60 protein-coding genes, 1 tRNA gene and 1 pseudogene (1 of these 62 cut by a window edge) are annotated in these 54,043 nt (G+C 67.3%); 25 read left to right on the forward strand and 37 right to left on the reverse strand.

Annotated elements, in window-relative coordinates; genetic code table 11:
- Positions 1-94: 94 nt before the first annotated feature.
- A pseudogene (locus tag ACP7AB_RS12820) lies at positions 95-268 on the reverse strand (transposase); the annotation flags it as partial.
- 105 nt (positions 269-373) lie between these two features.
- Between ACP7AB_RS12820 and ACP7AB_RS12825 the strand changes: the two are divergent.
- Positions 374-577 carry a hypothetical protein gene (locus ACP7AB_RS12825; RefSeq protein ID WP_425991871.1) on the forward strand — a complete coding sequence of 68 codons (204 nt, stop codon included), beginning with the start codon at positions 374-376 and terminating at the stop codon, positions 575-577.
- Here the strand turns inward: ACP7AB_RS12825 and ACP7AB_RS12830 are convergent.
- The 3 genes from ACP7AB_RS12830 to ACP7AB_RS12840 form a co-directional block, all read right to left on the reverse strand.
- A complete protein-coding gene (locus ACP7AB_RS12830) occupies positions 557-985 on the reverse strand; it encodes a DUF6538 domain-containing protein (RefSeq protein ID WP_426046156.1) in 429 nt (142 codons plus the stop codon). The genes ACP7AB_RS12825 and ACP7AB_RS12830 overlap by 21 nt on opposite strands.
- Positions 946-1,021, reverse strand: a tRNA-Ala gene (locus tag ACP7AB_RS12835). Before ACP7AB_RS12835 ends, ACP7AB_RS12830 begins: the two co-directional genes overlap by 40 nt.
- Before the next feature lie 191 nt (positions 1,022-1,212).
- Entirely contained in the window at positions 1,213-1,677 is a 465-nt protein-coding gene (locus tag ACP7AB_RS12840) for a TIGR02300 family protein (RefSeq protein ID WP_425991861.1), read from the reverse strand.
- Between the two features lie 133 nt (positions 1,678-1,810).
- Between ACP7AB_RS12840 and aroA the strand changes: the two genes are divergently transcribed.
- The 5 genes from aroA to mscL all read left to right on the forward strand — a co-directional run bounded on the left by aroA (position 1,811) and on the right by mscL (position 6,804).
- Complete coding sequence (gene aroA / locus ACP7AB_RS12845; protein ID WP_425991859.1) at positions 1,811-3,127, forward strand: 3-phosphoshikimate 1-carboxyvinyltransferase; 1,317 nt, start codon at positions 1,811-1,813, stop codon at positions 3,125-3,127.
- Positions 3,128-3,176: 49 nt separating this feature from the next.
- Positions 3,177-3,827 carry a (d)CMP kinase gene (gene cmk / locus ACP7AB_RS12850; RefSeq protein ID WP_425991857.1) on the forward strand — a complete coding sequence of 217 codons (651 nt, stop codon included), beginning with the start codon at positions 3,177-3,179 and terminating at the stop codon, positions 3,825-3,827.
- Between the two features lie 156 nt (positions 3,828-3,983).
- Positions 3,984-5,687, forward strand: coding sequence for a 30S ribosomal protein S1 (gene rpsA, locus ACP7AB_RS12855; protein ID WP_425991855.1), 1,704 nt, complete (start codon positions 3,984-3,986; stop codon positions 5,685-5,687).
- A 357-nt stretch (positions 5,688-6,044) separates the two neighbouring features.
- The gene (locus tag ACP7AB_RS12860; RefSeq protein ID WP_425991853.1) at positions 6,045-6,335 is read left to right on the forward strand and encodes an integration host factor subunit beta; all 291 of its coding nucleotides are present in this window, start codon (positions 6,045-6,047) and stop codon (positions 6,333-6,335) included.
- A gap of 46 nt (positions 6,336-6,381) precedes the next feature.
- Positions 6,382-6,804: a large-conductance mechanosensitive channel protein MscL gene (gene mscL / locus ACP7AB_RS12865; protein ID WP_425991851.1), complete on the forward strand. Its 423-nt coding sequence runs from the start codon at positions 6,382-6,384 to the stop codon at positions 6,802-6,804.
- Positions 6,805-6,935: 131 nt separating this feature from the next.
- Here mscL and ACP7AB_RS12870 read toward each other — a convergent pair whose 3' ends face one another.
- The gene (locus ACP7AB_RS12870; RefSeq protein WP_425991849.1) at positions 6,936-8,054 is read right to left on the reverse strand and encodes an N-acetyltransferase; all 1,119 of its coding nucleotides are present in this window, start codon (positions 8,052-8,054) and stop codon (positions 6,936-6,938) included.
- A gap of 148 nt (positions 8,055-8,202) precedes the next feature.
- On the opposite strand from ACP7AB_RS12870, the gene ACP7AB_RS12875 reads away from it, so the two are divergent.
- The 4 genes from ACP7AB_RS12875 to ACP7AB_RS12890 all read left to right on the forward strand — a co-directional run bounded on the left by ACP7AB_RS12875 (position 8,203) and on the right by ACP7AB_RS12890 (position 16,207).
- Positions 8,203-8,889 (forward strand): ImuA family protein, encoded by a 687-nt coding sequence (locus ACP7AB_RS12875; RefSeq protein WP_425991847.1) that lies wholly within the window; start codon positions 8,203-8,205, stop codon positions 8,887-8,889.
- Positions 8,810-10,411, forward strand: a complete 1,602-nt coding sequence (locus ACP7AB_RS12880) for a Y-family DNA polymerase (protein ID WP_425991845.1) — start codon at positions 8,810-8,812, stop codon at positions 10,409-10,411. Before ACP7AB_RS12875 ends, ACP7AB_RS12880 begins: the two co-directional genes overlap by 80 nt.
- On the forward strand, positions 10,408-13,890 hold the full coding sequence (locus tag ACP7AB_RS12885; protein WP_425991843.1) for an error-prone DNA polymerase: 3,483 nt from the start codon (positions 10,408-10,410) through the stop codon (positions 13,888-13,890). Before ACP7AB_RS12880 ends, ACP7AB_RS12885 begins: the two co-directional genes overlap by 4 nt.
- 367 nt (positions 13,891-14,257) lie before the next feature.
- Entirely contained in the window at positions 14,258-16,207 is a 1,950-nt protein-coding gene (locus tag ACP7AB_RS12890) for a peptide MFS transporter (protein ID WP_425991841.1), read from the forward strand.
- Positions 16,208-16,378: 171 nt separating this feature from the next.
- On the opposite strand, the gene ACP7AB_RS12895 is transcribed toward ACP7AB_RS12890, so the two are convergent.
- The 3 genes from ACP7AB_RS12895 to ACP7AB_RS12905 form a co-directional block, all read right to left on the reverse strand.
- Positions 16,379-18,433 carry a TonB-dependent receptor plug domain-containing protein gene (locus tag ACP7AB_RS12895; protein WP_425991839.1) on the reverse strand — a complete coding sequence of 685 codons (2,055 nt, stop codon included), beginning with the start codon at positions 18,431-18,433 and terminating at the stop codon, positions 16,379-16,381.
- A gap of 115 nt (positions 18,434-18,548) precedes the next feature.
- The gene (locus ACP7AB_RS12900; RefSeq protein WP_425991837.1) at positions 18,549-20,600 is read right to left on the reverse strand and encodes a TonB-dependent receptor plug domain-containing protein; all 2,052 of its coding nucleotides are present in this window, start codon (positions 20,598-20,600) and stop codon (positions 18,549-18,551) included.
- A 121-nt stretch (positions 20,601-20,721) separates the two neighbouring features.
- On the reverse strand, positions 20,722-21,261 hold the full coding sequence (locus ACP7AB_RS12905; protein WP_425991835.1) for a hypothetical protein: 540 nt from the start codon (positions 21,259-21,261) through the stop codon (positions 20,722-20,724).
- A 134-nt stretch (positions 21,262-21,395) separates the two neighbouring features.
- Here ACP7AB_RS12905 and ACP7AB_RS12910 point away from each other — a divergent pair, with 134 nt between their 5' ends.
- Positions 21,396-22,346 carry a TraB/GumN family protein gene (locus ACP7AB_RS12910; RefSeq protein ID WP_425991833.1) on the forward strand — a complete coding sequence of 317 codons (951 nt, stop codon included), beginning with the start codon at positions 21,396-21,398 and terminating at the stop codon, positions 22,344-22,346.
- 155 nt (positions 22,347-22,501) lie between these two features.
- Here the strand turns inward: ACP7AB_RS12910 and ACP7AB_RS12915 are convergent, their stop codons facing one another.
- From ACP7AB_RS12915 to ACP7AB_RS12955, 9 genes are all read right to left on the reverse strand, one after another.
- Positions 22,502-22,894: a hypothetical protein gene (locus tag ACP7AB_RS12915; protein WP_425991831.1), complete on the reverse strand. Its 393-nt coding sequence runs from the start codon at positions 22,892-22,894 to the stop codon at positions 22,502-22,504.
- A complete protein-coding gene (locus ACP7AB_RS12920; protein WP_425991829.1) occupies positions 22,888-23,187 on the reverse strand; it encodes a hypothetical protein in 300 nt (99 codons plus the stop codon). Before ACP7AB_RS12920 ends, ACP7AB_RS12915 begins: the two co-directional genes overlap by 7 nt.
- Before the next feature lie 66 nt (positions 23,188-23,253).
- Positions 23,254-23,496, reverse strand: coding sequence for a hypothetical protein (locus tag ACP7AB_RS12925; protein ID WP_303696601.1), 243 nt, complete (start codon positions 23,494-23,496; stop codon positions 23,254-23,256).
- A gap of 80 nt (positions 23,497-23,576) precedes the next feature.
- Positions 23,577-24,245, reverse strand: a complete 669-nt coding sequence (locus ACP7AB_RS12930; RefSeq protein WP_425991827.1) for a hypothetical protein — start codon at positions 24,243-24,245, stop codon at positions 23,577-23,579.
- Positions 24,246-24,399: 154 nt separating this feature from the next.
- Entirely contained in the window at positions 24,400-24,750 is a 351-nt protein-coding gene (locus tag ACP7AB_RS12935; RefSeq protein ID WP_425991825.1) for a helix-turn-helix domain-containing protein, read from the reverse strand.
- Between the two features lie 116 nt (positions 24,751-24,866).
- Entirely contained in the window at positions 24,867-26,297 is a 1,431-nt protein-coding gene (gene tldD / locus ACP7AB_RS12940) for a metalloprotease TldD (RefSeq protein WP_425991823.1), read from the reverse strand.
- Positions 26,298-26,491: 194 nt separating this feature from the next.
- A complete protein-coding gene (locus ACP7AB_RS12945; RefSeq protein ID WP_425991821.1) occupies positions 26,492-27,361 on the reverse strand; it encodes a GIN domain-containing protein in 870 nt (289 codons plus the stop codon).
- A complete protein-coding gene (locus ACP7AB_RS12950) occupies positions 27,358-27,951 on the reverse strand; it encodes a DUF1700 domain-containing protein (RefSeq protein WP_425991819.1) in 594 nt (197 codons plus the stop codon). Before ACP7AB_RS12950 ends, ACP7AB_RS12945 begins: the two co-directional genes overlap by 4 nt.
- A complete protein-coding gene (locus ACP7AB_RS12955; RefSeq protein WP_425991817.1) occupies positions 27,948-28,307 on the reverse strand; it encodes a PadR family transcriptional regulator in 360 nt (119 codons plus the stop codon). Before ACP7AB_RS12955 ends, ACP7AB_RS12950 begins: the two co-directional genes overlap by 4 nt.
- Positions 28,308-28,573: 266 nt before the next feature.
- Between ACP7AB_RS12955 and coxB the strand changes: the two genes are divergently transcribed.
- The 11 genes from coxB (at position 28,574) to ACP7AB_RS13010 (ending at position 39,005) form a co-directional block, all read left to right on the forward strand.
- Positions 28,574-29,587: a cytochrome c oxidase subunit II gene (coxB, locus tag ACP7AB_RS12960; RefSeq protein ID WP_425991815.1), complete on the forward strand. Its 1,014-nt coding sequence runs from the start codon at positions 28,574-28,576 to the stop codon at positions 29,585-29,587.
- A 19-nt stretch (positions 29,588-29,606) separates the two neighbouring features.
- Positions 29,607-31,286, forward strand: a complete 1,680-nt coding sequence (ctaD, locus tag ACP7AB_RS12965; RefSeq protein ID WP_425991813.1) for a cytochrome c oxidase subunit I — start codon at positions 29,607-29,609, stop codon at positions 31,284-31,286.
- Between the two features lie 65 nt (positions 31,287-31,351).
- On the forward strand, positions 31,352-32,326 hold the full coding sequence (gene cyoE / locus ACP7AB_RS12970; RefSeq protein WP_425991811.1) for a heme o synthase: 975 nt from the start codon (positions 31,352-31,354) through the stop codon (positions 32,324-32,326).
- A 4-nt stretch (positions 32,327-32,330) separates the two neighbouring features.
- Positions 32,331-32,537 (forward strand): hypothetical protein, encoded by a 207-nt coding sequence (locus ACP7AB_RS12975; RefSeq protein WP_303696591.1) that lies wholly within the window; start codon positions 32,331-32,333, stop codon positions 32,535-32,537.
- Positions 32,537-33,115 (forward strand): cytochrome c oxidase assembly protein, encoded by a 579-nt coding sequence (locus ACP7AB_RS12980; protein ID WP_425991808.1) that lies wholly within the window; start codon positions 32,537-32,539, stop codon positions 33,113-33,115. Before ACP7AB_RS12975 ends, ACP7AB_RS12980 begins: the two co-directional genes overlap by 1 nt.
- Positions 33,116-33,174: 59 nt before the next feature.
- On the forward strand, positions 33,175-34,047 hold the full coding sequence (locus ACP7AB_RS12985) for a cytochrome c oxidase subunit 3 (RefSeq protein ID WP_425991806.1): 873 nt from the start codon (positions 33,175-33,177) through the stop codon (positions 34,045-34,047).
- 8 nt (positions 34,048-34,055) lie between these two features.
- Positions 34,056-34,451, forward strand: coding sequence for a DUF983 domain-containing protein (locus ACP7AB_RS12990; protein ID WP_425991804.1), 396 nt, complete (start codon positions 34,056-34,058; stop codon positions 34,449-34,451).
- A gap of 145 nt (positions 34,452-34,596) precedes the next feature.
- Positions 34,597-35,301 (forward strand): SURF1 family protein, encoded by a 705-nt coding sequence (locus tag ACP7AB_RS12995; RefSeq protein WP_425991802.1) that lies wholly within the window; start codon positions 34,597-34,599, stop codon positions 35,299-35,301.
- Between the two features lie 50 nt (positions 35,302-35,351).
- Complete coding sequence (locus ACP7AB_RS13000) at positions 35,352-36,563, forward strand: M16 family metallopeptidase (RefSeq protein ID WP_425991800.1); 1,212 nt, start codon at positions 35,352-35,354, stop codon at positions 36,561-36,563.
- Positions 36,564-36,733: 170 nt separating this feature from the next.
- On the forward strand, positions 36,734-37,321 hold the full coding sequence (locus ACP7AB_RS13005) for a GNAT family N-acetyltransferase (protein ID WP_425991798.1): 588 nt from the start codon (positions 36,734-36,736) through the stop codon (positions 37,319-37,321).
- Between the two features lie 37 nt (positions 37,322-37,358).
- A complete protein-coding gene (locus ACP7AB_RS13010; RefSeq protein WP_425991796.1) occupies positions 37,359-39,005 on the forward strand; it encodes a putative bifunctional diguanylate cyclase/phosphodiesterase in 1,647 nt (548 codons plus the stop codon).
- A gap of 153 nt (positions 39,006-39,158) precedes the next feature.
- On the opposite strand, the gene ACP7AB_RS13015 is transcribed toward ACP7AB_RS13010, so the two are convergent.
- Positions 39,159-39,728 (reverse strand): YqgE/AlgH family protein, encoded by a 570-nt coding sequence (locus ACP7AB_RS13015; RefSeq protein WP_425991794.1) that lies wholly within the window; start codon positions 39,726-39,728, stop codon positions 39,159-39,161.
- Between the two features lie 135 nt (positions 39,729-39,863).
- Between ACP7AB_RS13015 and ACP7AB_RS13020 the strand changes: the two genes are divergently transcribed.
- Both ACP7AB_RS13020 and ACP7AB_RS13025 read left to right on the forward strand, forming a co-directional pair.
- Positions 39,864-40,349 (forward strand): peroxiredoxin, encoded by a 486-nt coding sequence (locus ACP7AB_RS13020; protein WP_425991792.1) that lies wholly within the window; start codon positions 39,864-39,866, stop codon positions 40,347-40,349.
- Positions 40,350-40,362: 13 nt separating this feature from the next.
- The gene (locus ACP7AB_RS13025) at positions 40,363-40,593 is read left to right on the forward strand and encodes a hypothetical protein (protein WP_425991790.1); all 231 of its coding nucleotides are present in this window, start codon (positions 40,363-40,365) and stop codon (positions 40,591-40,593) included.
- A gap of 173 nt (positions 40,594-40,766) precedes the next feature.
- Here ACP7AB_RS13025 and ACP7AB_RS13030 read toward each other — a convergent pair whose 3' ends face one another.
- The 5 genes from ACP7AB_RS13030 to ACP7AB_RS13050 form a co-directional block, all read right to left on the reverse strand.
- A complete protein-coding gene (locus ACP7AB_RS13030; RefSeq protein ID WP_425991788.1) occupies positions 40,767-42,725 on the reverse strand; it encodes an ATP-binding protein in 1,959 nt (652 codons plus the stop codon).
- A 61-nt stretch (positions 42,726-42,786) separates the two neighbouring features.
- Positions 42,787-43,833 (reverse strand): quinone-dependent dihydroorotate dehydrogenase, encoded by a 1,047-nt coding sequence (locus tag ACP7AB_RS13035; RefSeq protein WP_425991786.1) that lies wholly within the window; start codon positions 43,831-43,833, stop codon positions 42,787-42,789.
- A complete protein-coding gene (locus tag ACP7AB_RS13040) occupies positions 43,834-44,268 on the reverse strand; it encodes a DUF952 domain-containing protein (protein WP_425991785.1) in 435 nt (144 codons plus the stop codon).
- The gene (locus tag ACP7AB_RS13045; protein WP_425991784.1) at positions 44,268-44,780 is read right to left on the reverse strand and encodes a SixA phosphatase family protein; all 513 of its coding nucleotides are present in this window, start codon (positions 44,778-44,780) and stop codon (positions 44,268-44,270) included. The genes ACP7AB_RS13040 and ACP7AB_RS13045 overlap by 1 nt, the downstream gene beginning before the upstream one ends.
- Before the next feature lie 10 nt (positions 44,781-44,790).
- A complete protein-coding gene (locus ACP7AB_RS13050) occupies positions 44,791-45,570 on the reverse strand; it encodes a class I SAM-dependent methyltransferase (RefSeq protein WP_425991782.1) in 780 nt (259 codons plus the stop codon).
- A gap of 46 nt (positions 45,571-45,616) precedes the next feature.
- On the opposite strand from ACP7AB_RS13050, the gene gloB reads away from it, so the two are divergent.
- Positions 45,617-46,345: a hydroxyacylglutathione hydrolase gene (gloB, locus tag ACP7AB_RS13055; protein ID WP_425991781.1), complete on the forward strand. Its 729-nt coding sequence runs from the start codon at positions 45,617-45,619 to the stop codon at positions 46,343-46,345.
- 132 nt (positions 46,346-46,477) lie between these two features.
- Here the strand turns inward: gloB and ACP7AB_RS13060 are convergent, their stop codons facing one another.
- The 14 genes from ACP7AB_RS13060 to ACP7AB_RS13125 all read right to left on the reverse strand — a co-directional run.
- Complete coding sequence (locus tag ACP7AB_RS13060; RefSeq protein WP_425991779.1) at positions 46,478-47,209, reverse strand: DUF4908 domain-containing protein; 732 nt, start codon at positions 47,207-47,209, stop codon at positions 46,478-46,480.
- A gap of 101 nt (positions 47,210-47,310) precedes the next feature.
- Entirely contained in the window at positions 47,311-48,036 is a 726-nt protein-coding gene (phbB, locus tag ACP7AB_RS13065) for an acetoacetyl-CoA reductase (protein ID WP_425991777.1), read from the reverse strand.
- 107 nt (positions 48,037-48,143) lie between these two features.
- On the reverse strand, positions 48,144-48,758 hold the full coding sequence (locus tag ACP7AB_RS13070) for a malonic semialdehyde reductase (protein WP_425991776.1): 615 nt from the start codon (positions 48,756-48,758) through the stop codon (positions 48,144-48,146).
- A 111-nt stretch (positions 48,759-48,869) separates the two neighbouring features.
- Positions 48,870-49,619 (reverse strand): DUF72 domain-containing protein, encoded by a 750-nt coding sequence (locus ACP7AB_RS13075; protein WP_425991775.1) that lies wholly within the window; start codon positions 49,617-49,619, stop codon positions 48,870-48,872.
- Positions 49,616-49,927 (reverse strand): type II toxin-antitoxin system RelE/ParE family toxin, encoded by a 312-nt coding sequence (locus ACP7AB_RS13080; protein WP_425991773.1) that lies wholly within the window; start codon positions 49,925-49,927, stop codon positions 49,616-49,618. The genes ACP7AB_RS13075 and ACP7AB_RS13080 overlap by 4 nt, the downstream gene beginning before the upstream one ends.
- Before the next feature lie 3 nt (positions 49,928-49,930).
- Complete coding sequence (locus tag ACP7AB_RS13085; RefSeq protein ID WP_425991772.1) at positions 49,931-50,191, reverse strand: type II toxin-antitoxin system ParD family antitoxin; 261 nt, start codon at positions 50,189-50,191, stop codon at positions 49,931-49,933.
- A 31-nt stretch (positions 50,192-50,222) separates the two neighbouring features.
- Positions 50,223-50,966 carry a tRNA pseudouridine(38-40) synthase TruA gene (truA, locus tag ACP7AB_RS13090; RefSeq protein WP_425991770.1) on the reverse strand — a complete coding sequence of 248 codons (744 nt, stop codon included), beginning with the start codon at positions 50,964-50,966 and terminating at the stop codon, positions 50,223-50,225.
- A complete protein-coding gene (fmt, locus tag ACP7AB_RS13095) occupies positions 50,966-51,892 on the reverse strand; it encodes a methionyl-tRNA formyltransferase (protein WP_425991768.1) in 927 nt (308 codons plus the stop codon). Before fmt ends, truA begins: the two co-directional genes overlap by 1 nt.
- A gap of 15 nt (positions 51,893-51,907) precedes the next feature.
- Positions 51,908-52,228: a type II toxin-antitoxin system PemK/MazF family toxin gene (locus ACP7AB_RS13100; RefSeq protein ID WP_425991766.1), complete on the reverse strand. Its 321-nt coding sequence runs from the start codon at positions 52,226-52,228 to the stop codon at positions 51,908-51,910.
- On the reverse strand, positions 52,210-52,362 hold the full coding sequence (locus ACP7AB_RS13105; protein ID WP_425991764.1) for a hypothetical protein: 153 nt from the start codon (positions 52,360-52,362) through the stop codon (positions 52,210-52,212). Before ACP7AB_RS13105 ends, ACP7AB_RS13100 begins: the two co-directional genes overlap by 19 nt.
- 108 nt (positions 52,363-52,470) lie before the next feature.
- Positions 52,471-52,689, reverse strand: coding sequence for a hypothetical protein (locus ACP7AB_RS13110; RefSeq protein ID WP_425991762.1), 219 nt, complete (start codon positions 52,687-52,689; stop codon positions 52,471-52,473).
- Complete coding sequence (gene def, locus ACP7AB_RS13115; RefSeq protein WP_303696563.1) at positions 52,689-53,261, reverse strand: peptide deformylase; 573 nt, start codon at positions 53,259-53,261, stop codon at positions 52,689-52,691. Before def ends, ACP7AB_RS13110 begins: the two co-directional genes overlap by 1 nt.
- 108 nt (positions 53,262-53,369) lie before the next feature.
- The gene (locus tag ACP7AB_RS13120; RefSeq protein ID WP_303696608.1) at positions 53,370-53,732 is read right to left on the reverse strand and encodes an acyl-CoA thioesterase; all 363 of its coding nucleotides are present in this window, start codon (positions 53,730-53,732) and stop codon (positions 53,370-53,372) included.
- Between the two features lie 37 nt (positions 53,733-53,769).
- On the reverse strand, positions 53,770-54,043 hold the final stretch of the coding sequence (locus tag ACP7AB_RS13125; protein ID WP_425991760.1) for a prolyl oligopeptidase family serine peptidase. The gene runs 1,811 nt beyond the window's last position; only the last 274 of its 2,085 coding nucleotides appear in the window; its start codon lies off the right edge, out of view; it ends in the stop codon at positions 53,770-53,772.

Here is a 54,043-nt window from a genome sequence, read left to right on the forward strand (position 1 = left end):
GCCGGCCTGCTGCGCTGGTTGATGGCTGCGCAGACCGGCCTCTTGCCACCCCAGCCAATCACGGCTCAGATCACCAAAGGACTCTCGTTATGGCTGGATGAGAAACGGGGGTCACGTCAACCCCGAACTGCGTCATCCATCGACGTAGCACCGTATCGTGCAGCCCCAGCTCTCTGGCCACTGCGCCGGCGCTCAGCCCGCTGTTGGCGACCCGATCAACGGCCTCCCGCTTGAACGATTCCGGAAACACCCGGCGTTGCACACTCATCAGACACTCCTCTCCAGCTCCGAAAAGCTAGCATGGGTGTCCACTGAAACGAGGGAGGAGCACCAGAACCGTCTTCGGCGTTCGAGCCTTGGATGGGTCGCTCCGATGAAGATCGAACACCTCACGGAGCGTTTTTCCGCCCCTGGCGGGAACCGTGGCGGGGATCGTCCCACCAACATAGGCGGGACCATTTTCGAATCGGGCAGGGGACAGGCTGCGCCCTTCAAACTGTCTCAACATCGTCTCGACCTGCGCCCCGACGAGCCGAGCCTCGCGCACAGCCTCGTCCTATTTTCCGGTGCCGAGTGATCGCCAGAAGTGTGTCTTCCCGACCGCCTCCTGAAGCGTCCGAGGTACCCTCAGTCGAAGATAGAAGACCCTGCCCCTGAAGATCAGTCCGTGGACGTTCCGAGACGATCTGGGAGACGGTGATGCCGACGATCCGGCGGCGTGGGTTCGACTCCTGCCGGGCCGATTGTGAACCACACTGCGGCGCCAGTCCGATCCCGGTAAGTTCGTTGAAGGTAACGGGCTTTCTGGGATCGTGGTGGAGTGTTTGTGAACCAGTCTGCGGTCGCAATCAGGCATAGCCGGAGCGTAAGCTGAGCTACACGCTTCGGTTAAGTGATTGAATCCAGATATGGAAAACCCCCCGCCGTGTTGCGGCGAGGGGTTTGTGGTGGAGCTTAGCGGAGTCGAACCGCTGACCTCTTGCATGCCATGCAAGCGCTCTACCAGCTGAGCTAAAGCCCCAGACCTCAAGACGCTTGGTCTTTCGGTTGGTCCGCCGGGTCTGGTGTGGCCCCCGGCGAGGCGGCGGAACCTATGTCGGGTCGTTTTTCAGATCAACCCGGTTCCGGATTTTATTTTCGACTTTCCCGAAGGCCCGGGGACAGACCGAAATCCGCCCCCGAAATCCTTTGGAAAACAGGCCTCAGGCCGACCTAATGATCGTCGTCCTTGCTGCCCTTGGCGATGTCGCCGTCGAAGGCGTCGTCGTCTTCGTCCTCGATGAAGGGAACGGAGTCGTCGTCATCGTCGTCGTCCGCCAGGACGTCGTCGTCGCCATCGGTCGTGCCCATGCCGGCTTCTTCGGACGGATCTGCGGTCGTGTCGTCCTCGTCGTTGGGCGTCAGGATCGGCTCGTGGCCTTCCTGGTCGATCTCGGGGGTGACGACTTCCTCTTCTTCATCCTCGTCGTCGGACGGCTTCTTCTCGACGACCTGATCTTCGGCATCGTCGGCGGCATAGCCGCCCGGGCGGCCGCGACGGCTGCGCAGCTTGATGGCTTCTTCGGGATCGAACTCGTGCTCGCACTTCGGGCAGTGCGCCGGGCGACGGCCCAGGTCGTAGAATTTGGCCTGGCAGTTCGGGCAGACCTGCTTGGCGCCAAGTTTGGGATCGGCCACGGGTGATGGAGACCTTTGGATGGAGGAGGGGATTTCGGCCGCGTCCCTTGCCACCATGGGGGGCCGCTGTCAAAAGCCGTCTTTGGCGTGGCCGTGATCCGCTCCCTCCCACATTGCATCCTGCGGAGCCTCCGTGGCCTCCAACGCCCCCCATCTGACCGCGCGTCCCGGCCATCCCTTGCGAGGGATCGTGCGCGCCCCCGGCGACAAATCCATCTCTCACCGTTCGATGATCCTGGGCGCCATGGCGACCGGCGTGACCGAGGTCGACGGCCTGCTGGAAGGCGACGACGTCCTGGCCACAGCCCGCGCGGCCGAGGCCTTTGGCGCGACGGTCGAGACGCTGGGCGGCGGGCGCTGGCGCATCACCGGGCGCGGCGGCTTCCAGACCCCGGCCGGCGTCATCGACTGCGGCAATGCCGGCACCGGCGTGCGGTTGTTGATGGGGGCGGCGGCCGGATATCCGATCTCGGCCACCTTCGACGGCGACGGTTCGCTGCGGTCGCGGCCGATGGGCCGCGTCACCGACCACCTGACCCGGATGGGCGCGCGCTTCGCCTGGAGCGGCAAGCCGGGCCTGTTGCCGGCGACCCTGACCGGAGGAACGCTCCACGCCATCGACCATGTCCAGACCGTCGCCTCGGCCCAGGTGAAGTCGGCCATCCTGCTGGCCGGGCTGAACGCGGACGGCGTCACCTCGGTGACCGAGCCGGAGAAGAGCCGCGACCACACCGAGCGGATGCTGCGGGCCTTCGGGGCGACCGTCGATGTCGAGGACGACGCCGAGGGCTGGGTCATTCGTCTCAAGGGCGGCCAGCCCCTGACGGGGACCACCGTCTCGGTGCCGGGCGATCCGTCCTCGGCCGCCTTCCCCTTGGCGGCGGGGCTGATCGTTCCGGGATCGGAAGTGACGGTTGAAGGCGTGATGCTGAACCCGCTCCGCACCGGCCTGTTCGACACCTGGGTCGAGATGGGCGCGGACCTGACCATCGCCAACCGCCGCGTCTCGGGCGGAGAGGAGGTCGGCGACATCACCGCGCGTCACTCCGCGCTGAAGGGCGTCATCGTGCCGGAGAGCCGCGCCGCCTCGATGATCGACGAATATCCGATCCTGGCCGCCACCGCCGCTTTCGCAACGGGCCGGACCGTCATGCGCGGCGTCGGCGAGATGCGGGTCAAAGAGAGCGACCGCATCCGCCTGATGGTCGACGGCCTGCGGGCCTGCGGTGTCGCCGTGGAGGAAGAACCTGAGGGTTTCATGGTCGCCGGAGGCGCCGTTCCGGGCGGGGCGACGGTCCACACCGCCCACGATCACCGCATCGCCATGAGTCACCTGGTCCTGGGCCTGGCCGCCGAGGGCGCCGTGACGGTCGATGAGCCGGACATGATCGCCACCTCCTTCCCCGGCTTTGTCGAGATGATGCAGGGGCTTGGAGGCAACGTGGGGTGACACAGCGTTCACTGGCGTCCGGCGTCGGTCTGTGCTTCGACACACTGAAATGAGCAATCCGTTCGTCATCGCCGTCGACGGGCCCGCCGCCTCGGGCAAGGGGACGATCGCCTCGCGTCTGGCGCGCGAGTATGGCCTGCCGTTCCTCGACACGGGCCTGCTGTACCGCGCCGTGGGTCTGGACGTGCTGACCGGTGGAGGCGACCTCGGCGACGCAAGGGCGGCGGAGGCCGCAGCCCGCGCCCTCGACGCCGGGCGGCTTTCGGACGATGCGGCCCTGACCAGCGGAGACGCCGGCGAGGCCGCCAGCCGGGTCGCGGGCTTCCCCGGCGTCCGCGCGGCCCTGCTGGATCTGCAACAGGCCTTCGCGCGTCAGGCGGGCGGCGCCGTGCTGGATGGCCGCGACATCGGCACTGTCATCGCCCCCGAAGCCCCGTCCAAACTGTTCGTCACCGCCACGCCCGAAACCCGCGCGCGACGCCGCTGGCTGCAGCTGAACGGTCGCGGCGATCCCATCACCTATGAGGCCATGCTGGCCGACATCCAGCGCCGCGACGAACGCGACGCCGGCCGCGGCTCGGCTCCCATGGTCCAGGCCGGGGACGCGGTCTTGCTGGATACGACCGATATGGATATAGAGGCCGCCTTCGATGCGGCCCGCCGTATCGTCGAGGCGGCGCGAGCGAAACACGGCCTCTAGGCCCGTTTCGCAAATCCAGCGCTCCGTCCTCGGCTTCCGCGGGCGCTCTGGTTCAGCTGAGCCTCGCGTCCCACGACCGACTTCCCATTCCAACTTTCACCTCGCGCGGGGCCGTTCGGTCGCGCGCCACAGCCCTATCGGAAACACCAGAGCTTCATGTCTGATACCCTCAACCCCACCCGCGACGACTTCTCCGCCCTGCTCGACGAGCAGCTGCAAGGCCGCGACCTCGGCGAAGGCCAGGTCGTTCACGGCCGCGTCGTCGGCATCGAAAAAGACATCATCATCATCGACGTCGGTCTGAAGACCGAAGGCCGCATCCCCGCCCGCGAGTTCGGTCAGGGCGAAGGCGCCGTCATCCCCAAGATCGGCGATGACGTCGAGGTCTACCTCGAGCGCGTCGAGAACGCCCTGGGCGAGGCCGTCATCAGCCGCGACAAGGCCCGTCGCGAAGAAGCCTGGACCCGTCTGGAAGTCGTCTTCGCCGAAGGTCACCCGGTCAACGGCGCCATCGTCGGTCGCGTCAAGGGCGGCTTCACCGTCGACCTGGGCGGCGCCTCGGCCTTCCTGCCCGGCTCGCAGGTCGACATCCGCCCGGTGCGCGACGTCGGCCCGCTCATGGGCAAGGAACAGCCGTTCCAGATCCTCAAGATGGACCGCCCGCGCGGCAACATCGTCGTCTCGCGTCGTGCGATTCTGGAAGAAGCCCGCGCCGAACAGCGCACGGAGCTGGTCGGCCAGCTGCAAGAGGGTGAAGTCCGCGACGGCGTCGTCAAGAACATCACCGACTACGGCGCCTTCGTGGACCTGGGCGGCATCGACGGCCTGCTGCACGTCACCGACATGTCGTGGAAGCGCGTCTCCCACCCGTCGCAGGTGCTCGCCGTCGGCGACACCGTCCAGGTCCAGATTGTCAAGATCAACCCGGACACCCAGCGCATCTCGCTGGGCATGAAGCAGCTGCAAAGCGATCCGTGGGACGGCGTCGAAGCCAAATACCCGCCGGGCGCCAAATACACGGGCCGCATCACCAACATCACCGACTACGGCGCGTTTGTTGAGCTGGAAGCCGGCGTCGAGGGCCTGGTGCACGTCTCGGAAATGTCCTGGACCAAGAAGAACGTCCACCCCGGCAAGATCGTCTCGACCTCGCAGGAAGTCGACGTCGTGGTTCTGGATGTCGACGCCTCCAAGCGCCGCATCTCGCTGGGCCTGAAGCAGGCCCAGGACAATCCGTGGGATGCGTTCGTCGCCGCCAACCCGATCGGCTCGACCGTCGAGGGCGAGGTCAAGAACGCCACCGAGTTCGGCCTGTTCATCGGCCTGGACAACGACATCGACGGCATGGTGCACCTGTCCGACCTCGACTGGTCGGTCTCGGGTGAGGAAGCCATCCAGCGCTACCGCAAGGGCGAGATGGTCAAGGCCAAGGTCCTGGACGTCGACGTCGAGAAGGAACGCGTCTCGCTCGGCATCAAGCAGCTGGGCGGCGATCCCGTCGGCGAAGGCGACACCTACAAGAAGGGCCAGACCGTCACCCTGACCGTCACGTCCATCGAGTCGGGCGGCATCGAGGTGAAGTTCGGCGAAGACGACGCGCCGGTCTCCTCCTTCGTGCGCAAGTCGGACATCAGCCGCGACCGCAACGAGCAGCGTCCCGAGCGTTACGCCGTCGGCGACCGCGTCGACGCCCAGATCACGGGCATCGACAAGGCCACGCGCCGCGTCTCGGTCTCGATCAAGGCTCTGGAAATGGCCGACGAGAAGGAAGCCATCGATCAGTTCGGGTCCTCGGACTCGGGCGCCTCGCTGGGCGACATCCTCGGCGCGGCCCTGCGCGAGAAGGCCGGCAAGGAGTAATCCTTCCGATCTGATCGGGCCTCAAACAGCCCGGCATAGCCTGTCCCCCGGCCGACCGAAGATCGGACCGGGGGCGAACCGGGCGTCAGACTCCACAAGAATGAAGGGCGGCCGGAGCAATCCGGCCGCCCTTTTTCGTGCGTGTTCGCGCCGGCCGAAATGCTGTTTCGCTAGCGGTTGCAACCCGATCTGGCGAGGTTCTCCGTGTACGGTTGCCGACATTTAATGATCTTCCCTGACGGAAACTGACAATCAGGCCTTTTTCGCTCGCCGGGCGAAGGCTAGGGTGTCCCCGCAACTCGATTGAAGTTGCACCCAATTTGCTCGGTGTGAGCAGGAAAGGTCGGGGGCCTGGCGATGATTAAGTCTGAGCTCATCGAGAAGCTGGCGGCTGAGAACACGCATCTGACCCAGGCCGAGGTCGAGCGCGTGGTCAATGTCGTGCTCGGACGCATGACCGAGGCCATGGCCGAGGGAGGCCGTGTCGAGCTTCGCGGCTTCGGCGCTTTCTCGGTTCGCGCCCGGCCTGCCCGGGCGGGACGCAACCCGCGAACCGGCGAGACCGTGGACGTTCCCGCCAAGTCGGTCCCGTTCTTCAAGAGCGGCAAGGAGCTGCGCGAGCGGCTCAATGCCTCCGGGGACGCCTGAGTCCGGTCTGTCACGAGCCCGCCCGACGAAACTGAAGGGAGACGCCGTGAGCCTGCTGAGCGAGTTCAAGGAGTTCGCCGCACGCGGCAACGTCATCGACCTGGCGGTCGGCGTCATCATCGGCGCCGCCTTTGGCAAGATCGTCACCAGTCTGGTCGAACAGGTCGTGATGCCCCCGATCGGCCTGTTGCTCGGCCGGGTCGATTTCTCCGAACTGAAATGGGTGCTGGCGCCCGAAAACCCGGCCACGGAAGCGGTCGAGGAGGTCGCCATCCAGTATGGCGCCTTCATCAACACCTTGATCCAGTTTGTGATCGTGGCCTTCGTGGTCTTCCTGATGGTCAAGGGCATCAACCGCCTGCGCCGCGAGGAAGCCGCCGACCCGACGCCTTCGGCTCCGCCGGCCCCGACCCCGACCGAGACCCTGCTGGCCGAAATCCGCGACGCGCTAAAGGCGCGGAAAGTCTAGACCGTTCGACGGGTGAGTTGCGGCGCCCTTGGAGCGCGGACCTGGAGGTCCGCGCTGGCTGACGTCTCAAGCGAGACGGGCGTCCGTCTCGGTCGCCGCCGACATCGCCTGCCTGCTGCCTGCAGCCTTTCTCAGGCCGCCCGCCGCTCTTCCCCGGTCACGGGCACAGGTCTCAAACAGATGCCGTAGTCGCCGTCGAAGGGCGTCGGGGACCAGGTGTCGACGCCCGGCGTATCCGGGTCGAACTTCACATGGCAATGCCCCCAGCCGCCCTCGCGTCGTGCTGAATCCGCAAGCGGGCCGAGGCGGCGCAGCAGGTCCGGGTTGACCGTCTGTATGCGGAGCTTCGCCGCGCCGAGGCTGCGGGTATTGGCCAGCAGCGCCTGCATCAGGGCCGGAATGGCGCGGGGTTCGTCCTCCAGGGCCATCAGATCGATGATCTCCAGCATCGGCGGCTCGATCGGATTGCCCTTGGACATCATCGCCATGGCATAGCCGCCGATGGCCTTGCCGCGATTGAAGGCCAGCAGCAGGGGGCGCAGGGTCAGGTCGGGGTCCGACAGCCGCCAGCGCAGCATGGCCGGGCTGCGGTCAGAAATCATCCGGCCCTCGGTCCTCAGGGCTTCCCAGAAATCCGCATAGCGCGACCGGTCCGCCAGATCGGTCAGGAGGGCCACGCGGGCCGGCAGATCCAGCATTTCGGGATCATGCAGACGCGGGTTCAACAGTCGTTCGTTGCGCGCTTCGGTCAGGCGGGGAGCGTGGCGATCGATCTCGCGCCACAGTCGTCCGCCGGCGCAGGCCAGGGCGTCGACCCGCCAGGACAGTTTCACATCGTGCGTTTCCGGCGGCCAGGCGACCATGCCGTGGCGCCGGTAGAGCGGGCTGGACGCCGGATTGGCGTTGAAGGTGTAGCGGGCGAACAGGTTCCTCTGGTCCGCGAAGGCGGCCAGCAGTTTCCGGCTGTTGCCACGCGCCCGTGGCGTGACGATGATCGAGAATCCTGTGGCGCCGTGGATCGTCCGGTCGCCGTTGTGGAAGCGCTGAACGAAATTGCCGGTGAAGCCGCAGGGTTCCCCGTCTTCGGCCTCCAGCAGCCAGCCGGCCGGCGCGGTCGTCTCCTGCAGCGCCGGATTGCTCGCCAGCCAGACCCAGCCGGCTTCCGAGCGCTCGGGCCAGCCCACGGAATGGTGCAGGGCGTTGACGGCGCCGTGGTCCCTCGTGTCGATGGGTCGAACTGAAAAACTCATTGGTCAGGTTCCAGAGCGATACAGGCCGCCCCCTCCACCGGACGTCCCTGCACGAGGCAGGCCAACACGGACATGCTTAAGTAGAGCGGGCGGGTAATCTTCCAGGCGTAGCGATTCCGGTTTGACTCCGGCGACGGCGGAACAAATAATGAACATGGAGTTTTCTATCGCCATGTCCGACCGTCCGTCGCCAGAGTCAGAAGCCGTCCCGCCGCCCCTTTCGCGACTGTCCGAAGGGCTGGAAGAGGTGTGCGCGGCGGGCGCGCGCGACATGGCGGCGGCCCTGGCCTTCACCCTCGGCCGGGCTGTGGTCGGCGAGGGGCGAGGCGTTGTCATGAGCGCGACCCGGGCGTGGCTGGGTGAGAACGGACGGCCCTATGGTCCCGGTCTGGCGGGCTTTCGGACGCGCGACGCCTTCGTCCTGATCGAGACCCGGACGGAGGCGCTGGCCCTGTGGGCCATGGAACAGGCACTGCGGTCCGGCGGCGCCGCCCTGGTGATCGGCACGGTCGATGGAGCCGAACTGGCCCAGACCCGGCGGCTGGAATTCGCCGCCCGCGACGGGGGGTGTTCCGGCCTTCTGCTGCGCGCCCGCTCCGGCGACCTCAGCGCCGCGCGTCGGCGCTGGCGCATTACAACTCTTGCGGGCAATGGCGACGCCTTCGACGACCGCGCGCCGGGGCGGATGATGATCCGTGCCGAAATGACCCGCAGCCGGATGGAGCGACCGGGCGTCTGGATGCTGGAGCAGGATGATGAGACGCATCGTCTCCGTCTGGCTGATCGACTGGCCGGTGACGGTCTGGACCCGATCGGCCGGACCCAATACGCCTGAGTCTTCCCGGCCTGACCCGTTCGCGGCCGGGGCAGGTCCGCTGGCCCTGATCCTGCGCACGGCGCGGGGGGCGGTGATTCATGCCCTGAACCCGGCCGCCCGGACCCTGAACCTGTCGCGCGGCCAGACCCAGGCCGACGCCCTCGCCATGGTCCCGCATCTGGTCTGTCATCCCGCCGATCCCGCCGCCGACCTGCGCGCGCTGGAGGCCCTGGCCTTCTGGGGCGAGCGCTGGTCTCCGGCCGTCACCGTCGATCCCTCGGAAGGCGGGCTGGAGGGGCTGTTCCTCGACCTGACCGGCGCGACCCATCTGTTCGGCGGCGAGGACGGGGCGATCGACCGCATCGAGCAGCGTCTGGCCGAGGCCGGCATCCGCGCCCGCGCCGCCATGGCCCCGTCTCCCGGTGCGGCCTGGGCCCTGGCGCGCTGGGGCAATGCGACCCGCATCGCCTGCGACGCGGACGTGCGCGAGGCTCTGGCCCCCTTGCCGGTCGACTCCCTGCGCATCGACGACGCGGCCCTGAAACAGACGCGGCGGTTCGGGCTGAAACGGATCGGGGATCTCTATCCCATGCCGCGCGCAGGCCTGGCCCGTCGCTTCCGTGACGGCGCCGGGGTCGGGCTGGTCCGCCGTCTGGATCAGGCCCTGGGCGCCACGGCCGAGGCCCTGATCCCTACCCGCGCCCCGCCTCGCTATCGCGGGTGGGAAGCCTATGCCGATCCCCTGACCGACACGGCCGGGATCGAGGCGCGCCTGCCCGGTCTCGCCGAAGGCCTGGCCAGGACCATGGAGAGCGACGGGCAGGGGGCGAGGGCCCTGACCCTGACCGCCTTCCGCGTCGACGGCCGGGCCAGCGCCGTCTCGGTGCGCATGGGGCGGGCGCTGCGCGATGTCTCCATCTGGATGCGGCTGTTCCGCGAGACGGGGATCGAGCGGATCGACCCCGGTTTCGGCATCGACGCCCTGATGCTCACTGCTGACCTGACCGAGCCCATGGTCGCGCTCCAGGTCTCCATGGGCGAGGAGCTGCAGGCGCGTCACGCCGAGGGCATGGCCGCCCTGATCGACCGGCTGTCGGCGCGTCTGGGCGAGGCCTCGGTGCGGGTCGCGACGCCTCAGGGGTCGTGGATGCCGGAGCGGGCCGAACGCTGGGCGCCGGCCCTGACGTCCGCCCCGGTCAGGGACAGGCGCGATCCCGGCCGGGCCCGCCCCCTGCTGTTGCTCGACCCGCCCGAGCCGGTGGAGACCCTCGCCGACCTGCCCGACGGCGCCCCGGCCCGGTTCACCTGGCGGCGCGTGACCCGCCGCGTGACCCGCGCCGACGGCCCCGAACGCCTGTCGCCCGAATGGTGGCGTCCCCGCCCGGACGGCCGCCAGTCCCGCACCCGCGACTACTATCGCATCGAGGACGACCAGGGCCTGCGCTACTGGCTGTTCCGCGAAGGCCTCTACGGCGCGGAATACACAGGCGCGAAGGACGAGCGCGTCCCCTCATGGTGGATGCACGGGATGTTCCCGTGACGGGCTGGCCCCACCCCGACTGGAACGGCGAGTACGCCGAGCTCGGCGCCATGACCAACTTCAGCTTCCTGGAGGGCGCCTCCCATCCGGGGGAGATGACGATGCAGGCGAAAGCCCTGGGCCTCGCCGCCGTCGGCGTCGCCGACCGCAACACCCTGGCCGGAATGGTCCGTGCCCTGATGGGGGCCGAGGACCACGCCATCCGTCTGGTCGTCGGGGTCCGGCTTGGCTTTCTCGACGGGACCGAACTGATCGTCTTCCCCCGCGACCGCGCCGCCTACGGCCGCCTGTGCCGCCTGCTGACCCTGGGCAAGAGCGAGGTGCTGGACGGGGATGTCTCCTCCCCGTCGCCTCTTGGCGATGGGGAGGGGGACCGCGGGCGCGACTCAGCGACCGTGGTGGAGGGGGCGACGCCGGCGGGTCCGATGCGTGGCTCACATCTCCGGCTGGTGTCGGCCCCTCCGTCACGGCGCGAAGAGGCGCCGCGCCACCTCCCCATCCGCGATGCGGACGGGGAGGAGACAGTCGCCCCCGACCGCACCGCCAAGGGCGAGACCCGGCTGACCTTCGAACAGGCCGCGGCCCACGGCGAGGGGATGATCGCCCTCGCCGTCGCCCCCGAGGCTCCCGACGCGGCGTTCGAGTCCCGCCTCCTGACGTGGCGCAAGGCGTGGCCCGACATCCTCTATCTGGCCGCCCAGCCCCTGTGGCGCGGTGACGACCGGGCGCGTCTGAACCGGCTGGCGGCGATGGCGACCCGGACCGGCGCCCCGATGATCGCCACCAATGCGGCCCTGTACCACCACCCCGACCGGCGCCCGCTTCAGGACGTCCTGACCTGCATCCGCGAGGGGATGACCATCGACGCCGCCGGCCTGCGCCTCCAGGCCAATGCCGAACGCCATCTGAAGCCCGCCTCCGAAATGAGCCGCCTTTTCAAAGGCCACGAGGCGGCCCTGGCCCGGACCATGGAGGTCGTGCGGGCCTGCACCTTCTCCCTGCGTGAGCTCAGCTATCAGTACCCGGACGAACCTGTGCCGGCGGGCTGGTCGCCGCAGGGTTGGCTGATCCGCCTGACCTGCAGGGGCGCCCGCGAAAAATGGCCCCGCGAAAACGGGCCGGTTCCGACCTCCGTGGTCAAGACGATCCGCAAGGAACTCCGTCTGGTCCGGGAAAGGAAATACGCGCCCTATTTCCTGACCGTCCACGAGATCGTCGCCTGGGCGCGGCATCCCGATCGCGACATTCTCTGTCAGGGACGGGGCTCCGCAGCCAACTCCGTCATCTGTTTCTGCCTCGGCATCACCAACGTCGATCCCACAGATCAGGACATGCTGATCGAGCGGTTCATCTCGTCCGAACGCTCGGAGCCGCCTGACATCGACGTCGATTTCGAACACGAACGGCGCGAGCTGGTCATGCAGCATGTCTATGACCGCTACGGCCGCGACCGTGCCGGCATCGTGGCGACCATCATCCACTACCGGCCGCGCTCCGCCATCCGCGACGTCGGCAAGGCCCTGGGGCTGACCGAGGACGTCACCGCCCGTCTCGCCGACACCGTCTGGGGCTCCTACGGCTCGGAGGTGAAGGACGATCACGTCGACCATGCCGGCGTCAGCCGCGACGATGTCCGCATGAAGCTGGCGCTCGACCTGACCGCCGAGCTGATCCAATTCCCCCGCCACCTGTCGCAGCACGTCGGCGGCTTTGTTCTCAGTCAGGGGCCGCTGTGCGAGATCGTCCCCATCGGCAATGCGGCGATGAAGGACCGCACCTTCATCGAATGGGACAAGGACGACATTGATCATCTGCAACTGATGAAGGTCGATGTCCTGGCCCTGGGCATGCTGACGGCGCTGAAGCGCGCCTTCGGCATGATCGCGCAGAGCTACGGGCGATCCCTGGAACTGCACACGGTGCCGAGGGAGGACCCCGAGGTCTACGAGATGCTCTGCAAGGCGGATTCCGTCGGGGTCTTCCAGGTCGAGAGCCGGGCCCAGATGGCCATGCTGCCCCGGCTGCAGCCGCGCGAGTTCTACGATCTGGTGGTCCAGGTCGCGATCGTCCGACCCGGTCCGATCCAGGGCGGCATGGTCCACCCCTATCTCAAGCGACGAACGGAGCGTCGGGCGGCGGAGGCGCGCGGTCATGTCTACGAGTTCGACATGCCGGGTCCCGCAGGCGGCGATCCGGACGAGTTGAGAAACGTCCTTCGCAAGACCCTGGGCGTACCCCTGTTTCAGGAACAGGCGATGCGGATCGCCATGGTCGCGGCCGAGTTCAGCGGCGGAGAGGCCAACGGTCTGCGCCGCGCCATGGCCACCTTCCGGCACATGGGCACGATCGGTCATTATGAGGATATGATGGTCGGCCGGATGATCGGGCGGGGCTATGAGGCCGGGTTCGCCCGCCGCTGTTTCGACCAGATCAAGGGCTTCGGGGAGTATGGTTTTCCCGAAAGCCACGCCTGTTCGTTCGCCCTCCTCGTCTACATCTCGGCCTGGGTGAAATGCGTCTACCCGGAGGTCTTCGCCGCCTGTCTTCTGAACAGCCAGCCGATGGGGTTCTACGCCCCGGCTCAGCTCGTGCGGGACGCCCGCGAGCACGGGGTCGAGGTGCGCCACCCGGACGTCAATGCGAGCGGCTGGGACGCGTCGCTCGAGACTCGGGGCGAGGGTGAGGCCTGCGCCATACGCCTCGGCTTCCGCTCCATCGACGGTTTCCGGGAGGCGTGGGCCGAGACCATCGTTCAGCAACGGGCCATCGCCCCCTTCCGCGATCTGGAGGACCTTCGCATCCGCGCCGATCTTTCCCCTCCCGCCCTCGACCGGTTGGCGGAGGCGGACGCCTATGGATCGCTGGACCTGTCGCGGCGCCGGGGAATGTGGGCGGCCAGGGGGGCGGCGCCGGCGTCGACGGCGCCCCTGTTCGCGGCCATGGGGCTGGACGAGGCGGACGGGGCGCCCCCGGCCGCCCTGCCGCGCCTGACCGATGCGGAGGAGGTGGTCGGCGACTATCAGACCATCCGGCTGTCGTTGAAGGGCCACCCCGTCGCCTTCCTGCGCGAACGGCTGACGCGGGCCGGGGCGATGACGGCCGAGGCCTACAGGACGGCGAAGGACAACCGTCGCGTTTCGGTCGGGGGAGTCGTGCTGGTGCGCCAGCGGCCGGGATCGGCCAGGGGGGTGGTGTTCCTGACCCTCGAGGACGAGACGGCCGTCGCCAACCTCGTGGTCTGGCCCGATGTGTTCGAGCGGCTACGCCCCGTCGTCATGGGCGCGCGTATGGTTCTGGTCACCGGCAAGGTCCAGCGGGCCGAGGGGGTGGTCCATCTGGTGGTCGAGGACATGGTCGACTGGACGCCCATGCTGGGCCATCTGTCCACGGACCAGACGCCGGGATCGGGCCACGCCCCGACGCGGGGACGGCATCCGCGGGACGTGCGCATCCTGCCGGGGTCGCGGGATTTTCACTGAACCCGCCTTCCCTCTCCCTCCCCCTCGGGGGAGGGTGGTCGACGCGAAGCGGAGACCGGGTGGGGGCGGCACGGCAAACCACCAGGGCCTGCATCCGCATCACCCTGCCGCCCCCACCCCGTCGCTGCGCGACGACCCTCCCCCGAGGGGGAGGGAAAGCGCCCGGGACGCCGGTTCGCCTGCGTTCATCGCCGCCTTGTGACGGTTCGATTATCCATAAGGCTTGTCCGGTCTTGCCCGGCGTGCTGCTTATGCCAGCTTGTGCGCGTCCGTTCGGCGCGATGTTAGGGAGTGGGCGGTTGATCAAGACCGACGAGGGAGCCGCAAAAGGGCTTCGACGACTTGTGAACAGTGCAGGAGGTCAGGCGTGAACATCGTCATCCTTCTGGGGGTGATCATCACCCTGGCGACCGGGCTTCCGGTCCTGCTGCAAATCCTCAAGACCCACCCCAAGGGGCTGCTGGTCTGCTTCTTCGCCGAGATGTGGGAACGGTTCTCCTTCTACGGCATGCGCGGTCTGCTGATCTTCTATCTGACCCAGCATTTCCTGTTCGATGACGGTTTCGCCTCTGGCCAGTATGGCTCCTACGCCTCCCTCGTTTACCTGTTGCCGCTGATCGGCGGCATCGTGGCCGACCGTTACATCGGCACGCGCAAGGCGATCATGTTCGGGGCGGTCCTGCTGGTCGCCGGTCACGGCATGATGGCCTTCGAGGGCAATCCCGCGACCCAGAGCCTGACCTATGGCGGCACCGTCTATGAGATCCAGATCGACGGACGCGGCGACACCCAGACGTCCCAGGTCGTGGTCGGCGGACAGCCGTACCACTTCACCCCCGCCGACGGCGGCGGCCTGACCATCACCGACCTGCCGGCCGGATCGGTTGTCCCCGGCACGCTCGCCGCAGGCAGCTACGAGCTGACCGCCGCGCGCGATCCGATGGGCGTCAACATCTTCTACCTGTCCCTGTCCCTGATCATCATGGGCGTCGGCTTCCTGAAACCGAACATCTCGACCCTGGTCGGACAGCTCTATCCGCAAGGCGATCCACGTCGGGATTCCGGCTTCACCCTCTACTACTACGGCATTAATCTGGGGGCCTTCTGGGCCGCCGTGCTGTGCGGCCTGCTGGGCCAGCGTTTCGGCTGGAGCTGGGGCTTCGGCCTGGCCGGCATCGGCATGTTCGCCGGCCTGATCGTCTTCTGGCTGGGCAAGCCCCTGCTTCAGGGCAAGGGCGAAAGCCCGTTCCCCGACCTGATCAAGAAGCCCGTCCTGGGTCCGATCAACCGCGAGGGACTGATCTATATCCTGGGCTTCGTCGGCGTCGCGGCCCTGTGGTTCATCGTTCCGAACCACGAACTGGTCGGAGCAGGCCTGATCCTCTCGACGATCGCCTCGCTGGCCTTCATCACCTGGTTCATCGTCTTCAAGCTCAAGGGCGACAAGGTCGCGCGTGAGCGGATGATGCTGGCCATGGTCCTGGTGTTCGGCTCGGTGATCTTCTTCACCCTGTTCGAACAGGCGGGCACCTCGCTGAACCTGTTCGCCGACCGCAACGTCGACCTGTCCCTGACCAGCCAGGCCTACACCTTCCTCGGCATCCCGGTGGGCTCGCCGGACCAGGTGGCCGCCGCGGGCTTCTCGACCTCGCAGTGGTGGGGCTGGATCGACACCTCGATGTCGGCCTCCCAGACCCAGTCGTTCAACGCGGGCTTCATCCTGATCTTCGCGCCGGTCTTCGCGGCGCTGTGGGTCTGGCTGGCCAAACGCAAGATGGACCCCAACCCGGTGGTCAAGTTCGGCCTGGGCATCATCCAGGTCGGCCTCGGCTTCCTGATCGTGGTCTGGGGCGCCCAGTCGGGCCTGGTGGACGACGCCTTCCGCACCCCGATCGTGCTGCTGGCGCTGCTCTACATGTTCCACACCCTGGGCGAGTTGTTCCTGTCGCCGGTCGGACTGTCGGAGATCACCAAGCTGTCGGTGCCGGCCATCGTCAGCTTCATGATGGCCGTCTGGTTCATGGCGTCTTCGATCGCCCACTTTGTCGGCGGCATCATCGCGGGCGCCGCCGGGACCGAAACCGTCGGCGGCCAGGTGCTGGATCCCGAGGTGGCGCTGAACACGTCCCTGGCGTCCTTCAACCTGTTGGGCCTGTGGGGCGTCGGTATCGGCGTCGCCTTCATCGTCGCCAGCGTCTTCATCTCGAAATGGTCGAACGGCGTGAATGACCCGGACAACCACCCGGGACCATCGCTGACCGATCGGGGCACGGAAGACGGCAGCGTCGCTCGCCCCGGAGCTACCACGACGGGCTGACCGCCTGTCGGCAAGACAAAGGGCGGCGTCCTCGCGGGCGTCGCCCTTTTTCACGCAAGGAGATGGGAATTAATTCGTTCCACGGCCCTTGTGTCGCGAAGCCGGGCCGCCATCTGTCGTGACGGTCTTTGACATCGCCAGCCGACGGGTCTGCCGACCCGGAGGTTGACCCTACAGGGTCTTGCGAATCTGGATGAACAGCCAGGGGCTCATCCTCGTGCCCCGCTCCTCGCGGAACGAAAGAGGGGCGCTGTTGCGCGGGCCGGAATAGACGATGCGTTCGCGGCGCTGCTCCCGGTCGGTGGCGTTGCCCAGGTCGACACGGACGGTCAGGTCGGACCGGGGCTTCCACTGGCCGTAGACGGTCACGAACGGTTCTTCCTCGATGTTGCGCACTTCGCGGATCCGGTACTGGACCGGGTCGTCGAGATTGCAGCCATGCTGGAACCCATACGACCAGCGGCCGCCCCCCAGATCCTGATTGAAGTCGATGCCGCACCCGAAGGCGATCTGGCCCGAGAAGCGGCGGTCTTCGCCGGTCAGAGGGTCCGTCACGCTGGACTGAGACACGGTGGCCCTGGCCACCAGGCGGGCATTGGGCAGGCCCAGCCGATCCATCGGCAGCGTGACCGCAATCTGCTGATAGCTGGACGAGCCATCGCCGATATTGCCGACGGCCTCGAAGCCGCCGGTCAGGGGAATGACGTCGATCAGGTCTTCCCAGCGCTTGAACTGGGCCGTCAGGGTCAGGGCGCCTTCGCCCCAGAAACGGCGCTCATAGACGGCTTCAAGAACCCAGGCCTTGGCCGGCTCCAGTTCGGGGTTGCCGCCCTCGACCTGGTTCAGATCGACGTCGGCCGAGGCGACGAAGTCGCCGAAGTCGAGTTGGCCGATCTCGCGTTCGACGCGCAGACGCAACTGGTGGTCGGCGACCGGGGTCCAGGTCAGCTGGAGGCGTGGCTTGGGATAGACGAAGGTCCTGGTCAGGTCGCTGTCGCCCGACTGGCTGATCTCCGACACCTCGACCCGCAGGGCCGCCTCGACGGTCAGGCTTGGATCGGGCCGCCAGGTCGCCTGGCCGAAGACCTCGCCGCGCAACTCCTCCACCTTCACCGAGGCGGAGGGCAGGGGCACGGGGACGCCGTTCTCGACATAGGTCGTGGCGCTGTCGAGGAAGTTGTAGGCCGCCTCGCCCCCGCCTTCGAAGGCCCAGCGATCTGACGGGCGGAAGCGCAGGACGGCCCGGCCGATCGTCTCGCCCGAAGTTCCTTCCGCGCCGAAGACCGCGCCGTTCAGGCCGCTCCGAGAGGCCGAGGTGCTTTCCTCTGTCGAGTAACGCTGCAGGCCCACCAGCTCCAGCTCGGTACGCTCGCCCAGCGGCCGTGACCAGTTGGCGCCGACCTCCGAGTTGACGCCCTCATAGTCGTTGGCGACGAACTCGTTCTGGCCCGTTCCTGCCAGGATGCGGGTGTCGATCGTGTTGATGCTCTCGAACCAGCCGAGCAGGCCATTCAGGCGGAGCTTGCCGCCGCTGATCTGACGCTGCCAGGCGGCGGTGCCCCGCACATTGCGGAAGCGGTCGTAGCGCTCGAGGTCGGCCTCCTGGATCAGGGCCCCGGCCCCGTTGTAGCGGCGGCGATAGCCGTCGCCGGTGTCATCGGTGCGATCAGTCGTGGCCAGGAGCGAGGCCTCCAGCTGATCGTCCCCTTCGCGCCGCGACCAGGACGCCTTGAGTAGCGGCCCCAGGTAGCCGTCGGGGTAGAGGTAGGTGTTGGCTTCCAGCACCGTCTCGATCTGGACCGTGCGCTTCAGGACGACGTTGGCGATCACGGATCTGCCCTGCATGTCGATGCCGGGCGCGCCGCCGCGGATCAGCTCGATCCGTTCCACGCCGTCTGCCGCGATCCGGCGCAGGATCTCATCCAGTCCGTCGCTCTTGGAGGAGGGTCGGTCTCCGTCGATCAGGACGTTACCCGCCGCACCCGCGAAGCCACGGGTGTCGGTGTTGCCGGTGTCCAGACCGAAGCCCGGCAGTCGGGCGATCATGTCCAGCGCCGTATTCGGGCTGCTGTCGGCGAAGAAAGCGGGTTCGAAGACGAGGACACCCTGCTGGGCCGTATCCACCGCGGGCGCCTGTGCGGCGGTTGTCGGCGCCGCGCTTTGGGCGGCGGCGGTGAACGGAGCTGCGACGAGTATCGTCGTCGCCAGCAAGAGCGCCTTGGTCATATGGAAGCCTCTCCCTGAGAAGACCCTGACGACCGGCTCCGTTCATCTCCAGTTACAAGCGGTACAGGTGGGTTACATTGCCGAAACATTCGTGGCGATGCTGTGGCGATGCGCCTCAGAAGGTCTTGCGGACGCGGATCTGCCAGAAGGTGCGGGGATCGATCGGGCGCAGTTCGACATAGTCGATCGGGCGCGCTGCGGTCCGGTTGGCGAAGACGGTCCGCTCGACCTGGAAGTCGTTCCAGATGTTGACCTTGACCATGACCGACAGGGTCGGAGTCGGCTTGTACTCGACGAAGCCCTCGAAATAGTCGCTGCCGGTGAAGCCGGAGGTCTGGTCCGGATCGTAGGAGAACTGGCGCAGACCCTCCAGATATGTGGCCGACCAGTTGACCTTCCAGGTCGTGATGTCTTGGGAGATCGTGAAGGCGGGCTGGGACGGGCGGACCTGTGAGATGGGGCGCGTCAAGCCGGTGGTCGGATCAGTGACTTCGGTCTTGTTCCAGGTGTTGCGGAAGGCGAACTGTCCGCCCGAGAATCCGGTCCAGTCGAGCGGCACGACCACGTTCACCGCCAGTTGATCGAGCGTGCCGTCACCGATATTGCCCGTCGCCGACAGGTTGCCGGGCAGGGGCAGGCGGTCGATGACGTCGATGATCTCGTCGTGGCGATAGCCGACCGAGACGATGCCGTCGCCGAGAAAGCGGCGTTCGTAGACCAGTTCGGAGATCCAGCGCTGTTCCGGCTCCAGATCGACGTTGCCGCCGAAGACCTGGTCATCGCTGAGTTCGGCTGAGGCGGCGAAGTCGCCGAAGTCGAGCTGGCCCAGTTCACGCTCGAAGCGGAAGCGGACCTGGTTCTGGGGCATGGGGGTCCAGGTGACCTGGACGCGCGGCTTGGCGAAGAAGAAGCTCTTCTCCTGATCGGCGTCGCCGGACTGGGTGATGGTCGAGCCTTCCAGACGCAGGCCGCCCTCGACGGTCAGGTTCGGACGCACCCGCCAGGTCGCCTTTCCGAAGGCCTCGCCGCGCGTCTCCTCGACGGTGACGGATGCTGAGGGCAGGCGCACATTGACGCCGCCGACACTGAAGGCCTGGTCGACGGACAGCATGTTGTAGGCGAGCTCGCCGCCGGCCTCGACGGTCATCGACGACGACCGTTCCCAGCGCAGCAGCGAGCGCAGGATGGTCTCGGACGAATCGCCCGTCGATTCGAACCGTTGCTCGGGGCTGATCACGGCGCCGACGCGGTTGTTGGAGATGGAGGCATTCTCGAAATCGCTCCATTCGCGGATGAAGCGGGTTTCCGAGGTCAGGCCGTCGCGGAGCGGGCGGGTGAAGACCGCGCCGACTTCGCCGCTGGTCCCGGTCTCGTCATAGGAGTTTTCGCGCAGGATTCCGGGGCCGTCCTGGCGGCTCCACTGGCTGTAGTCATTCTGGCCGATGCGAGCGGTCAGGTCGATCTTGCCGCCCATGAAGGCGTTGGCGTAGTTGCCGCGAATGCCTTGGCCGCCGCCGTGCTGGTCGTTGATATAGCCTTCGTCGCGCAGGATGACGCCGTTGCGGTCGCGCCGGATGACGCGGCCCACGCCGTTGGAGTCGTTGATGCTGATGCCGTCGGACAGGGTGAATCCCATGACCCGTTCGCCGTCGCGGGCGGTGAACTGATAGATGCCGTTGGCGGCGTCGCGGCCGCCCTCGAACAGGAAGGCGGTGCCGGTGAAGATCGATTCGTGGCTGGACCGGGTCTTGGTGATGACGTTCACGACGACCGAGTAGCCCTGCATGTCGATGCCGGGCGCGCCGCCGCGGACCAGTTCGATGCGCTCGACCTGGGGGACCAGGGTGCGGCTGAGGACAGAGGACCCCGCGTCGTTCTTGGAGGCGGGGCGGGCGCCGTTGATCAGGACATTGCCGACGGCGCCCTCGAAGCCGCGCGAGCCGTCGCCGTCCTGGACCGAGAAGCCGGGGATGCGGTTGACCATGTCGAGCGCCGTGTTCGGGCGCTGGTCGGCGAAGAAGTCGGGGGTGAAGACCAGCACGCCCTGCTGGCTGGCCTCGGCCTGGGGAGGACTGGTCACCTGGGAGGGCGCGGGCGCGGTCTGCGCCAGGGCGCCGCCGACGCTGAACATGATGGCCGTCGTGGCCAGAAGAATGGTCTTGGTCATCGCCTGGGGTTCCCCTCGTTGCTGGCGAGAGGTGTGACGACCGGCCGCATTCATCTCCAGTTACAAGCTGGACAGGTGGATTAAATCTCTGACAGCATTACAGGGCCGCAATCTTCGTGGCTTATTCTGGCGAATACTGGACCGGTTCAGTGCCTTCATTGGCGGCAGTCGATGCAGGACTTTGCGTAGCGGCGATTTCCAGCCGGTTCCAGCGTAGCGCGCGCTCCCCGGCGTAGTCCGGGCGGGGAGTGTCGAAGCCGAAGGCGCGGGATCCGTCGGCCAGGGGATCGGCGGGAGGGGCGGCGACCTCGATGCCCCCCCTGTCGCTGACCGGTGTCGGCATGGGCATTCGAGGGATGGCGTCGCCCAGGGACTCATCGCCGATCCAGGCGGGCGGCGGCAGGGTGTCGTCGAGTGGCCGTTCGGCGATCCGTTCCAGGGCTGCGCGGTCGAAGCCGTCGTTGAGGGCGCCGACCTCCATGGTCTCGCCGGGCAGGACTTCGTGTTCGACAGGGGGGACCACGGCGATGGCCAGGCCCCGGCCCAGCGCCCGGCCCGTTTCCGATCCGCCCAGCATGACGGCGCCGGCTCCGATGACGCCGACCATGGCGACGGCGGCGAGGCCGAGGCGAACCTCGGTGCGGGACAGGGGATGGGCCATGGCGGTCGGGACCTGACGGAGGGCTGCGGCGTTAGCGGAACACGGCGGCGGCGGCGCGGTTCCGCCACCACGGCCACGCTTGAGCCACAACCGATACCGATATTCCAGTGCGGACAAACGGGGAGAATTCGGACATGCGGAAATGGCTCACAGGGCTGGCGCTGGTTGCGACCCTCGCGGGGGCCGCGCCTGCGTTTGCCCAGGATCCTGTCTCCCAGGACGAAGACCGGGTCGAGGATGTCGTGGTCATCGCGCGCCGGGCGGGCGCGCCGATGTGGACGGTGAAACGGGGCGACAGCACAGTGATCCTGGTCGGATCGATCCGGGGCCTGCCGCGCGACTTCCAGTGGCGGCCCGAGGCGCTGGAAGAGGCGACCGGACGGGCCGACCGAATCCTCTATCCACCCTATGCCCGTGTCTCCGCCAGTGACTTCATGCGTCTGCTCTGGCGCAGCCGCACGATCACGCGATTGCCGGACGACACGACATCGGCGGACCATCTTCCGGTCGGTCTCCAGGGGCGTCTCGAGGCCGTCATGGTCGGGGAAAGGAACGAGGACTGGCGCCGCCGGAGCTTCCTGATCACCAGCGACGACCTGTTGAAGCGGGCGGGGCTGGTGCGGGGCGGACGCGACGCCGACGATGTCGTCCGGGGCGCGGCCCGACGCGCCGATGTTGAGGGCGAGGCGGTCGGCTTCGTGCGGGGCGACGAGATCATCGACAATCTGATCACCCAGTCGCCGTCCGCCTATGAGCCCTGCATGGCCGCCAGCATCGCGGCGGCCGAGGCGGGCGACGGCCTGTTCGCGGACCGGGCCGACGACTGGCGCAGCCTGCGCGTGGCCGAGGTGATCGCCAACCCCCTGGATGTGGCGTTGGGCCAGTGCTGGCCCTGGGGCGATCCGACGATCGGCCCGCAACTGCGAGGGCAATGGCTGACGGCCCTGTCGACGGCGCTGGACGCGCCGGGCGTGACCCTGGCCGTCGCCCCGCTGCGCCTGCTCGCAGAGCCCGGCGGGGTGCTGGACGGGCTTCAGGCGGATGGTCTGGACGTGCGGGGGCCGGACTGGACGGCGGAACCCTGACCGAACTCCAAAACACCGTCCGAAGCGTCCGAAGCGTCCGAAGCGTTCGGATATCCGAAGGGATGGCGATGTCACAGACCGTAACCGGTCACTCCTGGCAGGTCGCGGCGTCAGACCCGGTCGTGGGCCTTGGGCCATCGTCCGTCCGGTTGACGTTATCGTGCGATCAACAAGGGCCCCAGAGCCGATCCGGCCGGGACCGGCGTGGCCCAGACGGAGCCGTCGGATCGCCAGCCGGTGTCGATGTCGAAGGCGACTTCCCGTGTGGCGGCGGCGACGAAATCGATCAGCAGGCCGGGACCGAAGGCCGTCTGCACGATTGCGCCGGGCGGCGTCGAATCGGTGGCGAAGAGCGCCAGGATCCGATCGGTCGGGGCGAGCATCCCCATGGCGTGACCGTGCAGAGGGAAGACGCAAAAGGGAGCCATCTGGTCCGCGATCGTCCGGCACAGGCCCCAGGTCCAGGACTGATCGTCCCTGTTGATCAGGGCGGCGGTGTCAGGCAGGCCCGAGACGGTGGCCGTCAACTGCCGACCGTCGTTCAGCAAGGCCGTCCGGCCCAGCGCGGTATCGACCTGCGCGCGCCGACCACGACGACGGCGTTCGGCTCGATCTCCGTAGAAGACAGATAGATGTTCAGCGTGTCTTCGAATGTGAGCGTCGTCGTCTGCAACAGGTGCGTTCGCCTCAGCCAGACCAGCGGCGCGCCGCCCGCCGTCCCTGGGGCGCCAGACGCGAAGGGGCCGTGCCGGACGGCGGCGAACAGATAGAGGGCCATGTCCTCCCGGTTCAGCGACTGGACCGTGTGCGGAGACAGGGTGATCGTCAGATGGCGGGTCATGGCGATCTCCGGGAGGACATGGAGAGGAGAGCGTCGAGGCGAAGGACGACTTCGCCCCGACCGACCTCAGTAGACGCAGGACAGACCGGAGGTCGAATTATTGAAGACCCCCAGAGGGTTACCGTTCACGGGCAGGACGAACGTGTGAACCTGATTGCCGACGAACGGGACGACGATCGGTCCCATGGCGGCCAGTGTGTAGGTGACGTTGCCGGTGGCCGGATTGGTCGTCGTCAGGGTGACGTTGTTGGGGATGACGCCGCCGGCGAAGGCGTGCGCCTGACCTTTGAGGATAATGGTTTGGGGCATGGTTGTGGTCCTTGATGAAGGAAGAAAGGACTCGGACGTCCGATGGGGGCGACCGCCCGCGCCAGGTCGGGCAGCAGGGGTCAGGAGTCCTCGATCAAGAGGGGCACGAGGTTCTCGTTCGCCTTGACCGGCACGCCCCAGGTGCCGCCGTCCCAGGCCCAGCCCTTGTTGATGTCGAAGGAGACGGCGCGGGTGCTGTCGGCGGTCAGATCGATCAGCAGGCCCGACGCATAGGCCTTGTAGATCACCGTGCCGGTGTTGACGGTGTTGGAGGCGAAGGTCAGCAGGACCTTCTCGATCGGCACCACGACATCCAGCATGTTGCCGTGCAGGGGGATGGCGCACATCGGATTGGCGGACCCGTTGTTCATCTGGGAGATGCCGGCCGTCAGGGGCATGCTGGACTGATTGAAGATGGAAATCGCCAGCGGCGTGCCTTCGCTGACCGGAGTCAGGTTCTGGTCCTCATCGACATTGGCGGTCTGGCCCAGATTGATGTCGACATTGGCGCTGGCGTCGATGACGCCGTTGGAGATGATCTGATCCGTCGAGATGTAGGCCTGATACTGCTCGGTCCATTTGACCCTGGTGGTGTTCAGGAAGTTCAGATCGGTGAACCAGACCAGCGGCGCGGCGCCGACCACGGTGCTCTTGACGGCCTTGAACCCGTACAGGGCATAGCCGCCGTCCTTCAGCTCTTTGACGGTCTCGGGGGACAGGGAGATATCGATTTCATAGGGCGTGGACATGGCGGATCTCGTGGCGAAAGGTCGCCCCGGCAGGGCCGGGCGTGGATGGCGAAATGCAATCCATGCGATAATAATCGCCGCTATTTACTACCTTAGGTAGGATTGTTCCTTGTGTCCCGCACACGAAAGCGGGCGACCTCTTGCGCGCGGCGCTTCAAGGGTGGTCCCGGACGGGTTTGAGAATTCTGACCAGGCCGACCAGCGCGTCGACCGCTTCAGAGGCGCGATCTTCGGACAGATCCGCCAGAAGCTCCCGGGTCAGCCGATCGAGCTTCGCGTCCTCGTCCCTGTGGGCATGGACATGGCCGCGCCCGGTCAGGAGCCAGTCCAGCGAGACATCGAGCGCGCGACAAAGTTTGACGGCGTTGTCCAGCGAGATCGACGGACCCCGGCGCCATCGGCTGATGGCGCTTTCATCGACGCCCAGCTCGACGGCCAGCGCGTATGACTTGTGAATCCTTTGCGCTTTCAGCGCCTGATCCAGTCGTTCCTTCCAGCCCTGCATTGTTCAAACCCCGCATCGCGCCGCGTCCCGAGGCATTCGGGCCGACCTGCAGGATCATAGAACATTTAGTGAACGTCGGGGAGACGCAAGGCGAAGACGGGGGTGTTGGGGACGTCTCAGACCGCCGTGCCGCCCACCGTCAGGCCGCCGATCTTGAGCGAGGGCTGGCCGATGCCGACCGGCACGCCCTGGCCCGCCTTGCCGCAGACGCCGACGCCGGGGTCGAAGGCGAAGTCGTCACCGATCATCGAGACATTGGTCAGGGCCGTGGCGCCGTCGCCGATCAGGGTCGCGCCGCGCACGGGGGCGGTGATCTTCCCGTCCTCGATCAGATAGGCCTCGGTGCACTGGAAGACGAACTTGCCGTTGGTGATGTCCACCTGACCGCCGCCGAAGTTGGCGGCATAGAGGCCGCGTTTGGTCGAGGCGATCATGTCGGCCTGTTTGGCCGAGCCGCCCTCCATGAAGGTGTTGGTCATGCGCGGCATGGGCTGGTGGGCAAACGATTGGCGGCGGCCGTTGCCGGTGGCGCGCTGGCCCAGCTGACGCGCCGACAGGCGGTCGTTCATCAGCCCGACCATGATGCCGTCCTCGATCAGGACGGTGCGCGAGGTCGGGGTGCCTTCGTCATCGACGCTCAGAGATCCGCGCCGGCCGGCGATGGAGCCGTCATCGACGATGGTGACGCCCGGCGCGGCGACGCGCTGGCCCATCATGCCGGAGAAGACCGACGAGCCCTTGCGGTGGAAGTCGCCCTCGAAGCCGTGGCCGATAGCCTCGTGCAGCAGGACGCCGGGCCAGCCGGCGGCGAGAACGACATCCATCTCTCCGGCCGGGCAGTCGACCGCCTCGAGATTGACCAGGGCGCCGCGCAGGGCCTCATCCACCTGGGCCTGCCAGCGGTCGGGCGTAATCCAGTTTTCGAACCCGGCCCGGCCGCCCGCGGCGTTGGACATGGTCTCACGCCGGCCGTCCTTCTCCACCGTGATGGAGACGTTCAGCCGCACGAGCGGGCGCACGTCTCGCACGGTCAGGGCGTCGGCCCGCAGGATCTCAATGGCGCGGCGCTCGCCGACGATGGAGGCCGAGACCTGGACGACGCGCGGGTCGCGGGCGCGGGCCCAGGCGTCGATCTCCTGCAGCAGGGCGATCTTGTCGGAGAAGGCGGGCGAGGCAAGAGGATCGATGTCCCCGTAGAGCTTCTGGTTGGTGGCGCGGGGCCCCTCGGCGGTGACGCCGGCGTGGCCGGACTTGGCCAGCGCCGCCGAATCGGCGGCGCGGCGGAGGGCGGCCGAGCTGATCTCGTTGGCGTGGGCGTAGCCGGCGGTTTCTCCCGCCACGACGCGCAGGCCGAAGCCCTCGGTGGCGTCATAGGCGGCAGCCTTCAGACGGCCGTCGTCGAAGACGAGCGATTCGGACTCGGAGCGTTCAAGAAACAGTTCGCCGTCATCGGCGCCGTGCAGCGCCTCCCGGAGGATCGACAGGGCTTCGTCAGGATCGACGCCCGAGGTTTCGAGCAGGGGAGGCGGAGGGATGTGGACGGTCATCCCCGGAAGATAGGGAGGCGATCAGTGATTGTCTCCTCCCTGCGCAGCAGGCGTGGGGAGGTGGATCCGTAGCGAAGCGAAGGAGACGGAGGGGTTCTTCGTGCGGCAAGAACCCCTCCGTCAGCTCGTGAAGAGCTCGCTGCCACCTCCCCATTCGCCAAGCGGCGAACGGGGAGGAGACGCTGACGGACTGGCTACGGCGCCGGGACTTCCCTCGAGGTGCTGACCGACACGCCTTCCGCACGGCCGATTTCCCGTGAGGTGGTGATCGTGGTGGAGACCGTTGCGAAGTCCACCTCGCCGGAACCCGAGACCTGCTGGTTGACCGTCGCCGGACGGGTGGTCAGGACCGTGTCGCCCGATCCTGAGATCGAGATGTCCGCCTTGCCCGTCGGAGCCACCACCGCGTCTCCCGACCCGGCGATGGCGACATTGGCGTCAGTCGTGACGAGCGAGCCCAGGTCGGCGTCGCCGGAGCCGGAGATATCGACTTCGAGGGCGCGGGTACGACCGGTCGCCGAAACCTCGCCGGAACCCGAGATATCGACCGACAGGGTGTCCTGGTCATAGTCGCGCAGCAGCACGCTGGCCGAGCCTTCCACATTGAAGGTGTTGATGGCGGGCGCCGTGACGACGATCTTCACCTCTTCGGAATGGACCCAGATGCCCCGGCCGTGTTCGTTCCGGCCGAAGACGACCGTCTCGTGGTTGGGACCGTCTGTGTCCGCCCAGGTCAGGCGTCCATCGACCAGTCGCACCTTTTCCACCAGTTGGGCCGGGCCCGTGACGGTGACGCCGGGCGTATCGCCCTGGACATATTCGACGTCGGCCGACAGATCGACGGTCAGGGTCTGACCGCCGGTCCACTCCAGGGTCCGGGTCGTATCGAGGTCGCGCGTGCCGTCCTCGCGCCTGAACGAGACGGTGTCGCCATCACGGTCGTTGAAGGTCCACTCCCAGCCGTGGCGGGCCATGTCGCGGCCCCCCAGGGCAAAGGCGCCGGCGATGGAGGCCGTGGCCAGGACGAGGCCGGCCGCGGCGATGATGAGAAGGGTCCGGATCATGCGACGTCTCCCACGACGGTATTGGTGGATTGGGGATCGAGCGCCGGCTTCAGCAGGCGGTAGTGCAGGCGGGCGAACCAGACGATGGCGTTGATCAGGCCGATGGTGACGACGGCCAGAAGCGCTCCGGCCGAGGTTGCGCCGGCCATCAGGCCAAGGCCGGCCAGAATAGCGCCAAGGGCGCCTCCGGGACCGTCCGCGAACGGCCCGGCGACCATGAGCACGCCGCCGCCGATGAAGAGGCCTATGACCGCCATGGCGACGCCGAACAGGGTGCCGATCACGCCCATCAGGATGGGCAGCAGGATCAGGATGTCGATGGCGCCCAGGCCGAGCACCGCGAAGACGGCGGCGGCGGCGGCGGAGGGGTTCTTCTCCTGATGCCAGCGTTGGGCGCCGGCCTCGGCGCGGAGTTCACGAGCGAGGCGGGCCGGATCACCGAGCGCGGTGGCCACCTCGGCCTCCGAGCGGCCGGCGGCTATGCCGTCGTCGAAATGCGTCTCGTAGTCCGCGACGATCTCGGCGGCCACGGACATCGGCAGGCCGACGAGGCCCTGTCTCAGGCGACTGAGAAATTCGGTTCGTGTCATGCTGCTTCTCCCGGAGCAGGAGCCACGGGTGCTTCGTCATTGGCGACGATCGCATCCACGGCGCGAGTGAAATGGGTCCATTCGGCGGACTGGGCGACCAGCGCGTCGCGCCCGGCCGGGCTGAGCCGATAGTATTTGCGCGACGGCCCCGACGATGATTCGACCAGATAGGTCTCCACCAGCCCGTCGGTCTGCATGCGGCGCATGAGCGGGTAGATGGTGCCTTCGCCCATGTCGATCGCATCCGACAGGCGGCTGGCGATCTCGTAGGCATAGCTGTCGGCGCGGGCCAGGAGGGCCAGGACACATAGTCCGAGCACCCCCTTCTTCAACTGGATCTCTATGGTTTCGGGCATGTCCGAACACCTCCTTTGATTTCCATAGGCTATCGCAAGGTATCTTGCGGCGCAAGGTAGCTGTTAAAACATGACAGCGATTTAAGAATCGACGTTCTCTCCCGAGGCGCGACGAAATCGCGCCTGCGACGCCCAATCGCTTGGCAACCGCGAACCGGGGCGATATGGACCGGCCCTGAAACGCCGTGTCTCCAGAGAGCCCGGCCAAGTATATGCGAGTGGATCGCAAATACTTGATGCAGATGACTTTGATGAGGATTTCTCGCATGGGACTGGGCACTCGAGCCCTGAGCAAGGCCGGTGGCGTTCTGGCCTCCGCATCGCTCGCCGTCTTCTTCGCCACCCCGACGTGGGCGCAGGACCTGATGGGCCAGCCGACGCCGGGCGGCATCGGCCTGCAGCCGGCTGCGTCGCCGCTGAAGCATCAGGCGCATATCTTCCACGACGCCATCCTGATGCCGATCATCACCGCGATCTGCGTGCTGGTGCTGGGCCTGATCATCTGGATCGCCATCCGCTATAACGAGAAGGCCAATCCGGTTCCGGCGAAGTGGAGCCACAACACCCTGATCGAGATCATCTGGACGGTCCTGCCCGTCATGATCCTGGTCGGCATCTCGCTGTTCTCGTTCCGCCTGCTGTTCGCCTATCACGACATGCCGACGCCGGACCTGACGGTGAAGGCCACGGGCAACCAGTGGAACTGGGCCTATGAGTACCCGGACCAGGGCATCGCCGAATACATCTCGGCCATGCTTCCGGAAGACGAGGCCCGCGCCCAGAACGTCCCGTACCGCCTGGCCGCCAGCGAGCCGATCGTGGTGCCGGTCGGCAAGACCGTCCGCGTGCTGGTGACCGCCGCCGACGTGATCCACGCCTTCGCCCTGCCGGCCTTCGGCCTGAAGACCGACGCCGTCCCCGGCCGGGTCAACGAGACCTGGTTCCGCGCCGAGCGCACGGGCGTCTTCTACGGCCAGTGCTCGGAACTTTGCGGCGTCGACCATGCCTTCATGCCGATCCAGATCAATGTCGTGACGGAGGCCGAGTTCGCGGTCTGGGTCGCCTCCAAGGGCGGCTCGATGACCCCGGCCACGGCCGCTGAAGCGCCTGGCGGCACCGCCGCCCAGGTCGCGGTCGGCACGACTGACGCGGCCGCTCCGGCCGCTCCCGTCGCCGGCGCGATCCCGACCGCCCAGACTGCAACCACGCCGACGGCTCCCGCCGCCGGAACCGCTCCCGCTGCGACGGCCCCCGCCGCCGCGGCCCCGGCCGCCCAGTAACCGCGAGCCAGAGACCGAAATGGCCACCGACATCACCGCTGACACGCACGCGAATCCCGGGCACGACGCCCATGAGGAGCACGATCACAAGCCGGGCTTCTTCACCCGCTGGTTCCTGTCCACCAACCACAAGGACATCGGCACCCTCTACCTGCTGTTCGCCATCATGGCGGGCCTGGTCGGCGGTTTCCTGTCCGGCCTGATTCGCCTGGAACTGGCCGCACCCGGCATCCAGTATTTCGTCGAAGGCGGCCTGATCCAGCAACTGGGCATCGTTGAAGCCTCCAAGCATGGCTACAACGTCACCGTCACGGCCCACGCCCTGATCATGATCTTCTTCATGGTCATGCCCGCCATGATCGGCGGCTTCGGCAACTGGTTCGTTCCGATCATGATCGGCGCGCCGGACATGGCCTTCCCGCGCATGAACAACATCTCCTTCTGGCTGCTGGTCGCGGCCTGGGTGCTGCTGTGCCTGTCGATGTTCGTCGACGGCGGTCCGGGCAAGGGCTTCGGTGGCGGCTGGACCATCTATCCGCCGCTCTCGACCGTCGGCCACACCGGCCCGGCCATGGATCTGGCAATCTTTTCCCTGCACGTCGCGGGCGCTTCGTCGATCCTCGGCGCGATCAACTTCATCACCACCATCTTCAACATGCGCGCGCCGGGCATGACCCTGCACCGGATGCCCCTGTTCGCCTGGTCGGTGCTGGTCACCGCCTTCTTGCTGCTGCTGTCGCTGCCCGTTCTGGCGGGCGCCATCACCATGCTGCTGACGGACCGGAACTTCGGCACCCACTTCTTCGATCCGGCCGGCGGCGGCGACCCGGTGATGTTCCAGCACCTGTTCTGGTTCTTCGGTCACCCCGAGGTCTACATCCTGATCCTGCCAGGCTTCGGCATCATCTCGCACATCGTCTCGACCTTCTCGAAGAAGCCCGTGTTCGGCTACCTCGCCATGGCCTACGCCATGGTCGCCATCGGCTTCGTCGGGTTCATCGTGTGGGCCCACCACATGTACACGGTCGGCATGAGCGTGAACCTGCGCGCCTATTTCATCGCTGCGACCATGATCATCGCTGTGCCGACGGGGGTGAAGATCTTCAGCTGGATCGCCACGATGTGGGGCGGTTCGGTCAGCTTCAAGACCCCTATGCTGTGGGCCATCGGCTTCATCTTCCTGTTCACCGTCGGCGGTGTGACCGGCGTGGTCCTGTCCAATGCGGGCATCGATTACAGCCTGCATGACACCTATTACGTGGTGGCCCACTTCCACTACGTGCTGTCGCTGGGCGCCGTGTTCGCGATCTTCGCGGGCTTCTACTACTGGTTCGAGAAGATGTTCGGCGTGAAGTACAACGAATATCTGGGTGCGACGCACTTCTGGATCATGTTCGTCGGCGTGAACATCGTCTTCTTCCCGCAGCACTTCCTGGGTCTGCAGGGCATGCCGCGCCGCTATGTCGACTATCCGGAAGCCTTTACCCTCTGGAACCAGGTCTCCTCGGTCGGCTATGCGATCACGGTTGTCGGCGTGCTGGTCTTCCTGATCATGCTGGTCGAGGCCGCCGTTCGTCGCCGTCCGGGTGTCGCCAACCCCTGGGGTGAAGGCGCCACGACCCTGGAGTGGACCCTGTCCTCACCGCCGCCGCACCATCAGTTCAACGAACTGCCGGTGGTGAAGGGCGACAGCCACTAAACCCCTCCCGTCCGTGTTAGGATGAGGGCCGCCTTCCGACCCCGGGAGGCGGCCCCTCTCATTTGATGACTCAAGCCCCAGCCCCCATCCAGGTCCACGTCCCGTCGACAACCCAGCCGGAAGATTTCTTCCAGCTGCTGAAGCCGCGCGTGATGTCGCTGGTAGTGTTCACCGCCGCGACCGGCCTGGTCGTCGCGCCGGGCTCGATCAACCCTCTGGTCGCCGCCATCGCCATCCTGTGCATCGCCGTCGGCGCGGGCGCGGCGGGCGCGCTGAACATGGCGATCGAGGGCGAGACCGACGCCTTGATGCGCCGCACGCGGGGCCGTCCCGTCGCTGCGGGGCGACTGAAGCGCAACGACGCCATCGCCTTCGGCATCGTCCTTTCGGTCTTTTCGGTCATGCTGCTGGGCATGAACACAAACTGGTTCGCGGCCGGTCTGCTGGCCATGACCATCGTCTATTACGCCGTCTTCTACACGATGATGTTGAAGCGCCGGACGCCGCAGAACATCGTCATCGGCGGGGCGGCGGGCGCCTTCCCGCCCGTGATCGGCTGGGCCGCCGCGACCGGATCGGCGCCGTGGCAGGCGTGGCTGCTGTTCCTGATCATCTTCCTGTGGACCCCGCCGCACAGCTGGGCCCTGGCCCTGTATTCGGCCGGCGACTACGCCAAGGCCGGCATCCCGATGATGCCGGTGGCCAAGGGGGCGAAATCGACCCGGCTGCAGATCCTGCTCTACAGCCTGATTTTCGTGCCGGTCGCGATCGCCCCGGGCGTCGTCGGCATGGGGGGTGGCATCTATCTGACCGTCTCGATCGTCGGCGGCCTGGCCTTCCTGGCCCTGGCCGCACGGCTGTGGCGCTCCCGCGCCGGGGACGCGCCCGACAAGGCCGAGGCCGTGGGGCGAGAGGCCGCATTGTATGATGTCCGCGTCGAGGCCAAACCGGCGCGGAACCTGTTCGCCTTCTCGATCCTGTATCTGATGGCGCTGTTCGCGGCCCTTCTGGTCGAGAGCTTCGTCGTTCCCGGAACCTGAGCCCATGCCCGTCTATCTGACGCCTGAACAACTCGCGGCCCGCAACAAGCGCAGTCTTTGGATCGCCGTGGGCCTGGTCGCCTTCATCGTGCTGATCTTCACCACGACCTTCATGCGGATGCAGGCGAACATGACGGCCCGTACGGCCCAGGACCGTGCATTGGCGTCCGCGCCCGCGCAGCCTGCGTCGATGGCTGAGACCTCCAACTGATGGCCGCGCCCCGATCCGCAAAACTGATCGCCCTGCTGTGCGCCGGGGTGGTCGTGACCATGACCGGCGCCGCCTTCGCGGCGGTGCCGCTGTACCGGATGTTTTGTCAGGTCACCGGCTTCAACGGTACGACGATGAAGGCGGACAAGGCTCCGACGGAGACGCTGGACCGGGAAGTGGTTATCCGCTTCGACACCAATGTTCGGGGCCTGCCCATGGTGTTCAAGGCTGAACAGGTCACTCAGCGGGTGAAGATCGGCGAGACCGGTATCGCGTATTTCGACGTCACCAACACCTCGGACAAGCCGATCCTGGCCCGCGCCAGCTACAACGTCGTGCCTGAGCAGACGGGAGCCTATTTCCAGAAGCTGCAATGCTTCTGCTTCGACGATCAGACGATCGCGGCGGGCGAGACCCGCCAGTTCCCGATGCAGTATTTCATCGCGCCCGAGATGGTCGATGACCGCGAGGTTGCGGGCGTCAACGAGATCACCCTGAGCTACACCTTCTATCCCGTGCAGGACGATCAGGGGGCTTCTAATCAGAACGCCTCCCGCGGGGGCACTGGCGCGGGCTGAACGCCGACGCTATAGCCCGTTCGAACTTCTCCTCTCTCGCCGATTCAGAGACACGACGCATGGCCCACGCCGCTCCACACCACGACTATCACCTGGTCGATCCCAGCCCCTATCCGCTGGTCGCCTCGATCGCGACGACGGTCATGATGGTCGGCGCCGTGGCCTGGATGAAGGGCCTCTTCGGCCTGCCGGAAGGCACGTCGTGGCTGTTCTTCGCCGGTCTGGCCGGCGTGCTCTACTCGGCCTTCGGCTGGTGGTCGGACGTGATCAAGGAAAGCCGTCGCGGCGATCACACGCCGGTCGTCTCGATCGGCCTGCGCTACGGCATGGTGCTGTTCATCGCGTCGGAGATCATGTTCTTCGCCGCCTTCTTCTGGATGTTCTTCGAGATGGCGGTCTTCAACGAAGCCCGCGCCCACATCCCGGAAATCTCCAACTGGGCCGATACCGCCGCCGCCTGGTCGACCTGGCCGCCCAAGGGCGTCGAGGTTCTGGATCCGTGGCAGCTGCCGCTGTTGAACACCGTAATCCTGCTGCTGTCCGGCACGACCGTCACCTGGGCGCACCACGCCCTCCAGGTCGGCGACCGCAACGGCGCCAAGATGGGCCTGGTCATCACCGTGGTCCTGGGCGCGCTGTTCACCGCGGTTCAGGTCTATGAATACCAACACATCCTCCACGAGAACCTGTTCTTCAACGCGGAAGCCGCCAACTCGGGCCTGTACGGTTCGATCTTCTTCATGGCGACGGGTTTCCACGGCTTCCACGTCCTGCTCGGCACCATCTTCCTGGCCGTCTGCCTGCTGCGCCTGCTGGCCGGCCAGATGACGCCTCAGAAGCATTTCGGCTTCGAGGCCGCCGCCTGGTACTGGCATTTCGTGGACGTGGTCTGGCTGTTCCTGTTCGCCTTCGTCTATGTGACGTTCGGCTAGGGACGGCGTTGGACAGCGGTCCACTCCAACCTGACACTCCTGCACCGGCGCGGATCGACCCGATCCGCGCCGGTTTGCTTTGCCGCTGCCCGAACTGCGGCAACGGGCCGTTGTTTTCGGGCTTCCTGAAGTTGGTCGAGCGCTGCGCGGTCTGCGGCTTCGACTTCACCCGGCTGAACACCGGCGACGGGGCCGCCATCTTCGTCATGCAGATCGCCGGTGGTCTGGTGGTGTTCGGGGCGCTGTTCGTCCAGATCGCCTATGACCCGTCGGTCTGGGCCATGCTGGTCGTTGCCCTGCCGCTGGTCGTGGGGATGTCGCTGGGACTGATGCAGCCGGGCAAGGGGGTGATGATCGCCCTGCAGATGCGCCACCGGGCGGGACAGATGCGCACCAATGACTGAGCAAGATCCACAGTCCTCCCCCATCGGGTCAGGGGGCCAACCCCAGACGCCGGATGTGGAACGGGGCCCCTTCGTCTCTCCGCTTCGCTCCGAGCCTGAGGACGGCTCGTATACGAGCCGCCCGCAGCCCCTGACGGGCGAGGATTTGGTCCTTGCGCGGTTCCCCATCCTCCTGACCCTGTTTCTGCTGGTCTGCGTCGCCCTGCTGTGCGGGCTCGGGACCTGGCAGGTGCAGCGGATGCACTGGAAGGAACAGTTGATCGCCAAGGCCGAGGCGGCGGCCCAACTGCCGCCCGCGCCATTGCCCGAGGTCCTGACCGCTGCCGATCCGGAGTTCCGCAAGGCTCTGGTCGTGTGTCGCGGCCTGCCGACCGCGGCCTATGTCGAGTTGCAGTCGATCCATGACGGCCAGCCCGGCAGCCGGCTGATCTCGGCCTGCGTGCCTGAGGGGATGACCCAGACCTTCCTCGTCGATCGGGGCTTCGTGGCCGACAGCATCTCGGCGCGGCCGCGTGTGCTGGCCTCGACCTTGCCTCTGGCCATGGCGGTGGAGCTGCGCCGGTCGCCTCCGCCCGGAGCCATGACGCCGCCGCCCGCAAACGGCCGTTTCTATGGCCGGGACAATGCAGCCGTCTCGGCACAGCTGGGGGCCGCCGCGCCGTCGGAGTTCACCCTGTTCGCCCTGGCCTCGCCCAATCCGGAGATCGGGGCGCTGATCGCTTCGGCCCCCCCGGCGGCCTTCTCGAACAACCATCTGGGATACGCCCTGACCTGGTACGGGCTGGCGCTGGCCCTCGTGGGTTTCTATGTGGCCGTGCTCGTCCGACGCTACCGAAAGCCCATCCCCTGACCGCTTCTATTCATACCTTGTCCAACGGCGTCCGCGTCGTTTGCGATCCCATGCCCGGCCTGCGCACCCTGGCCCTGACCGTGGCGGTCAAGGGCGGGGCACGGTGGGAGAGCGAGAGCCGCTCCGGTTGGTCGCACCTGCTCGAACACCTGGTGTTCAAGGGCGCCGGCGACATGGGCGCGCGCGACATCGTCGAACGGATCGAAGCCGAGGGCGGCTCGATCAACGCCGCCACCGGCTATGAGCGGACCAGTTTCGAGATCCGGGCCCTGGACGGATCGCTGGGCCTCGCAATGCAGGTGGTGTCGGATCTGGTGTTCCGCCCCACGCTCGACGCCGCCGAGATCGAGCGTGAGAAGGACGTCGTGGCCCAGGAGATCGCCGAGGCCTTCGACACGCCCGACGACCATGTCTTCGAAATGGCCCAGACCAAGGCCTTCTCAGGCCAGCCGCTGGGCCGCCCGATTCTCGGCTCGATCGCCAGCCTGAAGCCGGTCGATCGCACGACCATCAGTGACTGGCGCGCGCGACTCTATTCGCCCGACCGGATGGTGGTGGCGGTGTCCGGCGCGGTGGACGAGCTCGAGCTGCTGGCCCTGGCCGAGCGCTGGTTCGCCGACGCTGTGGCCCAGCCCGCCGATGCGCCGGAGCCCGCGACCTTCATCGGCGGCACGGCGGCCCTGTCGCGCAAGATCGAACAGGCCAATCTGGTGTTCCAGCTTCCGTCGCTGGCGACGGGCGATACGGGCATTCCGGCGCTGCGGCTGTTCACGGAGATCCTCGGCGGGGGGATGGCGTCCCGCCTGTTCCAGAGCGCGCGCGAGGAGCGGGGACTGGCGTACGCCATCGACGCCTATCAGGAGCCCTATGAGGACGGCGGGGTGCTGGGGATTTATGCGGGCGCGGCGGCGGACCGGGCGGTCGAACTGGCCCAGGTCTGCGCCGACGAGATCCGCGACCTGACGCTGAAGGGCCCGACCGACGCCGAACTGTCGCGCGCCAAGGCGGTGCTGAAGGGCGGGCTATGGATGTCGGACGAGAGCCCGGCCAGCCGCGCGGGGCGCAACGCCGCCCAGACCCTGATGTTCGGCGCGCCGGTGCCATCCGACGACACGGCGGCGCGGATGGAGGCGGCGACGATTGCGGACTTGAAGGCCGTCGGCGAGCGGATACTCGCCTCGGGCAAGGCCTCGACGGCGGTGCTGGGGCCCAAGGCGGCAGCGCCGGCGGGGCGGGCATTTGTTGAGAGAGTGGCTCAGTAATCCTCCCCCTTTGGGGGAGGTGGCACGGAGCGTAGCGCAGTGACGGTGGGGGCTAGCCCCGGACTCCGGCATGTGCGGCAGGCGCCCTCCACCGCTTCGCGGTCCCCCTCCCCCAATGGGGGAGGATTTGAACTCGCCTTCGGGCGTCTGCTCGGGCTATCTCTTCGTCCATGGCCCTGCTGGACTGGATGACGGATGCGACCGGTCCCGTGGTCGAGGGCGCGGGCGTGCTGCTGCGGCCGCCGCGCACGGGCGATTACTCGGCCTGGGCCGACCTCCGGGAGCATTCGCGAGACTACCTGCAACCGTGGGAGCCGTCCTGGCCGGACGACGACCTGACCCGGGCCGCCTATCGGCGCAGACTGGGCGTCTATGCGCGCGAGATGGAGCTGGGCCACGCCTGGCCGTTCTTCGTCTTCGATCCGTCCGGGCGGACCCTGATGGGGGCCATCACCCTGTCGAACGTGCGGCGGGGCGTCGCAGAGACCGGCACCCTGGGCTATTGGGTCGGGCAACCGTTCGCCGGGCTTGGCGTGGCGACCGCCGCCGTGCAGGCCATGACAGTGTTCGCGTTCCGCTCGGTGCGCCTGCATCGGCTGGAGGCGTCCTGCCTGCCGGCCAACACGGCGTCGCGCCGGGTTCTGGAAAAAGCCGGGTTCCTGAAGGAGGGCGAGGCGCGGGCTTATCTTAAAATTAACGGCGCATGGGCAGATCATATCCTGTTCGGCCTCGTGGCGGACGACGTCGCTGTGTCCTGAAGGAACGCCTGCACCCGTGACCCCGCGACCCCGTACCATGACCTGGGACGCGACCACGGCCATCGAGGCGCTGGCCGCCGCTGATTCCGCCCTGTGGATATGGACCCCGGGCGACGATCAGATCCGTTTCACCGGCGCGACCCGTTCGCTGGGACTGGGCCCTTTGGCGCCGGAATGTTCGGGCGCCGCCTTCATCGCCCTCGCCCTGCCCCAGGACCGGTCACTGGCCGAACGGGTGCTGAAACCCGCCGCCGAAGGGACCGAAATCGCCTTGCGGCTGCGCATGCGGGGAGCCGAGACCTGTCTGTGGCGAGGCGTCTGGCTTGAGGATGGCCTCCGCGCCGCCGGCATGGTGGCGCTGGAAACCAAGATCGCGGGCGCTGACAAGGATGTGCTGACCGGCCTGCTGGACCGCCGCAGCTTCCTCAATCGCGCCGCCGAGACCCTGACCGCGCCCGGCGAATACGACATGGTCGTCGCCGATATCGACCGCCTGCGCCGCCTCAACGAGGCCCTGGGCCACGAGCGCACCGACATGGTGATCTCCGCGCTCGGATCGCGCATGGCCGCCGCCTTCTCGTTCGACGCCAATCCGGCCCGGATCGGCGAGGACGAATTCGCCGTCCTGGTGCCGCGCGGGGTCGGCAACGCCGCTGATCGGCTCAGGGACGCGCTGGAACAGCCGCTGCGGGTCGCGGGCTTCGACATCTATCCAACCGTCTCGATCGGTTCGGTGACCTTCGAGGGCGGGCCGGACGCGCCGGACGCCGCCGAGCTTTTGCGCCGGGTCGAACTGGCTGTCGGCGCCGCCAAGAAGGCCGGGCGCGGCGGTGCCGCAGCCTATGGACGGGCGATGGAGAGCGACAGCCTCAGCCGCCTGGCGCTTGAGGCCGACCTGCGCAACGCCTTCGTGCGCGGCGAGATCGAACCCTTCTTCCAGCCGATCGTGAACCTGAACACCGGCGCGGTGGCCGGGTTCGAGGCCCTGGCCCGCTGGCGTCACCCCAAGCGCGGCCTCGTGCCGCCGGACGAGTTCCTCGGCCTGACCGACGAGATGGGCCTGATGAACGATCTGGGCCTGATGATGATGACCCAGTCGGCGCGCCAGCTGGCGGAGTGGCTGAAGCGCCACCCCTCGGCCGGCAAGCTGTTCTGCAGCGTCAACCTGTCGGTCGGCGAGATCGAGCGGCCGAACCTCGTCGAGGATGTCGCGCGCGTGATCCAGGAGACCGGCCTGCCCTGGGGCGCGCTGAAGCTGGAGGTCACCGAGGGCGACATCATGCGCGACACGGCCTCGGCCGCGATCATCCTGCAGAAGCTCAAGGATGTGGGCGCGTCGCTCGCGCTCGACGACTTCGGCACGGGCTTCTCGTCGCTGTCGTACTTGGCGCGCCTGCCGTTCGATACGCTGAAGATCGACCGCTATTTCGTGCTGACGATGGATAAGGACGAGGGCTCGGCGAAGATCGTCAAGTCGGTCGTCAACCTGGGTCGCGACCTCAACCTGGAGGTCGTGGCCGAGGGGGTGGAGAACGCCGGGCTGGCGGCCCTGCTGCTCGACGCCAGCTGCCACTACGGCCAGGGCTTCGGCTATGCGCCTGCGCTGCCCGCGCAGGAGGCCGAGGTCTATCTCAACGAAAGCCTCTCCGACGGCGTCGCGCCGCTGAAGGCAAGGTCGGGGTGACTTTCGTCTCCTCCCTGTCCGAAGGATGGGGAGGTGGCAGCGAGCCTCTTCGCGAGCTGACGGAGGGGTTCTGGAGGGCGGCAAGAACCCCTCCGTCTCTCCGCTGCGCTCCGAGCCACCTCCCCATCTTCGATGGGGAGGAGACGCAAGCGGCTAGGCCCTGCCGCTCTGCCCCGACAGCATCGCCGCATCGACGCCGAGGCCGGCCAGCGCGCGCGCCCACTTCGTGTCGAAATCCGTATCGAACAGCAGGTCGAGGTCGGCGTCGGCCGTCAGCCAGACGTTCTCGCCCAGTTCCTCCTCCAGTTGGCCGTCGCCCCATCCGGCATAGCCGAGCAGCAGGGTCGAACGGCGCGGGCCGGCGAGGGGGTCGGTCATGGCCGCGAGCGCCTCGCGCGTGCCGGTCAGGGCAAGGCCCGCGCCGAACGGTGTCGAGGTGTCGTCGATCATCCAGTCGTCGGTGTGGAGCACGAAGCCGCGCTCGCGCTCGACCGGGCCGCCAACCATGACGGGGCGACCCCTCGACGCGTCGGGGGCGTTGACCGACAATTTGGTCAGGACGGCCTTCAGGTCGACGCCGGGGGCCGGCCGATCGACCCGCACGCCCATCGCATGGTCGGGCTCGTGGGCGCAGACCAGGATCACCGCATGCTCGAAACGGGGGTCGCCGATGCCGGGCATGGCCACCAGCAGCCGGCCCGCGAGGGATTGGAAATCGTCCATGACTGAATGATCGGTGCGCCGGGGGCGTTACGCAAGGCGAGAGCGGTCACGATCACGCTTGGCGAGGGCTACGGGTGCGCCTATCTGACCGAAGTCGGCGCACGCGCCTCTTTCACAGACCTCCCGGAGCCTCCCATGACGATCCAGATCGGCGACCGCATCCCCTCGGCCACCCTGTCGCAAGGCACTCCGGAAGGCCCCAGGCCGGTCCACACCGACGAGTTCTTCAAGGGCAGGACCGTCGCCCTCTTCGCCGTTCCCGGCGCCTTCACCCCGACCTGCTCGGCGCGTCACCTGCCCGGTTATGTCGACAACAAGTCGGTGCTCGCGGAGAAGGGCGTCGACGTGATCGCCTGCCTGTCCGTCAACGACGCCTTCGTGATGAACGCCTGGGCCGAGAGCCAGAGCCTGACACCAGATGACGTGGTCATGCTGGCCGACGGCAGCGGTGACTTCACTCGCACGCTCGGCCTGGTGCTGGACGCGCGCGGTTTCGGCATGGGCGAGCGCTCGCAGCGCTATTCGATGCTGGTCAAGGACGGCGTCGTCACCCAGCTGAACATCGAACAGGGCGGCGAGTTCAAGGTATCGTCGGCGGAACACCTGCTGGCGCAGCTTTAGAGGCCGGCGGCGCATGACGGACGTCTTCTCTCCGGAGAAGCGCAGCGCCGTCATGCGTCGGGTCAAGGGGCGCGACACCGCGCCAGAGATCGCGATGCGGCGGATGCTGCGCGCGGCGGGAGTCGGCTATCGGCTGGGCGGCTCAGGCCTGCCCGGCAGGCCGGATATCGTCATGCAGGGGCGGCGGACGGTGGTCTTTGTCCACGGCTGTTTCTGGCATGGCCACGACTGCGCGAGGGGCTAGCGAAAGCCCAGGGCCAATGCCGACTACTGGACCGCCAAACTGGCGAGAAATGTCGCCAGGGATCGTCAAGTCGTCGCCAAATTGACCAACGACGGCTGGCGTGTCGTCACGGTCTGGGAATGTGGTCTGAAGGCGCCGGACGCCGCGTCGAAACTGGTCGCCGAGGTGACCGGTCAGGCGGCGACGGTCTCGGCCTCGGCGGCTTCGGACTCTTCGCCCGCCAGGACGTGACTTAGGGCGCCCAGCAGGGCGGTCGGGGTCAGGGGCTTGGACACGAAATAGGTCATGCCTGCGGCCATGCAGGCGGCGATGTCGTCGGGCGAGGTGTCGGCGGTGACGGCGATTACGGGGGTCGTGGCGTTCAATCCGCCGCCGGCGCGGAGCCTGCGGGTGGTTTCGCGGCCGTCGAGCTCGGGCATCCGCACATCCATGAAGATGACGTCGAACTCGGCGGTCTGACACTGGGCCAGGGCCAGAAGGCCGTCTGCGGCGGTCGCGATATCGCAGCCCAGCGGAGAGAGGATCAGCTCCACCGCGCGGCGGTTGATGTCGTGGTCATCGACGACCAGCACGCGCAGGGGCCGGTCCGCCTCCTGCTCGGGGTCGTTGCCGATCTCGTTGCCGATCTCGGGGCCGCTCTCGACCGGCAGCGTCTCTGCCTCGGGCTCTATCGACGCAGGAGCGGTCTCGAAGACCGGCGTTGAGGGCGTGGGCACGGGCGTAGCCGCGCGGCGCGTCCGTGGGGCCAGGCTGCGGACAATGTCGCCCCGGCTCTCCTGGTTGAAGCCCTTCGGTGCGACGATGATGGCGTCGCCGCGTGGCAGAAGAAGCGACAGGGTGAAGGCGGCGCCCTCTCCCGGACAGCTGCGGGCGGTCAGGCGGCCACCCATCAGTTCGGCCAGGTCGCGGCTGATGCTGAGGCCCAGGCCCGTGCCGCCATGGCGGGCGCTGACCCCCTCCGCAGTCTGGTCGAACGGGGTGAACAGCCGGGTCAGCTGCTGATGCGTCATGCCGGGGCCGGTGTCGGCCACCTCAATCAGGATCGCATAGTGCGCCGGCTCTTCCAGCCAGGCCGAAAGGCGCAGGGTGACCGAGCCCTCGGCCGTGAACTTCATCGCGTTTGAGACGAGGTTGTTCAGCACCTGACGCAGGCGCATGGGGTCGCCCTTGACCGAGTGCGGGATGCTGGACGCGCCCTCGACGCGCAGGTTCAGCCCCTTGGCGCGGGCCTCGCCCTGCCAGAACATCAGGGTCTGGGCGATCAGGCCGCGAAGGTTGAAGTCGACGGTCTCGACCGTCATCCGGCCGGCGTCGAGCTTGGAGTGATCCAGAAGATCGTCGAGCAGCGCCTTCATCATGATCCCGGCGTCGGTGATCAGCGCGGCCTGGGCGCGGGCGGCGCCGTCGGTCGCGCCGCGCTCCAGCTCGGCCGCGCCGGTCAGAATGGCGCTGATGGGGGTGCGCAGGTCATGGCCCACGGTGGCCAGGAAGATGGAGCGACCGGCCATGATGCGCTCGGCGTCGGCTCGGCGTTGATCCGCTTCCAGGCGCGCGGCGATCTCGGCGTCGGCGGCCTGGTTCATGCGCTGCCAGGTCGACAGGCAGTAGACGCCGAAGACCACGAAGGCGACGGCGGCGGCGGTGACGAACGACGACGAGGCGCCGTACCAGGCCATCCAGAAGGGCGTGGCCAGCATGTAGAGGAAGTGCGGGGTGACGGTGATCGCGAGCACCGTCTTGGAGCGCGGCGAATTGATCACGCCATAGATGGCGCCCGAGGCGGCCAGCACGGCGGCGCAGACTCCGCCCATCGGGCCGCCGGTCAGCCAGAGAGGGATCGACAGACTGCCGAAAGCCGCCGCGTTCAGGAACAGCATGGCGACGCCGGCGGCAGACCGGACCGGTCCCATCCGCTCGACCTTGCCGCTGTTGATGGGGGCGAAAATCATCAGGTCCAGCAACTGGACCAGGAAGTAGGTTCCGACCCAGATGCTCGAGAAGGTCCAGCCGAACAGGGGGCTGAAGACCATGGCGGTGGCGGCGCCCATGCCCAGGCGCTGCAGCAGAGCCTTGCGACGGCGACGGACCGCCGGGGCCCACGTCGGCGACGTGATCGTACTGGCCTCCGACATTCTGCCCCCGATAAAACGCGCGGTCTTCGCCACGCATCAGAAGACTATGCCCGGCTTGCCCCTAACGCTCCGTCAACGGAGCCGCCGAAACCGCCTCGGCGACGCTGGAAAAACCTTCGGCGCGCAGACGGGCGGCGAGATCGCGTTTGATCCTCCCGACCAGACCGGGGCCGTCGAAGATCAGGGCGGAATAGATCTGGATGGCCGACGCGCCCGCGCGGAGCCGCTCCCAGGCGTCCCGACCCGATGCGATGCCGCCGACGCCGATCAGGGGCAGGCGGCCATCGGCGGCCTCGGCGGCATCCCGAAGCGCGGCCAGGGCCCTGCCGCGCAGGGGCGCGCCGCTGAGGCCGCCGGCTTCGGCGCGGTCGGGCGAGGTCAGGCTGTTGGGACGGTCGAGCGTGGTGTTCGACACGATCAGGGCGTCGATCCGGTGGACCAGGGCCGCCTCGACGATCATGGCGATCTCGGCGAAGGTCAGGTCCGGCGCGATCTTGAGGAAGACGGGCGCGGCGGTGGTCCGGGCCTCGGCGATGCGGCCCAGCAGGTCGTCGAGCGCCTCCCGCCCCTGCAGCGCGCGCAGGCCGGGCGTGTTGGGCGAGGAGATGTTGATGGTGAAATAGTCGCTGAGGCCGGCAAGTCGTTTGAGGCCGGTGACATAGTCGGCCGCGCGATCGTCTGTGTCCTTGTTGGCTCCCAGATTGGCGCCGATCACAGCGCCCGAGGGGCGGGCGGACAAATGGCCCGCGAAGGCCTCGAGCCCGGTGTTGTTGAAGCCCATCCGGTTGATGATGGCCCGGTCCTGCGACAGGCGGAACAGCCGGGGTTTCGGATTGCCGGCCTGGGGCAGGGGGGTGACCGAGCCACATTCGACGAAGCCGAAGCCGAGGCGGGCGAGGCCGCGCAGGGCTTCGCCGTTCTTGTCGAACCCGGCGGCGAGGCCGATCGGGTTGGACAGGTTCAGGCCCGCGATCCGGGTCGCCAGGATCGGGTCGTCGGCACGCGGCGCAGGCAGGGGGATGGTCTTCAGAGCCTGGATGGCGAGGCCGTGCGCCGTCTCGGGGTCAAGCCGACGCAGGATCGCGGCGCCGAAGTCGGGGACGGGCATCTATTCCTCCCCCGTGGGGGGAGGTGGCGCGGCGCTTCTTTGCGCCGTGACGGAGGGGGGCCGATCCGGATACGGTGTCTGGGGTTGGCCCCCTCCACCGCTTCGCGGTCCCCCTCCCCCGATGGGGGAGGAATAGGCCACAGCCTCGGTGACCGCCGTCACAGGCAGGAGGCCGTAGATATGCGGGAACAAGGCGCCGCCGCGCGAGGCCTCCCAGACGATCGTGTCGTCGAGCGCCGTCAGGTCGACGGTCAGCAGCACCAGGTTTTCGCGCCCGGCGTAGTGTTTGCGCGTGGTTTCAGCCAGCTGATCGGCGGTCGACAGGTGAATGTAGCCGTCCGCCAGATCGAAGGCGGACCCGGCATAGACGCCCTCGGCCACAGCCCCGCGCCATTCGGCAGCGTCGATGATCTTGTAGGCGACGGTCTCGGTCATCAGTCCTCTGCCCCGCCGCCGAAGGCCTTGGGCGTGAGGAAGCCGTCGTAGGCGCAGCGACCTGCGACATCGACCTCGAAGATGGCCGCCGCGCCCGTTGGGAAACCACCCGCCATCCGATCGAGCACCGACGGGGAGGCGGCGCTCTCGGTCAGATATTCCATGGCCAGCAACTGGACGCCCGGATTGTGGGCCATGACCAGCAAACAACCCGCCTTGTCCTCCGCATCCTCGACGAAGCGACGGATGATGTCGGTGGTGGCGTCGTAGAGGCGGGGCTCGATGCGGACCTCGACGTCCCCGAGCGAGTCGTGCATCGCCTCCCAGGTCTGTCGCGTCCGGGTGGCCGAGGACACCAGGGCGAGGTCGGGCCGCAGGCCCTTGCCGGCCAGAATGCGGCCCATCAGGGCGGCGTCGTCCAGCCCGCGCGGCGTCAGGGCGCGATCACGGTCGAGGCCGCTTTCGGCGGCCCGCTCGGTCTTGGCGTGGCGCATCAGGATCAGGCGGTGCATGGGCCCGCGCTTAAAGAGGTTCGGCGTCTGTATCCAGTCTTCGAGACAGAGGATTGCGGGTGATCGGGCCGCGCGTGACGGGCTGGGGCTGTAGGCCGGGCGCCTCGGCGCGCACGCGCAGGCTCGCGCCCGAGGGACGGATGCGGGCGTAGGCCTGACGGGTCGCCTCCAGCAGAATCACCCCGGCGGCGCCCGGCGCGATACGCCGACCGATCTGTTCGAATCCGTCGGCGAGGCCCAGCAGCGGAGTCCACGGCGGAACATAGAGGGTCTGGGACCAGGCGGTCGGCTCCAGGCCGGCGGCGCGGACCAGTCGTTCCAGCTGGCCCCGGGTAAAGGGACGGCCGTGACCGAAGGGGGTGCTTTCGGCCCGGGCCCACATGCCGCCCCGCGCGGCGGCGGCCAGGATGATCCGCCCGGCGGGTGCGAGGGCGCGCACAGCTTCGGTCAGCAGCTGGGCGGGATCGTCCGCCTCCTCCAGCGCATGGACCAGAAGCACGCGGTCGAACGATCCGGCCGGGAAGGGCAGCCGCTTGTCGTCGACCAGAAGCGTGCGGTTGCGCCCGGCGGCGGGCCAGACCTCGACGCCCTGGCCCGAAGGCATAGCGGCGATGACACGGCGGGCGCCGACGAAGGCGTCCAGCCAGGGCGTGGCGTAGCCGATGCCGAGCACGTCGCAGCCCGGCGCCTCGCCCCAGGCATCCTCCAGCCGCTTCGCCAGCAGCCGACGCACCAGCGCACCGGTCGGCTCGCCGTAGAAGGATCGCAGGTCTTCGATGGCGCGGCGCATGGTCCTGACTATATGGCGATGAGGCTTACCGAACCAAGGACGACCCATGCCCCTGACCGTTCACCTGTTTGCGGCGCGGACCGACAACTACGCCTTCCTTGCCCGGGACGAGGCGACGGGGACGGTCGCGGCCATCGACACACCGGACGCCCAGGTGATCCTGGACGGGATCGCCAGCCTCGGCTGGGGCAGGCTGGACCGGATCGTCAACACTCACTGGCACCCTGACCACACCGAGGGCAATGCGCGGCTTCAGGCCGAGACCGGTTGCGACATCTGGGGGCCGGAGGAGGTGCGAAAGGTCGCGCCGCTGGACCGGGTGGTCGAGGAGGGCGACATGGTCATGATCGGCGCCACGCCCCTGCATGTGACCGCGACGCCGGGCCATACGCTGGGCCATGTGGTCTTCCGTTCGGCGGCGGACGCCATCGCCTTCACCGGCGACACCCTGTTCCCGCTGGGCTGCGGGCGGCTGTTCGAAGGCACGCCGGAGCAGATGTGGGACAGCCTGAGCCGTCTGCTGGCCTGGCCCGACGAGACGGTGCTGTACGGGGCGCACGAATATACGGCGGCCAACGCCCGTTTCACCCTCAGCGTTGATGATCGGCTGGAGGTGAAGGCGCATGCGGAGGCGATCTTCGCGGCGCGCGAACGGGGCGAGCCGACGGTGCCGACGACCATGAAGATCGAGCGGGCCTTCAATCCGTTCCTGACCGCCGGCAATGCGGAAGAGTTCGCCCGGCGTCGCGCAGCGAAGGATTCTTTCGCCGGCTAGAGCATGATCGTTTCTGATGGACCCGCTTGGCGGGTCCGACATGAAGCGTGAATCATGCTCTCGCTTATATCTGGAGCCTGATTCACGGCATCAGCGGAATCGCGAAGCGATTCCACCTCAGCCGATCAGGCTCTAGTCCCGCGTTGCGACGGCCTGGATGATGCTGGAGGACGACGGCCGCCCGGCCTGTCCCTGACGCGGATCGACGACGACCCGCAGATCGCCGCCCGAGAAGGTCACGGAGCTGCGGGAGCCCTCCACCAGAGTGATGCTGCGCAGGCCGTTCACACGGTCGCGGAAGGTCGGGGTGCGGGCCATGCGGATGACCGCCTCGGTGGTCACGATCAGGGCGTCGACCATCAGGGCCTCGGACTGTTCGCCCGTCAGGTTGACGACGATCAGCCGGCCCAGGGCCTGGCTGACCAGACTGCCGCGCTGGTTCATCAGGGTAAACAGCCGGATCGGGCCCAGCGTCGGCAGTTCAAGCGGCGGGGCCACCCCGATGCGCGAGGCCGGAGAGCCGTTCGGCGTGCGGGTCGTATAGAGGGTCAGGCCGCCGTCCGGCGTGACACGCAGGATCTGGGCCCCGCCGTCGTTGCGATAGATGACGTCGCCGCGCGGCGCGGGCGTCGAGCGCAACACCCAGGTCTCCTCCCGGCGCTCGAACCGGAACAGCGGACGCGTGCCCCGGCCGTCGAAGATGAACCGCTCACCGACGTCGGACGCATAGAGGCCGTTGGCCGGGAGGCCGTGCTGGCTGTCGTTCTGGAAGGTCTCATTCTGCTCGGCCTGGGCGTTGCCGCGCACCTGGGCCTCGGCGGCCGAAGCGACCATGATCGCCAGAACGACGATGGCGAACGCCATCGTCGCCGGGACCGGCGATCGCGCCGTCTCGTGCTTGACCCTTGAACTCATGGCCGAAAGCGTTGCGCGGGAGCCGCGGCGGATTTTGGGCGACGAAAAGGTCAGCCGACCAAGTATTGACCACCGTTCAGCGACAGCGTGCAGCCTGTGACATATCCGGCACGCTCGCCCGACAGCCAGGATACCATGTCGGCGATCTCCTCGCCCTTGCCCAGACGGCCCACGGGGATCTGGGCGATGATGCCGGCCAGGACCTTCTCGTCCATGGCTCCGACCATTTCCGTGTCGATATAGCCGGGCGCGATACAGTTCACGGTGACACCCTTGCGCGCGTTCTCCAGGGCCAGGGCCTTGGTGAAGCCGATCATCCCGGCCTTGGCGGCGGAATAGTTGGTCTGGCCGATCTGGCCCTTCTGGCCGTTGATCGAGGAGATGTTGACGATGCGGCCGAAGCCACGGTCGCGCATGCCGTTGATCACCTGGCGCGTCATGTTGAACACACTGTCCATGTTGACGCGGATGACGTCGGACCACTGGTCGGCGCTCATCTTGTGGAAGAAGCCGTCGCGGGTGATGCCGGCATTGTTGATCAGCACGTCGATGGGGCCCAGCTCGGCCTCCACGTCGGCGACGGCGCGGGCGCAGTCCTCGTAGGAGCCGACATTGCCCTTGACGACCATGACGCCCAGCTCGCGGGCCGTGGCCTCGGCCGCTTCCATATTGCCCGAATAGCCGGCGGCGACGGACATGCCGTCCTCCTTCAGCCGCTGGACGATCGACTTGCCGATACCGCGGGTTCCACCCGTGACGAGAGCCACTCGAGCCATTTGCGTTCCTGTTTCCCTGACGGTCCGGTCTGGCGCCGAACCTTTGTCAGGGAAATCATTAGCCTGTGGCGGGTTGCGCGGAAAGCCGTGGTTGCGCGCCTGATCCGTCAGACGATCTTCGCAGCCTCGTCGAACGTCAGCCGGGGGCTGCGCGGGAAGAGATTGTCGTCGTTGCCGTAGCCGAGGTTGATGATGAAATTCGGCTCGATGTCGCCGTCGGGGAAGAACGCGGCCTTCACGCCCGCCGGGTCGAAGCCGGACATGGGACCGACATCGAGACCCAGGGCGCGGGCGGCGAGCAGGAAATAGCCGCCCTGCAGCGAGGAGTTGCGGAAGGCGCTTTCACGACGTCCGGTCTCTTCGCCGAACCAGTCGCGGGCGCCCGGCGCATGCGGAAACAGGTGCGGCAGGTGATCGTGGAAATTCATGTCGTAGCCGAGGATGACCGTGACCGGCGCCTGGGCCGTCTTGGCCTGGTTGCCCTCGCTCATCAGCGGCACGAGGCGCGCCCTGGCCTCGGGCGACGTGACGAAGACAAGGCGGGCAGGGGTGTTGTTCACCGCCGTCGGACCGAATTTTGTCAGGTCATACAGGCGGTGCAACAGCTCGGTCGGCACGGGACGGTCGGTCCAGCCGTTGCGCGTGCGGGCCTCGGTGAACACCTGGGCCAGGGCCGCATCGGTGAGCGGGACGTCTCGGGCGGGGAGAGAGTCGAAAGCCATTGGAAAACCCCTTAAAGTCTACAACTGCATCAGCAGCGGTTTCATATAAAGGGACGGGATTGCGCTGGTTCAAGCAAATTCGCATCAACTGCGGTTACAATTAATCCGCAACTAGACGAGCCGGGCGATCAGGGCCTGCGCCGCAGCCGGGTTCCGCACCTTCGCACCCGAGATGAAATAGGCGAACACCTCGCCGCGTTCGGCCCAGGCCCTCGTCTGCTGCGCCACCGCGTCCAGCTTGCCCGAGGTCATGCCGGTGGGCTCGTCCTCGCGGCTGGACATCAGACGGGCGTAGATAAAGTCGGCGGTCGGCTCGTCGATCTGGGGCCAGGTCGGTTCCTCGTCGTCGACGGCATAGACGATGGCGGCGCCGTATCTGGCGGCGAGATCGTAGAACTTCTGTGTCGCGAAGGTCGGGTTGCGGACCTCAAGCGCATGCCTCAGGCGGACGCCGTCCTTTTCTTTCGGCAACAGCTTCAGGAAGCCCTCGAAGTCCTCGGGATCGAACTTCTTGGTCCCCATGAACTGCCAGTTGATCGGGCCCAGCTTGTCGCCCAGCAGGGTCAGGCCCTGGTCGAGGAACCGCGCGAAGCTCTCGCCGCCCTCGGACAGGATTTTCCGGTTGGTGCAGTAGCGGCTGGCCTTGACGGAGAAGACGAAGCCCTCCGGCGTCTCGTCGCGCCATTTCATCCAGCTGTCAGGCTTGAACGTCGAATAGTAGGTGCCGTTGATCTCGATCGAGGTCAGGGCGCGCGAGGCATATTCCAGCTCGCGCTTCTGCGTCAGGTCCGACGGATAGAAGACGCCGCGCCAGGGCTCGAAGGTCCAGCCGCCGATGCCGATGTGGATGGGGTGGGTCATGGGGTGTCCTCCTCGCCGTCGATGGCGTTATCCTGCCAATTCTCGTGCCCGTGGCGAAAACGCAGGATCAGAACGCCCACCTCATCGACCGTGTAGATGATCACGTGGGATTGGAAAGGACGGGCGCGGATCGGCGGCTGGATCGTCTCCCTCAATCGCGACGCCAGAGGATAGTCGGCGATCTGTTGGACAGCTCGCCGAAGGCCAGCGACATAGGCTTCAGCCTGCCGTCGTCCGAACATTTCCGAGCTGCTGAGATAGATCGATTTCAGATCGGCTTCAGCCGCCCCGGCGTAGCGGACCCGCAATGGTCAGGCCGCCCGTGAACCTGCGCGGCTCCCGGCTTCCGCGCGCGCCTCCGTGATGATCTCGTCGAAGCTCTTTTCACTGACGCCGGACGCATAGGCTTCATCGACCAGTCGCTGCATGCTGGCGATCTTCTCCGCCTTCACCTGCTCCTTGCGGATCAGGTCGCGGACGTAGTCGCTGGAGTTCGCATAGCGGCCATCGGCGGACTGGGCCTCGACCCAGGCCTTCATCTGATCGGGGAGGGAAATGTTCATCGTGGCCATGACCCAAGGGTCGGTCCGATGGCAAACCTTGTCAAGAACCGTAGGTGACGCCGGTTAGATAGAGCCCATCCGACGGCGCCACGGGTCCGCAGGCGGTACGATCCCTCGCCTCGAGCGCCGCCTTCACGTCGTCGGGCGTCCAGCGGCCGAGACCGGCCTCGACCAGGGTGCCCGCCATGGACCGGACCTGGCGGTGCAGGAAGGACCGGGCTTCGAACACCAGATGAACCTCCTCGCCCACGCGTCGGACCGTCGCCACATCGAGGGTCTTCTCCGGCGACTTCGACTGGCAGGCCAGGTCGCGGAAGGTGGTGAAGTCGTGGTGGCCGATCAGGTGGTTGGCGCCGGCCTGCATGGCCCCGGCATCGAGCGGTTTGCGCACATGCCAGACCCGGCCCCGCTCCAGCGCCGGGCGGCCGGGGCGGTTGAGGATGCGGTACAGGTATTTGCGGCCCGTGGCCGAGAAGCGGGCATGCCAGTCGTCGGGTACGGCCCGGCAATCGAGGACGGCGACGCCCTCCCTGATCAGATGGGCGTTGAGGGCGTTCATGACCGTGGCGGCGGGCCAGTCCTTGTCGAGGTCGACATGGGCGACCTGGCCTGTGGCGTGGACCCCGCTGTCGGTGCGGCCCGCGGCGGCGATGCGTACTGTCTCGCCGCAGAAGGCGTGGATGGCCGTCTCGATCGCGCCCTGAACCGTGGGCAGGCCGTCCTGGGCCTGGAAGCCGTTGTAGGGCCCGCCGTCGTATTCGATGTCCAGCCGATAGCGGGGCATCAGCCCAGGATGGTCCCGACCGGCAGGGCGAAGCCGTTGAGGAAGTCGGCGGGCGACGACTGCGCCCTGCCCTCGCGCTGGACGCGGAGCAGGCGGACGGCTCCGTCTCCGCAGGCGATCAGCAAGCCGCCTTCCAGCAGTTCCCCGGGCGCGCCGGCGCCTTCGCTGGACAGGCAGGACAGCAGGGCCTTCACCCGGACCGGGCCGTCGGGACCGGGGGCCTCGAACCAGGCGCCGGGGAAGGGCGACAGGCCGCGGATGTGGCAGTCGATCTCTGCGGCCGGCCGGGTCCAGTCGATACGGGCCTCTGCGGGGGTAATCTTCTTCGCGTAGGTCGGTTCGCCGGTTTGCGGGGTCTCGGTGACGCCGCCACGTTCGATGGCGGCGAGGGTCCGGGTCCACAGGGTGGCGCCGACCATCGACATGCGTTCAGCCAGGCTGGCGGCGGTGTCGTCCGGCTGGATCGGCAGGATCTCGCTGAGCAGGATCGCGCCCTCGTCGAGCCCTTCCGACATCCGCATGATCTGGACGCCGGTCTCGCGGTCTCCGGCCATGATGGCGCGCTGGATCGGGGCGGCACCGCGCCAGCGAGGCAGCAGGGAGCCATGCAGGTTGAAACACCCGAGACGGGGAGCCTGCAGCACGGCGGGCTTCAGGATCTGGCCGTAGGCGACGACGCAGGCCGCATCGAGGTCGAGGCTGTTGAAGGTCTCGATGGCTTCTGGGGCCTTCATCGACTCCGGCGTGAAGACCGGCAGCCCCATGGCCTCGGCGAAGGCGTGGACCGGCGACGGCGTCAGTTTCTGACCGCGCCCCTTGGGTCGGGGTGGCTGGGAATAGACGGCCACGATCTCGTGGCCCGAGGCGATGAGCTCGGCCAGAGACGGCACGGCGAAGTCGGGGGTACCCATGAAGGCGAGGCGCATGGGCGGGCTATAGCCTCAGGCCAGGCCGAGGAATAGCGAGAGCATGAGATCGACGCGATGCTGGGTTTCCACGTCGAGGCGACCGATCGTTTTTCCAATGCGTGTGATCGCGACCGATTGGGATCGGTCTATCATGACCTGAGAGCGGCGTTTCAGGCCATTGCCGCTCGTCGGCAGCACGTCGATCCGAAAACTCAACCCAGGTTGAAGGTGGCTTGTGATTGGAAGCAGCGCGACCATACCCAACTGAAAATCATCAGACTGGATCACAAGTGCCGGACGCGGTCGGCCAAGCTCGCGCGAAAAAACTGCGGCGACTAAAGATCCTCGTTCCATTCCCAGCCCGGGATATCCGCGAAGTCGGCTTCGAGCTCTTCGCCCAAACGTCGCTCGACCGGATCTTCCCGCAGTCTCTTCGCCCACGCCGCGATCTCCGCCTGGCCTTCAGGCGACCGGATATGGGCCGCCATCCGGTTGACCTCTTCGATCAGATCGGGCCGCAGAAGCAGAGGGACATATTCAGGTTCAGGTTGAGCCATGTCTGGACCATACCACGAAAGCGATTTCTGTCGAAACGCTTACTGCCAGCGGGTGGAGACGCCGCCGCCCTCGTCCCATTCGCCGCCGGCGTCGAGCGCGTCATCAAACACCAACAGACGGTCCAGCAGGACGCCGGCGATGATGCCGAGCGCGGCGACGCCGATCAGGGTGGCGACGGAGCCGATGCCGATTTTCTCGGATCGGGTCAGGCGGCGACGGCCGGTGGGATCGATGACGTAGGACTTGCGGCGGGACATCAGGCGTCCTCTCTCAGGCGCATGGTCTTCTTGACCTTGGACATGGCGCGGTCGCGGCGCAGGCGCGACAGGTGGTCGATGAACAGAACGCCGTTCAGATGGTCGAGTTCGTGCTGGTAGCAGACGGCGTAGAGGCCCTCGATCTCTTCCTCGATGCGGTTTCCGTCGCGATCCAGATGGGTGACCCGGACGCGGGCGGGGCGTTCGACCTCGTCGAAATACTCCGGGATCGAGAGGCAACCCTCTTCGTAGCAATAGGTCTCGTCCGAGGCCCAGAGGATCTCCGGATTGACGAAGGCGCGCGGATTGGGAACGCGGCTTTCTTCGCCCTCGGCCGGCTCCTCGGCCCCTTCAGGCAGGGGGCCGTCGCCCAGATCCATGACCACGACACGCTTCAGCTCACCGATCTGCACGGCGGCCAGGCCGATGCCCGGGGCGTCGTACATGGTCTCCAGCATGTCATCCATCAGGGCGCGCAGGGCGTCGTCGACGACCTCTACGGGCTTTGATACCTGCTTGAGGATCGCCAGGTCGGCGGTGTTGTCGATGGTCAGGATGCGTCGGATGGCCATGGCCGTCAGGTAGGCGCGAGGGCCGGGAGGGTCAAGTTTGCCTCTCTTTCGTCATCCTCAGGCCGGCGGCAGCTTCACGGCGCAGACCGGGCGATGACCAAAGAAAAATCAGCTCTGACCCGGGAGGGGTCTCGGCTTACGGTCCTCGTCGATGGCGACATAGGTGAAGACGCCCTCGGTCACGCGGGAGACTTCGTGGGTTGAGCGCGGCCGTTTCCACGCCTCGACGCGAACGCGGATCGAGGTGCGGCCGGTCTTCAGGACCGTGGCGTAGAGCGACACCTCGTCCCCGACCGAGACCGGCTGGTGAAACACCATGGCGTCGACCGCGATGGTGGCGCAGCGACCCTGGGCGATGTCGAAGGCGGGGGTCGAGCCGGCCAGGTCCATCTGGGCCAGAAGCCAACCGCCGAAGATGTCGCCTTCGGGGTTGGTGTCGGCGGGCATGGCGATGACCCGCCCGACGAGCATGCCGTCGGGCGTTTCCGGGGATGGAACGGTCACGAACCTAGTCCTGGGGCTGGAGGTGCTGGTCCAGCCAGCGGAACACCTCATTGTGCCATTGCAGGCTGTTCTGGGGCTTGAGCACCCAGTGGTTCTCGTCCGGGAAGACGATCAGCCGGCTCTCGATGCCGCGACGCTGCAGGGCGGTGAAGGTCGACAGGCCCTGCGAGGTCGGGATGCGGTAGTCGAGGTCGCCCTGGATGACCAGCATCGGCGTCTTCCAGTCGGCGACGTGATGGACCGGGTTGAAGCGCTCATAGCCTTCCGGGTTGTCGTAG

The organism is Brevundimonas sp. TWP3-1-2b1, assembly GCF_049896165.1.
Taxonomy (GTDB): domain Bacteria; phylum Pseudomonadota; class Alphaproteobacteria; order Caulobacterales; family Caulobacteraceae; genus Brevundimonas; species Brevundimonas subvibrioides_B.

Bases quoted from the DNA above. Each gene is read 5' to 3' on its own strand.
- def (WP_303696563.1), bottom strand. From the start codon at position 53,261: ATGGCCATCCGACGCATCCTGACCATCGACAACACCGCCGACCTGGCG.
- ACP7AB_RS12975 (WP_303696591.1), top strand. From the start codon at position 32,331: ATGCCCGTCTATCTGACGCCTGAACAACTCGCGGCCCGCAACAAGCGC.
- ACP7AB_RS12920 (WP_425991829.1), bottom strand. From the start codon at position 23,187: ATGACCCGCCATCTGACGATCACCCTGTCTCCGCACACGGTCCAGTCG.
- ACP7AB_RS12825 (WP_425991871.1), top strand. From the start codon at position 374: ATGAAGATCGAACACCTCACGGAGCGTTTTTCCGCCCCTGGCGGGAAC.
- ACP7AB_RS12880 (WP_425991845.1), top strand. From the start codon at position 8,810: ATGAGACGCATCGTCTCCGTCTGGCTGATCGACTGGCCGGTGACGGTC.
- ACP7AB_RS12900 (WP_425991837.1), bottom strand. From the start codon at position 20,600: ATGACCAAGACCATTCTTCTGGCCACGACGGCCATCATGTTCAGCGTC.
- ACP7AB_RS12945 (WP_425991821.1), bottom strand. From the start codon at position 27,361: ATGATCCGGACCCTTCTCATCATCGCCGCGGCCGGCCTCGTCCTGGCC.
- ACP7AB_RS13005 (WP_425991798.1), top strand. From the start codon at position 36,734: ATGGCCCTGCTGGACTGGATGACGGATGCGACCGGTCCCGTGGTCGAG.
- tldD (WP_425991823.1), bottom strand. From the start codon at position 26,297: ATGACCGTCCACATCCCTCCGCCTCCCCTGCTCGAAACCTCGGGCGTC.
- ACP7AB_RS12895 (WP_425991839.1), bottom strand. From the start codon at position 18,433: ATGACCAAGGCGCTCTTGCTGGCGACGACGATACTCGTCGCAGCTCCG.
- cyoE (WP_425991811.1), top strand. From the start codon at position 31,352: ATGACTCAAGCCCCAGCCCCCATCCAGGTCCACGTCCCGTCGACAACC.
- gloB (WP_425991781.1), top strand. From the start codon at position 45,617: ATGCCCCTGACCGTTCACCTGTTTGCGGCGCGGACCGACAACTACGCC.
- ACP7AB_RS12935 (WP_425991825.1), bottom strand. From the start codon at position 24,750: ATGCAGGGCTGGAAGGAACGACTGGATCAGGCGCTGAAAGCGCAAAGG.
- ACP7AB_RS13085 (WP_425991772.1), bottom strand. From the start codon at position 50,191: ATGGCCACGATGAACATTTCCCTCCCCGATCAGATGAAGGCCTGGGTC.
- rpsA (WP_425991855.1), top strand. From the start codon at position 3,984: ATGTCTGATACCCTCAACCCCACCCGCGACGACTTCTCCGCCCTGCTC.
- ACP7AB_RS13000 (WP_425991800.1), top strand. From the start codon at position 35,352: ATGCCCGGCCTGCGCACCCTGGCCCTGACCGTGGCGGTCAAGGGCGGG.
- ACP7AB_RS13060 (WP_425991779.1), bottom strand. From the start codon at position 47,209: ATGGCGTTCGCCATCGTCGTTCTGGCGATCATGGTCGCTTCGGCCGCC.
- ACP7AB_RS12860 (WP_425991853.1), top strand. From the start codon at position 6,045: ATGATTAAGTCTGAGCTCATCGAGAAGCTGGCGGCTGAGAACACGCAT.
- ACP7AB_RS13075 (WP_425991775.1), bottom strand. From the start codon at position 49,619: ATGACCCACCCCATCCACATCGGCATCGGCGGCTGGACCTTCGAGCCC.
- fmt (WP_425991768.1), bottom strand. From the start codon at position 51,892: ATGCGCCTCGCCTTCATGGGTACCCCCGACTTCGCCGTGCCGTCTCTG.
- ACP7AB_RS12955 (WP_425991817.1), bottom strand. From the start codon at position 28,307: ATGCCCGAAACCATAGAGATCCAGTTGAAGAAGGGGGTGCTCGGACTA.
- ACP7AB_RS13015 (WP_425991794.1), bottom strand. From the start codon at position 39,728: ATGGACGATTTCCAATCCCTCGCGGGCCGGCTGCTGGTGGCCATGCCC.
- ACP7AB_RS12875 (WP_425991847.1), top strand. From the start codon at position 8,203: ATGAACATGGAGTTTTCTATCGCCATGTCCGACCGTCCGTCGCCAGAG.
- ACP7AB_RS13105 (WP_425991764.1), bottom strand. From the start codon at position 52,362: ATGGCGGCCCATATCCGGTCGCCTGAAGGCCAGGCGGAGATCGCGGCG.
- ACP7AB_RS12985 (WP_425991806.1), top strand. From the start codon at position 33,175: ATGGCCCACGCCGCTCCACACCACGACTATCACCTGGTCGATCCCAGC.
- ACP7AB_RS12930 (WP_425991827.1), bottom strand. From the start codon at position 24,245: ATGTCCACGCCCTATGAAATCGATATCTCCCTGTCCCCCGAGACCGTC.
- ACP7AB_RS12925 (WP_303696601.1), bottom strand. From the start codon at position 23,496: ATGCCCCAAACCATTATCCTCAAAGGTCAGGCGCACGCCTTCGCCGGC.
- ACP7AB_RS12910 (WP_425991833.1), top strand. From the start codon at position 21,396: ATGCGGAAATGGCTCACAGGGCTGGCGCTGGTTGCGACCCTCGCGGGG.
- ACP7AB_RS13040 (WP_425991785.1), bottom strand. From the start codon at position 44,268: ATGACCGAGACCGTCGCCTACAAGATCATCGACGCTGCCGAATGGCGC.
- ACP7AB_RS13110 (WP_425991762.1), bottom strand. From the start codon at position 52,689: ATGTCCCGCCGCAAGTCCTACGTCATCGATCCCACCGGCCGTCGCCGC.
- ACP7AB_RS13020 (WP_425991792.1), top strand. From the start codon at position 39,864: ATGACGATCCAGATCGGCGACCGCATCCCCTCGGCCACCCTGTCGCAA.
- ACP7AB_RS13070 (WP_425991776.1), bottom strand. From the start codon at position 48,758: ATGGCTTTCGACTCTCTCCCCGCCCGAGACGTCCCGCTCACCGATGCG.
- ACP7AB_RS13045 (WP_425991784.1), bottom strand. From the start codon at position 44,780: ATGCACCGCCTGATCCTGATGCGCCACGCCAAGACCGAGCGGGCCGCC.
- ACP7AB_RS13025 (WP_425991790.1), top strand. From the start codon at position 40,363: ATGACGGACGTCTTCTCTCCGGAGAAGCGCAGCGCCGTCATGCGTCGG.
- ctaD (WP_425991813.1), top strand. From the start codon at position 29,607: ATGGCCACCGACATCACCGCTGACACGCACGCGAATCCCGGGCACGAC.
- coxB (WP_425991815.1), top strand. From the start codon at position 28,574: ATGGGACTGGGCACTCGAGCCCTGAGCAAGGCCGGTGGCGTTCTGGCC.
- truA (WP_425991770.1), bottom strand. From the start codon at position 50,966: ATGCCCCGCTATCGGCTGGACATCGAATACGACGGCGGGCCCTACAAC.
- ACP7AB_RS13035 (WP_425991786.1), bottom strand. From the start codon at position 43,833: ATGCCCGTCCCCGACTTCGGCGCCGCGATCCTGCGTCGGCTTGACCCC.
- ACP7AB_RS13100 (WP_425991766.1), bottom strand. From the start codon at position 52,228: ATGGAACGAGGATCTTTAGTCGCCGCAGTTTTTTCGCGCGAGCTTGGC.
- ACP7AB_RS12905 (WP_425991835.1), bottom strand. From the start codon at position 21,261: ATGGCCCATCCCCTGTCCCGCACCGAGGTTCGCCTCGGCCTCGCCGCC.
- ACP7AB_RS13010 (WP_425991796.1), top strand. From the start codon at position 37,359: ATGACCTGGGACGCGACCACGGCCATCGAGGCGCTGGCCGCCGCTGAT.
- ACP7AB_RS12950 (WP_425991819.1), bottom strand. From the start codon at position 27,951: ATGACACGAACCGAATTTCTCAGTCGCCTGAGACAGGGCCTCGTCGGC.
- ACP7AB_RS13050 (WP_425991782.1), bottom strand. From the start codon at position 45,570: ATGCGCCGCGCCATCGAAGACCTGCGATCCTTCTACGGCGAGCCGACC.
- phbB (WP_425991777.1), bottom strand. From the start codon at position 48,036: ATGGCTCGAGTGGCTCTCGTCACGGGTGGAACCCGCGGTATCGGCAAG.
- ACP7AB_RS12980 (WP_425991808.1), top strand. From the start codon at position 32,537: ATGGCCGCGCCCCGATCCGCAAAACTGATCGCCCTGCTGTGCGCCGGG.
- ACP7AB_RS12870 (WP_425991849.1), bottom strand. From the start codon at position 8,054: ATGAGTTTTTCAGTTCGACCCATCGACACGAGGGACCACGGCGCCGTC.
- ACP7AB_RS13120 (WP_303696608.1), bottom strand. From the start codon at position 53,732: ATGCTCGTCGGGCGGGTCATCGCCATGCCCGCCGACACCAACCCCGAA.
- ACP7AB_RS13030 (WP_425991788.1), bottom strand. From the start codon at position 42,725: ATGTCGGAGGCCAGTACGATCACGTCGCCGACGTGGGCCCCGGCGGTC.
- cmk (WP_425991857.1), top strand. From the start codon at position 3,177: ATGAGCAATCCGTTCGTCATCGCCGTCGACGGGCCCGCCGCCTCGGGC.
- ACP7AB_RS12830 (WP_426046156.1), bottom strand. From the start codon at position 985: ATGCAAGAGGTCAGCGGTTCGACTCCGCTAAGCTCCACCACAAACCCC.